The following is a 57,671-nucleotide window of genomic DNA, read 5'->3' on the forward strand; positions in this document are numbered from 1 at the left end:
AATCTGTGCAGTATCGAAATAACAGCCCAGGCGTTGGAAGTGCAGATCTTTAATGGACTGGTAGTCACTGGCGAACAGATCGGCAAAGCTCAGCGCCGCACGTTCGGCGGGCGTAAAGTGGTCGCTGTCGGTGGCAATACAAGCGATATCTCGCTCATCGACCTGCTCAGACTTGCGCGCAAGCTGGCAGGCCTGGCACTGCGTCAGGCTTGCGATCTTCAAGCGCACCAGTTCGCGCAGGCGCTCATTGAGCAGACTGTCCTCATGCAGGCTTTCCATCAGTGCCAGCCAGGCCAGCGCGACCTTGGGCCGATGGGCCCAAACCTGAACCGGTCGGCTGGTACTGAGCATCCGAGAGGCCAGGCCACGCTCGATTGCCGCGCACAACTCATCAGGCAGCAGGTCCAGAGCAACCAGTGGCAAACGCGCCGAGCCATCGCTCTGATCCACAACCCGCTGCCCGCTCACTCCAGCCGCTCGATAATGGTCGCTGTTCCCAGGCCCCCTGCGCAGCAGATGGCCTGCAGGCCATACCGGGCGCCCCGTCGCTCCAGTTCGTTCAGCAGCGTGGTTATCAGGCGAGCGCCACTGGCCCCCAACGGATGCCCGAGCGCGATGGCGCCTCCATTCACATTCAGGCGTTCATGACTGACGCCGGTCTCATGCATCCAGGCCAGCGGAACCGAGGCGAACGCTTCGTTGACTTCGAACAGGTCGATGTCCTTGAGCTGCAAACCGGCTTTGCGGAGTACCTTGGCCGTCGCCTCGATGGGGCCTGTCAACATCAGCGTTGGATCGGTGCCGACAGTGGCAAAGGCGACAATACGCGCGCGAGTCCTTAGCCCGTGCCTGCGGGCGGCTTCGGCATCCATGATCAATAACGCGGCAGCCCCATCGGAAATCTGCGAAGAGTTGCCTGCCGTAATTCGCCCGTTTTCCGGGCGGAAGCTGGTTTTGAGTGTGGAAAGCTTCTCCCGTGAGGTGTCACGTCGGATGGTTTCGTCAGCAACCAGCGTTACCGCGGGTTCCGTCAGGGTCTTCTCGCGAAGCGATTCGACCGGCACCGGTATCAGTTGGCTGTCGAAATACCCCGCATCACTGGCCTTCGCCGCCCGCTCGTGGCTGGCGAAGGCGTAGTCGTCCAACGCATCGCGACTGAGTTTCCATTTATCGACAATGCGCTCGGCCGCTTCGCCCTGGCTCGTGAGCTCGTAGCGTTCGCTGGCCATCCAGCCAAATGCCTCGCCGTGCAGATCGCGGTTGCTGCCCATGGGCACTCGACTCATGTTTTCCGCGCCACCGGCCACCACAGCTTCTGCCATTCCCGAAGCAATGGCACCGGCCGCCACGTGCACCGCCGCTTCCCCCGAGCCGCATTTGCGGTCCAGCGTCAGCCCGGGAATGCTGACCGGCCAGCCAGCCCCCAGCAGCGCAGTCCGCGCGATGTTGGCCGATTGCTCACCGATCTGGGTCACACAACCAAAAACGACATCGTCGATCACGGTGGGGGACAGATCGTTGCGTTCGACCAATGCGTTGAGCACCAGTGCGCCCAGATGATCGGCCCGCACGCCGGCCAGGCTGCCGCGAAATCGACCGACAGGCGTGCGCACGGCATCGACAATCACGATGTCTTTCATAGCGCGCTCGCTCGAAGACCACTGCCAGGCACTGCCTTGTTGTCTTCATAGCGATAGACGCCATGCCCGGTTTTTCGGCCCAGGCGCCCAGCTGCCACCATCTTGATGATCAATGGGCATGGGCGGAATTTCTCCCCCAGCGTCTGATGCAAATAGCGCAGGACAGAAAGCCTTGTATCCCAGCCGGTCAAATCTCCCAGTTCCAGCGGCCCCATCGGGTGGTTGAAGCCCATGCGCAATGCAGTGTCAATGTCCTCGGCGCTGGCGATGCCCTCCTGCAACATGTACATGGCTTCGTTGCCAAGCATTGCCGACATGCGGCTGGTGGTCAGGCCCGGCGACTCATTGACGATGATCGATGTCTTGCCCAATGCATCGCACAGATCGCGGGTACGGGCGACAGTCTCGTCACTGGTGGCCAACCCGCGCACGAGTTCGACCAGCTTCATCTTGTGCACCGGATTGAAGAAGTGCATGCCGATGACTCGGTCGGCACTGTCGATCGTCGCCGCAATCTCGGTGACGCTCAGTGCCGACGTGTTGGTTGCAATGATTGCATCCGGCGCCATCAGTGGCGCGGCCTGGGCAACAATGGATTTCTTGATCGCCAGTTGCTCGGAAACGGTCTCCACCAGCCAGTTCGCGCCGATGGCGGCCTCACCCAGATCACCTGCCGTACTGAGCCGCGCCATGGATGCGTCGGCCTGTTGCGCCGAGACCTTGCCCAGGCTGACCCCGGCCTTGAGTATGTTTTCAATGGCCGTTCTGGCGTTGCTCAGTGATTGCGCACTGGTATCGACCAGCACCGTATGAAAGCCTGCGCTGACAAAACCATGGGCAATACCCGTGCCCATCAGCCCGGCTCCGACAACCACCACTTTGTTGTTTTTATCAGTACTCATGCCGAGACCTTCGATTTGACGGGTGTTTTTTCGCCCACGACGTTACGCAAGGTGCCGATGCCTTCGATGCTCGCTTCGACCACATCGCCGGGATCCAGAAATATGCCGGTACCCATGCCAACCCCTGCCGGGGATCCTGTGAACAACACATCGCCACAGGCGAAGCTGGAACGCTGCTGCACGAAAGCGATCAGCTCGCCGACATCCCAGGTCATGTCCGCGGTGTTGCCGTCCTGACGCATCTGGCCATTGACCTTGAGCGTCAGGCGAAGCTTGGGCGAGCCTTCGGGAAGTTCGTCCTTGGTGACAACCCAGGGCCCAAGACCGGTGGTTTTGTCCTGGCTCTTGGCGGCGAAGAGGTCCATGCCGATGCCTTTCGGCCCACTGCGTTGCAGATCCCGGGCGCTAACATCGTTGCCGACGGTGTAGCCCAGAACACACGCCAGCGGGTCGTCGAGATCCACGTCGTCGCTGCCGATCACTGCCACCAGCTCCACTTCGTGATCCAGCTCTGTGGTGAGCGGAGGAAAGCGAATCGGATCATGGGCACCGATCAGCGCGCCGTAAGCCTTGAGAAATGCGACCGGCTGGGACGGTGCCGACAAGCCAAACTCCACCAGGTGCTTGGCGTAGTTCGCCCCTGCTACCACCACCCGATTCACCGGCTCGATCGGCGGCAGCAACGTGACCTGGGACAAGGCCAGCGGCGGCCCCGAAAAGCGCAGGGCGCTGATTCCAGCCCCCTGCGCGACCTTCGGTGCCCAGGTACTGAATTCGCCGGCGATGGGGGTGACCATGTCTTGCTGAACATCGACCACCGCCCAGAACACGCCGCTCTCGAAATAGGAACAGCGAGCCAGTTTCATCAGACCGCTTCCTTGGCAGGTGTGACCTGACCGATTTTTGCAGGGTCCAGATGAAGCAACTTGCACGCGTTCTGCCAGCGAATTTTCTGCAGATCCGCGTCGCTGAGCTTCAGGCCATGGGTCAGGTCGTGACGGACGGCATCGCTGCCACCGAAGTTGCTGCCATAGACCATCTGATCAGCGCCGATGACCTCAATCAGAGCCTGACGCATCGGCAGCTCGTGCAGCTCGACATCGAAATAGAAGTTTTTCATGTAGTCGAGAACCGGACGCTTGTTGTGCACCACGTCGAGGTTCTTGTTGGTCTGGGCCAGACGACCCAGCTGATAAGGCACATAACCGCCGCCATGGGTGATGTAGACCTTCAGATCCGGGAAGCGGTCCAGCACGCCACCGCATATCAGGTTCCAGAAGCAACGGGTTTCGTCGTACTGCATCCCGACAATCGCAGTGGTTTCGTAGCGGTCTTCATTGGCGCGATCACCCCAGGTGACCGACTGGTTATAGCCATGAATGAACATGGGCAGATCGAGGTCGCAGAGGGTTTTCCAGACCACATCCAGTTCCGGAGAATCGAACTCCAGCCCGCCGAAATTGGCGCCGCCCGCAGAAAGCCCCTTGGCGCCCAGCTCGGTACACGCACGGCGCAACTCGATGGCCGCCGCTTCAGGCGCGTTCAGTGGTGCATGTGCCCAGAACATCAAACGATCGGGTGCGGCGGAGCAGTATTCGGCAAAGGTGTCATTGACGGTGCGCGCATAAGGCACCGCGTACTCGGCCTCAGTCCAGTACATGTAGCAGTGGGACGGGACCGACACGACCTGCAGGTTCTGCCCTGCTGCGTCCATACCCGCCAGTCGGACTTTCGGATCGGCCCACTTGGCCATGTATTCCTCAAGCTTCAGGCCTTTGCCGGCACGCACTGCCGCCTTGCGCTCCGGCGAGCCTAGCGTGAGCTGCCATTTGCCCACACGCAAGCGGATATCGCCGTCATCGCACTGTTCAAAAAACGGACCCCAATGCGGGTGCTGATTGTAATAGCCAGGGAGCGGAGCGTGAGCGTGAAGATCGATAAGCATAATCCGGGACCTCTACGTAGAAACTTTATGGTTCTTGTGATTGTTCTGGGTGTTGCGAGTCCCGAAGCACGGCACCTGGAGCGCCCATCAGGCTGCCCGGCGAATCGGCTCACCCCGCTTCGGTCTGATAGAAGCATAAAATTAAATTGGGCATAAATCAAAATAGTGTTCAGTTTATTTTCATAAACCGTACAAGAAGGCCGAGCCAGAGCCGTCCGACACGGCGTCCCACTGACCGAAATCCGCTCAATCCGACGAAAATAGGCGCCATAACCCGTTTTCAGGCGAAAAAAAACCGGCCGCTGCAATGGCAGCGGCCGGTGATGTATTTTCGAAAAGTGTCTAACTAAGGCTAGTCAGCGACGGGTCCGAGAAGTCGAGCCCATGGTCAAGGCAGCGGCCAGCTTCTTCACTCGCACCGGCAACAAGCGCCGGCTGGCACTTTCCGGTACCAGTATTTCGCTGAGCACGTAGCGAATGATCATCTCGCACAGCAACTCGCGGTCCAGACGCACGCCGAGCTTCTCGTCCCAGTCGTCGAAAACGATGTTGAGCACGTCCTGAAAACGCACGATCGAATCATGAAAAATACGCCTGAAGAAGCCAAGGGCGTAATCAGGTGCGACCACCAGCAAGCGGCGGGCACGGCTCTGCTCAAGATAATTGTCCAGATAGACGAACAAGGCATTAAGCCGCGCTTCGGGATCTTCGATCTGGCCGAGCGCCGCGGTCAGCGAGACGTGGAAGCTGTCGCGCTTGTGGCGGGAGAACGTGTCGAGAAGATCTTCCTGGGAAGAGAAATAGCGGTAGAACGTGCCCCGGGAAATTCCAGCGACCTTGCATACGTCCAGAATGGAAATGCGGTCGGCACCGGACTGCAGCACGACCTCTTCGGTGGCAGCAAGAATATTGGAGATGGTTTCTTCGGAGCGGCGATTGGGTTTGACCTTGGCTGGCGCCGTCGCACCGTTGCTGCCAGCGCCTGCAGGCGCGGCTGTCTTGGCGTTGGCGCGGGCAGGTTTAACAGGCGCTACCGATTTCTTTTTTGCAGAGGATCCGGCCTTTGGCGCAGCGGCTTCGGCCTGTTGTTTTTGAGGTTTTGGCATGAATGGAAAGACCCATAGACATTTCGATGTGTCACGGTAGCATAGGAATTAAGCATATAGCCTAGAATTTGTTCAACTTCTGCCTAGAGACAAGACATAAATCTTTCCATAGAATCGGATTCTCTCACCAAAATAAGATTTGGGTACGCCTTCGCTGGAGCGCCCACAAAGAGGAGAACATTCATGAGCGGCACTGGGAATCCCGAAGCCTGGGCACTGGGTGAAAGAGACACGGTAATTTGTGCACTGGAGCGAGCAGTAGCAAGGGCTCCAGACAAGGTTTTGCTGGATTTCAGCGGAACGTTGTACACATACCGAGAAGTTGATCAGCTTTCCAACAGGATGGCCCATGCCCTCGCCGACCTTGGCGTCGTTGCGGGCGCCACTGTACTTACGATGCTCGACAACAACATCGATGCTGTCGTGACCTGGCTGGCCATCAACAAGCTCTGCGCGGTCAGCGTACCGATCAATACGGCCCTCAAAGGGGAATTCCTGCGCCATCAGATCGCGGACACCGGCACACATCTGGTGATCTGCGAAGCGGATTATCTTTCACGCATCAGCGCAATCGCTGACCAGCTCACGGATGTCCACCGCGTTCTCTATCGCAATGCCAGCGGCCAGCAGGTCACTTCACCTTCAGCTCCTTTCCCTATCGAATCACTGGATGCCCATCGCGGCTCCGATGATTCGGCCTTCGAGCGCAAGCCGCAGCCATCCGACCTTGCCTGCCTGATCTACACCTCCGGCACCACCGGACCTTCGAAAGGCTGCATGATCAGTTACAACTTCATGTGCAACCTCGCCCGGCTGCAACTGCGAGCAGGCCCGGCGAGCGAGGACGATGTGACGATCACACCCCTGCCGCTGTTCCACATGAATGCGCTGTGCGTCAGCATCATCGCCAGCATTCTGGTAGGCGCCCGCGCCGCCATCCTGCCGCGTTTTTCGGTGTCCAACTTCTGGCCGGAAGTCGAACGTTCGGGCGCGACCATCGCCTCGATCCTCGGCGGCATGGGTGGCCTGCTCGCTCAGGCCCCGGATAACGAAGCGATGTTGCGCTGCCGAGGACAGATTCACACCGCCAGAGGCAACCCCTACACCGAAGAAACCAAACAGATATGGCGTGAACGCTTTGGCACCCGGCTGGTGGGAGGAAATGGCTACGGATTGACCGAGGCATGCGTGGTCACCTCACTGGCGGCCGGCGAATACGCAGCGCCGGGGTCATCAGGCAAACGCATCGCGGATTTCGATGTGCGCATCGTCGATGAACAGGACAATGAAGTTCCGGGTGGGACGCCGGGCGAAATCGTGGTCAGACCGCAACGCCCGGACATCATGTTCCAGGGTTACTGGCGCCGTCCCGAGGACACCCAGAAACTGATGCGCAACATGTGGTTCCACACAGGAGACGTCGGCAAGTTCGATGACGAAGGCTTTTTCTACTTCGTCGACCGCAAGAAGGATTACCTGCGCCGCCGAGGCGAGAACATCTCCAGTTTCGAGATGGAGGCCGCGTTTGCCACACATCCTGCATTGTCGGAAGTGGCGGTACATGCGGTGCCGTCGGACAAGGGCGAGGATGACGTAAAAGTCACTGCGGTGTTGCACGAGAACACCGAACTCGCGCCAGAAGCGTTGTTCCACTGGGCGGCGGACACGGTCCCTTACTACGCGCTTCCCCGCTACATCGAGTTCCGCACCAGCCTGCCGAAAAACCCTCAGGGTCGGGTGCTCAAGTACCTGTTGCGCGATGAAGGGAAAACGGCGACTACCTGGGATCTGGACGACACCGATATCAAGGTCGCGAAACGCTGAACGGCGAAGCGGCGTGTCTGACACGCCGCGTCCCCTTATGAATCAATACTCCCGAGCGGGAATATCCTTGGGTCTGGAGTTGTAGCCAGGCAAATGCAGGCCGCCATCGACGTGCAAGGTCTCACCCGTCACGAAGCGCGACATCTCGGATGCAAGGAACACCACCACCGGGCCGATATCTTCTTCCGGTTCCCCGCACCGTCCCAGTGGCCGCAATCCAGCCGACATCTCGGCGAATCCCGGGTTTTCTTCCGCCAGCTTGTGAAAGGTCGCGCCCATGGCGGTGGGGGCAATCGCGTTGACGCGGATGTTGAAACGTCCCCACTCGGAAGCGGCGCTGCGGGTCAGGCCGACCACGGCGGATTTCGCCGTGTTGTAGTCCCCGTGCAGCCACGCGCCGATCTCGGTGTCGATGGAGTAGAAGTTGATGATCTTGCCGCCGCCTCGTGCCTGCATGTGCGGGAACGCTGCTTTCATCGACCACCAGGCGGCCCAGACGGTCGAGTTCAGCGTGCGCTCGAGCATGTCGTCGGTTTTTTCCTCCAGCAGCACGTTAGGCGTGGGCGCAAATGCATTGTTCACCAGGATATCCAGCCCTCCGAAATGCGTGACGGCTGCATCGATGGCCGCCTGGATATCCGCTTTGCTACTGACATCGGTCCTGATGAACAGGGCCTGCGCACCAAGCGCCTTAAGCTCCTCGGCAACCGCTGCACCGCTGGCTTCGTCGAGCTCCGCGACCACCACCGATGCACCCTGTTTGGCGAAACTCAACGCCACACCTCGTCCGATACCACCGCCAGCGCCGGTGATCAGCGCCACTTGTCCTCGCAGCAGGCTCATAGCCGCTCCTTTTTTGTTGTTGTTCGAGTGAATTTCCCATGCCACATATGTGAACATTATCCGATATAGTGTCTAAATAAAACCGATAAAAAACACTCGCTCAGCCAGACAAAAAGGATAAGCCGGATGAGTATGTTTCGCCGCCGTGTCGTGATCGTTTCCAGTGGCCAGATAGAGGGCGGCGAAGTGCGTGCCGCTCTGGAGGACGATTTTCACCACTTTCGCGTATCCCTGCGCCATGAACACGGCGTACTGAGCCAGGTCACCGGCCAGGCCCTGAGGTTTCCTTACTCTGCCTGCCCCGAGGCAATCGAGCCGTTGCACGCACTGTCAGGCATGGTGTTGTCACCCATTGCCCATTCAGTCACCCGAGAAACGGATGCCCGGCATCAATGCACGCACCTGCTGGATCTCGCGGGGCTGGCTGTCGCAGCGGCGCTACGGCCGGCACAGGTCCGCCGTTACGACATTCAGGTGCCCATGCGCCTGGAGGGACGAACGCAGGCCATGCTGCAGCTCAATGGCCAACCGTTGCTGGAGTGGCAGGTCAAAGGCGCGATCATCGAAGATCCACAACCGTTCTCGGGTGTGAACATTCGCGAGGGCATGGCCCGCTGGGCACTGAATACACTGACCCCGGACCTTGCCGAGGCGGCACTGTTGCTGCGGCGCTGCACCATGATCTCCATCGGCAAGACTCATGATCTGGATAGCCAGATTCACGCCTCCAGCACCGATCGCTGCTTCAGCCAGCAGACGATCAGAGCGCCGTACGCATTGCGTATTAAGGGCTCGACGTGGGATATCGCGAGCAACGAGACCCTCTGCGCAGCTGACGCGGACTGGCTGAAGGAATGCACGCAGACGACTTGCTGATCGGTGCCAGAGCCAGCCACAAAAAAGCCTGCTGAACCGATCAGCAGGCTAAAGGTGCGACACGATGAACGCTTTCAATGATTTGGACGTTTAGAGGAATACCGCCAGGTTCGGGGTCCCCAATACGGCCTGATCGAGAATGACTTCACGTCGGGCGAGCTTGAAACTGTCGCCATCCACACGCAGCAGATCGCGCCGCTCCCCGCTTATGATGTCGACGTGGTGATCCTTGAAGCGGCTCCGGGTGAGGAGCAGATAGCTCGTCACGATGAACTCGTCCGGCTTCTCGGTTTCCTCGACGAACACGTTGGTGACCAGCCGCCGCGTGCGCGACGGCGGGTCTTCGGCCCAGGCGCTTTTACCGGACAGACGCAGTATGCGACCCATGATGGATCGATAGTCGTCGTGGTAGTGCTGCACGCTGCGAACGATGGTGGTGGAAAGTTCAGCGGCCGTACGGGTATGGCGCAGCGGTACGGTGTAGATGAGGTCCGTCGCCAGGCGCGCGGCCCAGTCCTGCAGGCGGATCTGGTCCAGCAGCGTCGCTTCTTCATAAAGAAACGTGACCACTTCGTTGTAAACAGGCGAGCCGACAGGCACTCGCTTGATACCCAGCGGCGAGCCGGGTTGCACATGGTCGGCGCCGCGCTGCTGGACGTCGACCCGCGGTTTTTCCGCCAATTGAGTGTCAGACATGAATGTATCCCCGAATCTTATTGTTGTTGAATCACGGAACGCGAACGCCGTTACTGATCTTCACCGACAGGCGCGGTCATCAACTCATGCCAGTACAGCCACCAGTGCCACTGGGTGTCGTCCTTGGTAAAACCTTCATTGACAATTCCGGGGCCGGGCCAACCTTCCGGGGCGCCGGTTTCGAACACCGCCTGATACTTGAGCGTGCTCTTGCGGCCCATCGCGCCCTTGGCAGCCAGCGTCATGTGCGGCCAAGTGTCAGAGTCATCCTGCTCGACCATCCCGGAGGTGCCGAACAGCTGAATGGTCTGCTTGAGCATCTTCTCGCGCAGCTCGGGAGAGGCGTCCTTCTCGGCAAAGATCCAGTTCACGAACTCCAGCTTGTCCGGTCCTTGTGGCACATAGGCATGCAAGGTCATGGAGCCGACCACCGTGCCGTCTGGCTGGGGAATGTAGACGAAGCCAAAGAGAATGTTGGGGAACATCCCGCCCACTTGAGGCGGCATGCTGGTAAGCACTTTGAGCTGATCTTCGCTGAGGTTGCGCGCCAATTGCTCGACCATGTCAGCGGTCATGCCCGCCGGTGGCAGGGCCTGAAGTTTTTCTTCGACGGTCAGCGATTCGGGGTCCAGGCCGGTCAGACGCTTGATCTTGCGCGCCAGGTCGATGCAGCGCAGCGCATGGCCGTGAGGCGAACTGATCTCCACGCCATACATTTCGGGACTCAGGTCGGCACTCTGTCCGTTTTCGTCCTTTTTCGCATAGTTGCCGACTTCGCCCAACCAGCGGTGAAGCGTCAGCGTGTGGAAGCCATCGGCGGCAGATTGTTCACCCGCCGTCTTCCAGTTGGCATTGACGATGAAGCGTTGCGGCGGGCCCAACACCTCCATACCTTTGTCCGATCGCAGGAACAGCATGTCGTAATACCACTTGGCGTCGCCCAGAAACTCGTCGAACGTCGGGCCGTCAACGTTCCACGTGGCGAATACCAGGCCGCCGTACAGGGTAACCCTGGCTTTTCTCAGACCCAGCTGTTCTTTGGGCAGCATCTTGCCGTGCATGCACTCGCGATCGACTGGCGAGCCGATGAAGTCACCGTTGGGACGGAATGCCCAGCCGTGGTAGATGCATTTATGGATCTGGGTGTTGCCGCAATCGGCGGTACTGATGCGCATGCCACGGTGCGGGCAGACGTTGAGGGTGACGTGGACTTCGCCTTCCTTGTCGCGGGCGACGATGACCGAGTCCGAACCCAGGTCCCGGACCATGAAGTCTCCGGAGTTGGGGATTTCCGATTCGTGCCCGAGAAGAACCCAGATCTTGCCGAAGATCTTCTCCATTTCAATTTCGTAGATCTCGCGGTCAGACAGCACACGCATCTGCACTTCGCGAGTCGAGGGATAGATAAGGTCAGCGACCTTGGTTCCATCGGACAGTACGGGGCTTGTTCTTGTTAGCATATTGGCCTCCAGTTCAGGGTGTCACGGCTACTCCGAGCCGGTTGAATATAAGACAGATTCATAAAATATGTATAGCACTGTCGTTTGTCTCGCAGACAAATCAATCAGTGAGCCGTTCAAACCTGCTGCGCATTGCCCACCTGGGTGCGCAGCACGCCTATTCCGTCGACCTCCAGCTCGACCCGATCTCCAGGCTTCAGATAGCGCAGTTGCTCCAGGCCGCAGCCGTTGCCGACCGTTCCCGAGCCCAGGAACTCGCCCGGATAGAGCGTCTCGGAGCGTGATATGTGGGCGATGACGTCTTCGAACCGCCAGCGCATGTCTCGTGTGTTGCCCCTGCCCCACTCCTCACCGTTGACCCTGGCAACCATATTAAGGTCGTAGGGGTCACCCAGTTCATCGGCCGTCACCAGGCAGGGGCCCATGATATTCGCTGTGTCGAAGTCCTTGCTCTTGGCCGGGCCAAGCATGCCCGGCATCTCGGCGGCCTGTGCGTCACGGGCGCTCATGTCATTGAAGATGGTGAATCCGACGATGTGATCGCGAGCGTTGTCCCGGGAAATGTCCTTGCCTTTCTTGCCGATGTAGCAGCCAAACTCCAGCTCGAAGTCCAGCGCTTTACTGAACGCGGGCCAGAGGAATTCATCATCGGCTCCGATCACGGCGAAGCGATTGCATTTGTAGTAGATGGGCTGTCGGTTGAAGGTCTCGATCACCCGCTCGTCGGCGCGGGTATTCATCGCTTTGAGCGTGGCCTCCGGGTCTTCGGTGCGAAGGGCCCGGGCGCGTCTGGCCGCAGCAAAAGCCTGACGCAGATGCAGCTCGAAACAGGAGCAGTCGCGCATCTGTGGCGGCGGCTGGATCGGCGCACGCAGCCGGACCTCGTTGCGCGCAATGACGCTGGCTGTCGGGGATTTACGCAACAGCGTGCGCGCCAGTTCCAGCGCCTGCTCGCCCCCTTCCACCAGCTTCAGCACGCTGCTCAGCGCGGCGCTTTCGCCACCCTGCACCTGACGGTGGGCGGCCTGCAGGTCAACCACCACCTGATCGTTGTCGATCAGCGCGCCGGCACGTTCGATGCCATCGTCCTGAGTGAAGGTTACCAGCCTCATACCCGGCCACTCACTGGCAGGCAGGCGCCGGTCACGGCGTCTGCGTCGTCGCAGAGCAGAAAGGCGATGACAGACGCCAGTTGCGTCGGCCTCACCCAGCGGCTGAAGTCGGCATCAGGCATGTCGGTGCGGTTGGTCGGGGTGTCGATGATGCTGGGCAATACGGCGTTAACCGTGATGCCGCGATCCTTGAGTTCTTCGGCCAACGCTTCGGTGAGCCGCGAGACACCGGCCTTGGAGGCCGCATAAGCGCCCATGCCCATTCCTGCCTTGAGGCTGGCCTGAGCGCCGATATTGACGATCCGCCCGCCATCATGGGCCAGCAGATGCTCAAGCACCGCCTGCGAAGCGATGACGGCGGTACGCAGGTTCATTTGGTAAAGGTGGTCCCAGGTCGCCAGGCTTCCGCTCTCCAGCGTTTCCCAGGCGAAACCGCCGGCGACATTCACTAGGCCGTCGATCCGCCCGAAGTGTTCGGCCACTTGCGCAAACGCCGAGCGGGCCGATTCGACAGAAGTCAGGTCGACACCTCCCAGCGCAAGCACGTTGGCGTCGTCGCTGACCCTGGTCTGAGACGTCTCGGCCCGATCCAGCAGCGCGACACGGGCACCGCGGCCACTTAAATACTGACCGAGCGCTGTCCCGAGAACCCCGAATCCACCGGTTACAACGATCACTCTGGCTTGCAAGGGTGAGTCTTCAAGCGCCTGGTCCTGGCGAGAACTGGACATCGCGATTTCCTCTTATTGTTGTTGGGCGCACCCTGGAAGGGTGAGCTAGGCATGCACACAATATAAGACACTTTTTAAAAATATGTACAGATGATACTGTGCATTGGTTGACTGGAATCAATAAAACCTCATCCGGACTTCCACGCCCATGCCCAGAAAACTTCCTGCACTGAACGCCGATAACCGTGCCTTCTGGCAAGGTGGCAAAGACGGTCAGTTGCTCATTCACCACTGCGATGCCTGCCGGCGGTTCTTCCATCCGCCCTCGCCCATCTGTCCGCGCTGCGCCAGCTTCGACGTCAAGCCGCGCGGCGTTTCCGGCAAGGGCTCCGTCGCCAGCTTCACCGTGAATCATCAGCAGTGGACGCCTGAACTCGACACCCCCTTCGTGGTGGCGATCATCGAGCTGATCGAACAGCCAGGATTGCGCTTCCTCAGCAACGTCATCGGTTGTGACCCACTTTCGGTCAGCATCGGCATGCGCGTGCATGTCACATTCGACAACGTCGAGGATGTCTGGCTGCCCCTGTTCGAGAAGGATCAATGATGTTCGATCATCGTTACGAGAAAGACGTCGCCATTACCGGTATCGGTCAGTCGGAGGTGGGCCGCCCCTCCAGCAAGTCGGCCATGCGTCTGACACTGGAGGCGTGTCTTGAAGCCATCGCCGATGCCGGCCTGACCCGTGAGGACATCGACGGTGTCGCCTGCTGGCCCGGTGACAACAACAATGGCGATCCCTTTTCCCCGGTGGGGCCCAGTGCGCTGAAGAGTGCGCTGGGGCTGAACGTCAACTGGTTTGGCGCCGGCTACGAAGGGCCTGGCCCGTTGGCGGGAGTCATCAACGGAGCGATGGCCATCGCCGCAGGCTTGTGTCGACATGTGCTGGTGTTCCGCACCATTACCGAAGCCTCGGCCCGCCAGCACAACAAGCAGGCCGGGGCCTTGAGTGCAAAAACCCAGGGGCGGGACAGCAGTCATGCCTGGCAATGGTTTACACCGTTTAACGTCCATTCGGGCATCAACCTGATGGCGCTGTATGCGCAACGCCACTTCCACGAATATGGCACCCGGCCGGAACAACTGGCACAGATCGCGTTGACCTGTCGAGCCAACGCTCAGCGTAATCCCAAGGCCATCTATCGCACGCCCATGACCATGGACGACTACATGGCATCGAGGATGATCTCCTCGCCGCTGCGCATGTTCGACTGTGACGTTCACTGCGATGCCTCCACCGCCATTGTGCTGTCTCGTCGGGACGTCGCCAAAGATACGCGGCATCAGCCGATCCGTATCGAGGCAATGGGGGCGGCGCTCGATCAGCCTTGGTCGTGGGACCAGATCTCGTTGACACAAATGGCGGCGTTCGACGTGGGCCGCATGATGTGGGCGCGCACCGACTACACGCCGTCTGATGTCGGTTCGGCACAGCTTTACGATGGGTTTTCGATCCTGACGATGATCTGGCTGGAAGCCTTGGGCCTGTGCTCGACCGGGCAAAGTGGTGCATTCGTCGAAGGTGGGGAGCGTATTGCATTGACCGGCCAGTTACCGATCAACACCAATGGCGGGCAATTGTCCGGCGGCCGGACCCACGGGCTGGGTTATGTGCATGAAGCGTGTCTGCAGCTTTGGGGGCGCGCCGAGGGTCGTCAGACCCGGCCTCACACCGTCGCCGCCGTTGCCGCAGGAGGGGGCCCGTTGGGAGGCAGCCTCCTGCTGGCCAGGGACTGAGCAACAGGCTGGGCAGAGTGCTTAAAACAGCACCTTGCTCAGCTCTGCGCAGAACGTCACGAGGGTCCGGCCGATTTCCTCGATTCCTTCTTCATCGCGCTGGCCTCTGAACAGCACAGCCGATACCGTAAAGTCTATGTTGCCGGACGGGGAAAACACTGGCGCCGCAATGGCCAAGATGCCGATGGAAAAGTAGCCATCATCCACCGCCCAGCCCCGCTCGGCCGCAAGCGCCACATCCTGGCGATAGACCTTGAGCGGCAAAGGGCGCGCCCACCGAATGGCCTCGAAATCGTCCCTGATTTTTTCCTCATCCAGATCCATCCGGGTGGCGAACAGCCGCCCGCTTGCCCCCATCAGAATCGGCAAGCGTTGCCCTTCGGCCATGTCGATGCGTACGTCGGTGGGGCTCGCGGCAGAGCTGACAATCACAATGCGATCAGGGCCCATGCGGCGCCACAGGGTCACCGTGACGCGCAAACGGGCAGCCAGTTCCTGCAGCAATGGTTTGGCGAACTCGACTCGCTGGCCCTGAGTCACCAATTGTTCGACCAATCGCGCAAGGCCGAGCCCTGCGGAATACCGTTTGGACAGTGGATTGAAATCCACCACGTCTTCCATGACCAGGGTGCGCAAGATGTTGAAGCAGGTGCTGGGATTGATACCCAGAACTCTCGCCAGATCCACCGAGCGCTCCGGAGTGCCGGCCTGGCTCAGATGACGAAGGATGCGGATAGCATTCGAAACCGGCTTGACGCTGACCGCGCCTTTCTGGACGTCGGTGGTGGTTTCAGCCGTGTCAGGACGTTGTGGAGCATTGCTGTCGGTCTGGGTACGAGGCATCTTGAATACCGGGTGATCGGGCGATGCGGCATTCTAGCCTGAGAACGACAGCGTATTAAAAGTTTAATACTGAAACCACTCAGTTATTTTCCGGGGCACCGGCGAGTGGCTGATGAATGTAGCGCCTCGATATCTGCGCGTCACAACGCATGCCACTCAAGCGGGCCTCCAGAAGCTGATCTGCCTGCGTGGTTCGCGACTGCTGACGTAGGTAGTCCAGCCACGACTCGACGATGAAACGCTCTACATAATGGCCGTCTTCGTCGAGGTCGTGATAAAGCCGCCAATTCTTCGCTCCGTTGCGACGCCTGGACTGGCCAACCGCGTAGGCAACCGCGATGAAGTTGGCGCGGTCTTCCGGGGCGACCCGGTACGCCAGTTCAATTGAGACCGGGCCGGGGCCAGGGTTCAACTGCTCGGGTACCAATAATCGGTCTGTCGGCTGAATCGCGCTGGCGTAATCGGCCTCTTGCCCCAGTTCCAGGCGACCGCTGCGAGTCAGAATCAGACCAACCCCAAGTGTCACCGCTGCCAGCACCAGGCTGTTCTGCAAGCCCAGGTACTCGGCGAGTGTTCCCCAGATAGCGCCGCCGATAGCCATTGCCCCCATCAGCATCAGCAGGTAGACCGACGCGACCCGGGCGCGTACCCAGTTCGCCGCGCAGGTTTGTACCACTGTTGAAATCGTCGCGTTGACGGCCATCCAGGACATCCCGGCGATCATCAACGTTCCACAGACCGCCCACCGGCTGTGGGACAGCGCGGCTACCAGCGTGGCAAGCGCGAATCCCGCAGTGCCTGCGATGATCAGAACACGCAGGGGAAAGCGGCGGTACATGGCCGTGAGATTCAAAGCCCCGGCCACCGCACCGGCGCCCAGAAAACCCATCAACAGGCCGTAGCCTCCGGCGTCCATTCCCAACTCGTGCTTGGCCACCAATGGCAGCAGCGCCCACAGCGCGCTGGCACTCAGCGTGAAGATGAAGACCTGTTTCAATGCGCTGACCAGCACCGCGGAATGCCGTATGTAACGCACGCCACTGCGCAGGCCTGCGGCAAAATTTTCCGCTGGCAGGGCGTGAGGCGTCTGACGAGGGGTGAATGCGGCGACCAGCACGATGACCAGCGCCAGGCACACCGTGATGATCACGAACACCGAGGCGGCATTCCAATAGGCGATCAACCCGCCAGCCAGCGCCGGGCCCAGCGCGCGGGCGGCATTGGTGGAAATACCGTTCAGGGAAATCGCCGCCGGAACCTGATCCCGCGGCAACACCGAGACGATCGTGACCATCCAGGCTGACATGCTGAGCGCACTGCCGGTGCCCAGCAAAAACGTGAACGCCAGCAATGACCAGTCGCTGAGCATGTCCAGCGACGACAAGACGCTCAGGGCTGCCGCCGCGATCAGCATGACGCCCTGGGTCATCATCAGCCATTTGCGACGGTCGACCAGATCGGCAATCACGCCACCGGGCAATCCGAACAGAAATGCTGGCAGGGAGATTGCCGTCTGCACCAGCGAGACCATCAGCGGTGAGGTCGACAGCAAGGTCATGATCCAGGCGGCACCGACGGTCTGCATCCAGATCGCCAGATTGACCATGGCGCCACCGCACCACAACCAGCGGAAACTGCGATTGCGTATTGGCGCCCAGGCTGAGGCCGGCTGGGCGCGGGGTACCGCTGGCTCGTCCGGGCTTAGCCCCGAAAGATCGCTCATGGGCTGACAGGCTGGCCAAGCCTGCCCACCGAACGTGCTGTAGTGAGAACCCGTGGCTGGCTGACGCGGTTGCTCATGCTGCCAATCCCCTCGATACGAACCTCCACCCGATCGCCCGGCTGCAGAAAACGGCCATCCTCAAGGCCCACACCGTGGGTTGAACCCGTGAACACCAGATCGCCGGGCTGCAGCGTTATCCGAGCGTCGACGTAGTTGAGCAACTCATCGATTGGGAAAAGCATCTGTCGGGTGTTGTCGAACTGGCGACATTCATCGTTGACCGACAATTCGATGTCCAGGTGCGGTTGTCCGACGCCGATTTCATCGAGGGTGACGACCCATGGGCCGACCGGCGTCGTGCGATCCATGGCCTTCTGGGTCAGCAGATCGAGGCGGCCGATCCGTTTGCCCGCATCCCGGGCGCTGATGTCATTGCCGCAGGTGTAGCCGAGCAGGCAGGCACTGGCGCAAGGCTCATCACCCAGGGCACGAGCGATGACCGCGACAAGCTCCACTTCGTAGTCGAGTTGCGCGGTCAGCGCGGGGTACTGGATGTCGTCTGAAGCGCCCACCAGCGCAGATTCCGGTTTGATATAGCCCAGCGGATGCTCCGGGGCGGTACTCCCCAGATGCTGCAGGTGGCTAAGGTAATTCAGGCCCACGCCAAAAACCCGGGCGCCGGGCTCCAGTGGCGGCAGGATCCGGCATTGCGCCAACGCTATACCGACCTTGTCCAGCGCCAGCGCGGCAATCCCCCGGGATGCGTATTCGCCAGCCCATTCGGCAAATGGTCCACGAATACGCTGCAGGTAGGCTGCGTCAGCATCGAGCAAGGCCCAGAAGCATTCTGCGCGATACTCGACCCTTAACAGGCGCATCTCAGCGCTTGCTCGCCAGGTATTCCGGGTCCAGGACCTCTTCGGGCGTCTTGACGCTCGGGCCAAGAATCGGACCGACCATTTCATGCCCCCACAGACTCAGGCACTCAGGATTGAGCTCGAAAGGGTCGCCCTGCCACGGTTCGATTTCAGCGATGGTTTCGAAGGCGAAACCGGAGGGCGTGAAGTGATAGAACGAAAGATGCGGATCCTGGGTGTGTTGCCCCAGCGTCATCATCATCGGCAGTTCGCGCTTCTTGACGATATCGTAGGTTTCACCGACGTCGCGAATGCTGTTAACGAACAGGCCGACGTGCTGGACACCCATGCGCCCGACACCATGACCATAGGCGATGTCATGGCTGGTGTGGTGATTGAGTCTGGAACGGAAGAAACCGGTACGCCCCTTGCCTGCTCCGGCGCCGTACCAGTGAAAACCCATGATCCGCGTCAGAAAGTCTTCCAGTTCGTCGGTGTACTCGGGGGTGATGACGACAACGTGCCCTGCCCCGCGCTCATTGGCAAGAAAGCCACCATGGGGACGGCCCGGCATGAATGAACGGGGCGTCCACTTCTGGCCGTAGAACAATTCGTGTTGATAGCCGACCGGGTCGCGAAAGCGAATCAGCTCGCGAACACCGCGCTTCTCGCAGAGGGCAGCGTCGCCGCGGGTGATCTCGACGTGATTGGCTTCGAAGGTCTTGATCGCCGCATCGAACGCCTGTCTGCCCATGGCCTCCCAGCCGATGTAGGCCAGGCGGTCAACTTTGCCGGGGTGGAAGGCAAAGCGGTGCCGCCGGTCGTCTATCTTGAAGTACAGCGATTCTTTGTCGCTGGCAGGCGACGGCGCGATCCCAAAACCCATGACCTGCGGGCCGTATTCGCGCCACGCGTCCAGGTCTGGCGTTTCAAAACCCAGATAACCAATACCGATGATGTCCATGTGAATGCACCTTTTGTTCTTGTCAGGTGGGTGTCAGTCAGATTGCCAGCAAACCGCCATCGATGACGATGTCGGAGCCTGTGATGAAGGAGGCCTCGGCAGAGGCAACGAACAGTGCCATGGCAACGACCTCTTCCGGCTCTCCCGGTCGATCCATCAGCACGCCATCGAGCAGCGCTGCACGAACCTTCGGGTTTTCCATGAACGCAGTAGTGCCTGGCGTGGCGATGAATCCAGGGCTGATGCTCACCGCCCTTATACCCACCGGAGCGCCTTCGACGGCAAGTTGCCGGGTGAAGGCTATGACCGCGCCTTTGGCGGCGGCATGTGCGCTGATGCCCGCGACTTTTGAACCGCCCCAGCCTGCCGTCGAGGAAATATTGATGATCACGCCGCGCTGTTCAGCCAGATGATTCCAGGCATATTTGGTGGTGTAGAACAGCAAATCGATTTCGTTGCGCATGGTGAATTGCCAGTCCTCGATGGACAGCTCGCTCACCGGCCCGAATTTCGCCGCCGAAGCGTTGTTGTACAACACATCGATGCGGCCATGTTCCTGCACGGCTGCTTCGATCCAAGCCTTGGCTTGCTCAGGGTCTCCAAGATCGACGGGTGCCGATCCGTGTAATTTCAGCCCCTCTGCACGCATCAGCGCGGCAGTTTCCTTGTTCGCGCCGGCGTTGGTATCACACCCCACCACGACTGCGCCTTCACGAGCGAATTTCAGCGCCGCTACGCGACCCTGTCCACCACCGGTTCCGGTGATCAAAACCACTTTTTCCTGCAAACGACCTGCCATCCTTTCCTTCCCCTGTTCATGCGCACACGGTTGTTCGATTGCTGACGGCAAAAGCGTCGTCAGGCAAAGACTCAGGCAGCGTTGTCGGGAGTATCGAGGGGTTCGAGCCAGATCGCTTCGGCCGGGCAGGCTGCGGCGCCTTCGCGGGCTTCGTCTTCAAGCTCGGGAGGCACTCGGTCATCATCAAGATAGACCAGTCCATCGTCGTCAAGCTTGTAGATGCTGGGGCAAACGGCGGCGCACAGGCCATAGCCGCAGCAGCGTGAACGGTCGGCCACCACTTTGAATTGCGGTTTTTCTGAACTCATTTCTTGTCTCCGTTGTAGGTTCAGTTGCGCCAATAATGAACACTTTCTGAGCATGTGTAAATATTTCATCCACATCCTGTGCTCTTGGGTGCAATGCAGCTCCATGACCCCCGATTTTGAGCATCAGCGAGTTTTTCAGCGGACAGCCATGGATTTTTCGGCCTTCTGCTATGACGACTTTTTGGCCTATTTGATGAACATATATTCGATTTATGTCTATTATTTTGTCGAGACGCGCGGTCAGACGGCTAGACAGACATAACCAGCTGCCATATTCTCGATCCTGCACGCGATTCTTCAGGGAGAACGACCATAGCGTCGCTGTTGCTTGCACGGCTCCAACACCTGGCTCGACAAAACCTATAAAGGAAGCCAATACATGACCTCTTCGAAAAGCGAAGCGGCGATCGATTTCACCGAATTTCGAAGCGCCTGGAAGATCCTCATCCTGTCCGTGGCCGGCGTTGCGATCAGCATCAATGCTGCGCTGCTTTATGGCTTTGGAACCCTGGTCGTTCCATTGAACCAGGCGTTCGGCTGGACCAGGCCGGAATTGCAGGCGTGCATCACTTTCCTGTTCGGCGGCGCCGTCATTTCCCTGCAATTGGTCGGCTGGTTCAACCTTCGCTACGGCATCAAGCGCGTGACGGTGATCTCATTGCTGTTGCTGGTGCTCGGCTACCTGGCAACCACCCAACTCACTCATTCGATCTGGTCGATGTATCTGGCATTCGCACTGCTGCCCATCGTCGGCATGGGCACGCTTGCGGTCACCTGGACCCAATTGTTGAGCCTCTGGTACGAACGCAATCGCGGGCTGGCGCTGGCAATCGGCTTGTCGGGCACTGGGCTGACAGCAGCCATCGTCCCGCGCCTGATGAGCTGGGGTATCGAACAGTGGGACTGGCGGGCGGCGTTCGTCATGCTCGCAATCCTGAACCTTGTGGTGCTTCTGCCGCTGACCCTGCTGTGGTTCCGCTTGCCGGGTGTCGAAGTCAAACGCTCCGAGCTAGCCGAGAAAGCCGCTGACCATCTGTTGCTCACCCTCCCCGGCGTGAGCTTTCGCGAGGGTATGCGCTCCGGCAAGTTCTGGATCTGTAATCTGGCCCTGTCGCTGGTGGTGTCCTCGGTGGTCGGCATGGTCACCAGCACCATTCCGTTGTTGCAGTCCAAAGGGCTGAGTGCCGCCGATGCCGGACTGATCTTCAGTGGGTTCGGGATCTCCCTGATCGTCGGCCGGATGTTGATCGGCTATCTGCTCGATCGGCTCTGGCCGCCCGCCGTGGCAGCGGCCAGCCTGATGATGCCAGCCGTCGGCTGCATGATTTACCTCAGTGGCACCACGGATTTCCAGATGCTGCTGATGGCCGCCATGCTGGTGGGTTTCGGGGCCGGTGCCGAATTCGATATCGCGGCCTTTCTGGTCGCACGTTACTTCGGCCTGCGCGAGTACGGCCGCCTGTTTGGCGTGCACCAGGGCCTGAATACCGTGGCCTCTGCCCTCGCTCCGTTGCTGTTCGCCTTCATGCTCAGCCGCAGTGGCGACTACTCGGCAATGCTGGTGTATTGCATGGCCTGCTGCCTGATCGGGCCGCTGTTGTTACTGATGCTGGGACGCGCCCCCCGATTCCAGGGCGCTGCACTGGCGGCGTCCTCCTGAAGACTCGTCGCCCACGCCAACGCTCTTGACTTCCGACAATAAGAAACAGAGGAAACCCGTATGCCCGTTCTGACCTTGATCGAATTCAACGGCACCGAACATCGCGTCAACGCTGACATTGGCCAATCGGTCATGCAGGCCGCCAATTTTGCCAACGTCCCGGGCCTGCAAGCCGATTGCGGTGGTGCCTGCAGCTGCGCGACCTGTCACGCGTTCATCGACGATGCCTGGCTGGCACGCGTCCCTGCCGCCGAAGAAACGGAATCGGACATGCTCGATTACGCCTGCGGCCGGGCCGAAAACAGCCGGCTGACCTGCCAGTTGATCGTCAGCGACGCACTCGACGGACTGGTGCTTCGGTTGCCTGAATCCCAGTACTGAGCCTATTTCCGATCCGATCAAGTTCAAGGAGTTGTCATGTCACTTGCCTCAATCGTGATTGTCGGCGCAGGTCAGGCGGGCTATCAGGTCGCCGCTTCGCTGCGCCAGGAGGGTCATACCGGCCGTATCGTTCTGATTGGCGACGAACCCGGCCTGCCTTATCAGCGCCCTCCATTGTCCAAGGCATACCTGCTGGGAAAGATTGCAGACACCGCACTGCTGTTTCGCCCGGCCGATTTTTTCGCCACGCAGAACATCGAACTGATCCACGATCAGGCGACAGCCATTGACCGGATCAACCGCCGGGTGCTGCTGGCCTCAGGCGAAGCGCTGAGCTACGACCATCTGGTGCTGGCGACCGGCGCACACAACCGCCCGCTGGCGGTGCCTGGCGCGCAACTCGAAGGCGTCTTCGGCATCAAGACCAAATTGCATGCCGACACCCTCGCGCCCTTGGTCCATGCCGCGCGAGACGTGGTGGTGGTGGGCGCCGGGTTCATCGGTCTGGAGTTCGCGGCGGTGGCCGCAGCCCTTGGAGCCAACGTACACGTGCTGGAACTGGGCGACCGCCCTATGGCACGTGCGGTATCCCGGGAGATGTCCGAGGTGTTCCGCAAGGCTCATGAAGGCTGGGGGGTGCATTTCGATTTTCGCCAGGGGCTGGCCAGCATTGAAAGCGACAACGGCAAAGTCTGCGCGGTGATCACCAGTGACGGTCGCAGGCTGCCAGCCGATCTGGTGGTGTTCGGCATCGGCGTGATCGCCAACGTGCAAATCGCCAGTGAAGCCGGGCTGCACATCGAAAACGGGATCAAGGTCGACGCTCACCTGCTGACCAGCGACCCGCAGATTTCAGCGCTGGGCGATGTCGCGTGCTTCCCCTGCCTGCACAACGACCAGCAGCCGATCCGCCTGGAGTCGGTACAAAACGCCGTGGATCAGGCGCGCTGCATCGCGGCTCGCCTCATGGGTAAACCTGCTGCGTATGAAGCCCTGCCGTGGTTCTGGACCGATCAAGGCGCACTCAAGCTGCAGATCGCGGGCCTGTCCACCGGCTACGACAGCAGCGTGATCGTCGGCTCGCCCGAAACCTCGCAGTTGTCGGTGCTGTGTTTCCGCAACGATCAGCTGATCGCCGTTGAATCCTGCAATCGTCCGGGCGACCACATGGCAGCCCGCAAGATCCTCGCCCGTGCGCCGCAACTGACTGCGGCACAAGCGGCAGCGCCGGGGTTCGAACTCAAGGCATGGGAAGTGGCCAACAGGCCCTGAATCCGAACGGACTTTTACAGGAGTCGAACGATGAGCAAGGTCTGGATGATCACCGGCGCCTCGCGCGGGTTGGGTGCGTTCATTGCCAGGGCCGCCTTGGCCGCTGGCGACCGCGTAGTGGTAACGGCGCGTCGTATGCAAGCGCTGGACGAGTGTTTCACTGAAGGCCCGAATCAGCTGTTCAAGCAGATGCTTGATGTCACCGATCCGCAGGGGGCAAACGCCGCAGCGGATGCGGCATTGACGCACTTCGGGCGCATCGATGTGCTGGTCAATAATGCCGGCTACGGTCAGTTAGGGCCGTTTGAGACCAACAGTCAGGCCCAGGTAGAGCAGCAGTTTCAGACCAATGTCTTCGGTGTGTTCAACGTTTGCCGCGCCGTATTGCCACTGATGCGCAACCAACGTAGCGGCCACATCTTCAACCTGTCGTCGGTCGGCGGTTTGATCGGGATGGGCGGAGCGTCGTTGTACAGCGCCTCGAAGTTCGCGGTCGAGGGGTTCAGCGAAGCGCTGGCCCAAGAAGTCGCCAGCTTCGGCATTCGCGTGACGCTGGTCGAACCCGGCGTGTTTCGCACCGATTTCCTGGACGGCAGTTCAATGGCGTTCGGCACCCTCCCCGTGAACGACTATGCGGCACTGGTGGACAAGCTGCAGGCGTCTTGCGCGGCTGGAAATCATCAACAGACAGGCAATCCGGCGAAGCTGGGTGATGCGCTGGTAGCCCTGGCGAACCATGACGCCCCACCGCTGCGCTATCTGGCGGGCAGCGATGCATATAGTCAGGTCAATGCAAAGCTTGTGCGCATGCACGATGAGATCGAGAAGTGGCAGGCGCTATCGGCCTCAACCGACGGATTTTGAACGCCGCTGGTGCCAGGCGGGATTCTCATCCCGCCTGCTCGATATATCAGGCCGCGATGAAATACCGCACCGACAACAACCCCTCTTCGAACCGATACAACTCGATGGTTTCGATTCCCCCCTCATTGCCAATGAAGGCATTGCGGTGGTGACAGGCAGCCTCGCTGCCGTTGATGACCACCAGCTTCACTTCTATGCGGACACGCGTCTGCTGCTGGGCCCACATACCTTCCAGTACCTGCCAGGCATCACGCTCGGGCTGGCCGACGTATTCGATACTCAGCCCCTTGCTCGCGACCTCTCGGTAATGGGCGAAGAACCCTTGCTTGTCGCCTTTGTTCCAGCACGCCACCTGGCCGTGCAGGAAATCTTCGATGGTCTTACGATCAGGAATACTCATGGATGTACCTCGCGGGAAATGGAGCCGGTGGACGATCGGTACAGGGGGACAGAACCCAGGGTCAGCATCACCAGCGGCGCGATGACGGCGCACGCCAGGCAGTAGAAAAGCACCGGATTGTAGTTGCCGAACACGGTAAACAGATGCCCGAACATGGCCGGCGCCAGGCCGGAAATCACGGTGACCAATCCAAGGTGCAAGCCAAAGATCCGCGCATAATCGCGAAGCCCGAAATAGCGCGCGATCAGAAACGCAGCGATATCGAATTCCGCACCGGCACTGAATCCGATGCAGATCGTCGCCAGCACCAGCAAACCAATGGCTTCGGGACCACTGAACATGAACAGCAGGCACCCCAGCGCGGGAACGCAAAGACTGGCGGCAGCGATCACATGGGGTGCGAAGCGATCCAGCAGATACCCCACCAGCAGCCTTCCTGCGATGATCGAGATACCGAAGCTGCTGAAGATCTGGCTGGCGGTCAGGCTCGGCACCCCCTTGTCCTGAAGATACGGCACGATGGTCGTCACCATGCCGACGATCAACGACACGGACAGAATCAGCGCCAGATTGCAGCCCCAGAACACCCGCGTGCGGATAGCCGACGCAAACCTCATCCCTTCGACAGCCGGTTGCGCAGTGGAGGTATCCGGCGAAGTCGACAACTGCGCCGGAAACCTGAGCCACAGCAGCGCCATCGGCAACGTCAGCAGCAGCGGCATGGCCGCGAGCTGGATAAACGCCGAGCGCCAGCCTCCGTGCTGGATGGACCACGCCAACAACGGTGGCATGACCATCGCCGCCACCCCCGAGCCACTGAGGATGATCGCCAGGGCCACGCCCCGGTTGCGCTCGAACCAGAGACTGACCAGTTGGGTCCAGGTAATCGCAATGGTGCCCACGGCCAGAAGCGGCATCAGGAAGAACGCCGCGTATAACCAGTAAATGCTGCCGCCGAGCATCGTCAATGCGCCATAACACAACACCTGAAGCACCAGGGAAACCAGCGCTACCCGTCGCAACCCATAGCGGGCATAAAGGCTGCCCAGCAGCTGGGAGCCAATGGCGACGCCGGCGAACAGAAACGTGATCGATGTCTGCAATTCGCCGCGACTCCAGCCGAACGCCTCCTGCAGCGGTATCACCAGCGTGCCGAATCCGTAGAGCAGTGCCGCACTCATGCTGGTAAGCACTCCCGCCAGCCCCAGTAAGACCACCGGCCACCCCTGCTGGAACTCCCCCACTCTGGCGCGACTCGTCAATGAATCCTGCAAAACGGTCATGATCATGCTCCGGCGTCAGACATGAATCAGTGTCTGCCGCATCGAAAGTTAATGGGCGTTTTTCAGTGAGGCATCGATCTTGGGCAGCGCTACCATGGTCGCGCCGCCGTCCACCAGCAAGGAGGTGCCGGTGATGTATGACGCCTCGTTGGAGGCGAGAAACATCACCGCCGCTGCGATCTCTTCAGGCCTCCCGACCCGTGGCACCGGGAAGTTCGCCGCCAGCGTGTCCGGCAGCTCATGACCGAGGGTTTCGTGCATGTGATCGGTGCCGATCAGGCCGGGCTCGACCACGTTGACCAGCACATTCAGCGCACCGAGCTCCACGGCCAGGCCTCGGGCGAAAGCGTTCATGAAGGCCTTGGTAGAGCCATAGGGGATCAGGCGAGGCGTGTACTTGCGGTTGGCCTCGCCTGATGAGATGTAGATCAGGCGCCCCTTGTCGGCGGCTCTGGAGAGATGCGGCGTGGCATCTTTGGCCAGCCAGAACAGCGCCTGCACATTGCTGCGTACGATGTGATCGAAGGTTTCGTCGGCCATCTCGACAATCAGGCCGCTGCTGGTGTCGGCAGCGCAGTGCACCAGAATATCCAGCGCTCCGAAGGCATCGACGCCGCCTTCGATCATCCCCTTGACGGCGGCGCGATCCGCTACATCGCCGCCCACCAGGCACGCAGAACCACCGGCAGCCTCGATCAGCGCAACCGTTTCCAGCCCTCGGCTCTCGGTGCGCGCGCTGACCACCACCTTCGCACCTTCACCTGCAAAGGCCAGCGCAATGGCCCGCCCCATGCCACGACCAGCACCGGTCACCAGAACCACTTTGTCTTGGAATCTCATTGCCCAGACCTCTTTTTATTGTTGTGTTGTATCCGCGCCATGAACCGCTCCTGCCCCCTTGGTTCCAGAGGTCCGGCATGCCGCTGGAGACGCCATTCAGCGTCCCCGCCGGCAAGCCGCACTGCTACAGAAAAAGGGACAAGGGCGGCCTCGCCGGGGTCAGATTTGCGAACCCTTCACATTGCGCGACGGGCCGTTGCGACGATCGGATTCACCCCATGCCAGCCAGCGGTCCGGCTCACGGGTATCGCCGACCCGGCGCCAGCGTCCTTCCTGCTGTGCGGTGACCGGGAACCCACCGACGAAATCAATCATTTCGCCCTTCGGATCCGGTAAAAACTCCCACTCTTCCTGGCCATCCAGCACGATCCGCGCGGTATCGACGAAGTAGCTGCCTTCCTTGTGCTTGACCAGCCCTTCGATGTCAGTGGTCACGCGCACTTCACCCTTTTCGTTGGCAAAAATCGCGTAACCGAGATGGTCGTGGCCGACCATGAACGAACCGGTATCCCAGGTGCCGTCCTTGTAGACCGTGGCGAACGTCCACCAGATCACGTGTTTGTTGTTGTTCACCACCAGGTCTTTCTTGAAGTGAATCGCGCCGCCTTCGGCCATATAGAACTGATCCAGCGCCATCGCGCCCTTGACCGGTTTGCCATCACACACGCCGGCGATGTCCCACACCTGAGAGACATAGAACGTTCCCCACTCCACGCCCGGCAGATACCACTGCAAGCCCGGTGCAAGTAGGCGTCCTTCCAAGTTGAACAGCCCGTCTTCGCGGTAGGTGATGCGCTCACTCGACGCGGTGATCTCCCAGCCGTTGCCAGGTTCACCGGGCTGGCTGCTCCAGCGCACTGTATCGCCTTCGACCACTTGCACAGGTTTGGGTGTCAGCGCCTGCCGGGCGATTCTCGTCTGGTCCATGCGCAGGTTTTTACCGTCGACCAGGGTGGTCATGAAGAAAAATTTGGTCGGGTTCGGCGTGCCGGTCGGGGCCATGATCGAGCGCACGAACGAGTAGATGTTGCCCTCCTCGTCGCGCACTGAACCGAAGGGCGCGCTTTTGCTCAGCTGCAGGCCGAAGAATCCTCGCTCGCCGGCCATGGCAGGGCCCGTTACCTTGTGCGGGCCTACCAGTTGCTGGAAGCCGAAATCGCCGCGTTCAGGGATGGTCTTGAAGGTTTTCATGCTGTGTGATCCCTCTTTTTGTTGTTGAAATTCTTTGCTGAAAGGCAAACCGATGACCTGGCCGTATCAGTCCCAGATCACCGACAGGCTCGACGCCCCACGCAGTTGTGCGCCACTGATCACCGGAGCGGGTTTGGAAGGGTCCAGACGTACGTTGGGAAAAAGATCGAGGATCGCGTTGATCGCGCAGTTGAGCTCGACCTTGGCGACGAACTGTCCGATGCACATGTGCGGGCCGAAGCCGAACCCGAAAGACGGCTTGGGTTTGCGATCGATGTCGAATGCATCCGGGTTCTCGAATGCCTCTTCGTCGCGGTTGGCCGACACGACCATGCATTGCACAAATGCGCCCTTGGGAATCTTCACGCCACGGATTTCCACATCCTTGGCGGCTTCGCGCACCTTGAAGGTGGCAACGGGTTCATAGCGCACGGTTTCGTCGATCAGCTTGCCGATCAGGGTGCGGTCGTTGCGCACCCGGTCCAGCAGGCCCTTGGTGGTCAGCAGCAAGGTGAGCACGGAGCTGAACGTGCGTGAGGTGGTTTCGCCAGCCGCTGGCAACAGCGATCTGACGAACGTCGTGACCTCGTGATCGTCAAGCTGACGCCCTTCGTGCTCGGCACGCAGCAAGCGGCCAATCAGGTCGTCGCCGTCACTGCCGGTGGCGCGGCGCTGGATCACCACCTTGAGGATCTCGTCATACAGGGATTTGACCGCAATCCCCGCCAGACGCCGCGCCTCGGGCGCCTTGGCCGGGTCGATCTGATTGCCCCCCACCATTGCCAGCGCCCAGGCCGCGTATTGTCGATAGGTTTGCGGGTCGTCCTCGGGGAAGCCCATCAACGCGTACATTTCGCGGATCGGGAAATTCAGCCCGAAGTCCATCAGGTCGGCGCGCTTGTCGCCAATCATGGGGATCAGGAAATCCTCGCGGATCACCCGATCGATCTTGCCGCGCCATTTGTTCACGGTTTCCGGCATGAACGCCGGTTGAAGCAACGCGCGTACCTTGCGGTGCTGCTCACCGTCCATTGCCAGAATGATCAGACCGTCGAAAAAAGCCCCCAGACCTTCGGCGATGAAACCGCTGGTGAAACTGGCGCCGTCGCGCAGCACCGCCATCACATCCTGATACTTGAACAAGGCGAACGTCGGCCGGGTTCCGGCCTGCATGCCGGCATTGGTAGGTACGCCGAAGCGGGCAACGAAGTCGCCTTCATGGACGGGCGACTGGTGGCGCATTTCCCGACACAGCGCGTGGATGTCCAGGTCCGCTCCCTTGTACATGTCGGAGACGGCCGAGTAAGCGGATTCGAGGTTCAGAACGGTACTGTCGGCTTCAAGGACGGTATTTTCGCTGCTCATGCTTCACACCTTTTTATTGTCGTTCTTGTAGGGGGTATCGAGTGAATGTCGCGCTCCATGGATGGTATCCACCGAGCTGTTCCGGGCGTGTTCAATTCGTTGTACGTGGGGTAAAACGAAACGTCGTGGTGCAGAAGACGCGTACAGGGATTGCTTGTTTCGCGGTACGGCGGCAGTGTGTCCCTCAGCGTTGCAATGGCCTGCTGCGCAATAAAAAACAGCCCACAAGGAGACACCGGTGAAAAGCCCCGAACAGCCCGAGGTCGGCAAACTCAATACCTTGAAGCGGATTCTGGCCTCGGCCCGTCAGGCGTTTTCGGACAGCGGGCTGGCGGGCGCACGTATCGAGGACATCGCCCAGGAAGCGGGCGTGACCAAACAGCTGATCCATCACTACTACGGCACCAAGGAAGGCCTGTTCGTCGCCGTGCTCGACGAAGCCTCTGACAGCATCATGTCGGAACTTTTGGGGCTGGAAGTCGAGCATCTGGCACCCGCCCAAGGGCTACGAAGGGTGCTGAATCACTTCTTCGATCAGTACGCGCTAGACCCGCTGATGGGTTCACTGGCGCTGGAAGGCATCCGCTACCATGATGCGCACCACACCCCGCGCAATCACTTTCTGGAACAGGCGCCGCGATTGGTGCACAAGCTTGATGCCCTCCTGCTGCGCGGTTCGCAAAGCGGCGTTTTCAGGAAAGGTATCGACGCCCGTCTGTTCCTGGCCACCGCCGCACTGGTGACCACGGGCTGGTTCACCAATCGTTATTCCACATCAGCCTTGACGGGGCTTGATACCTACTCAGAAGAAGGCCTGCGAGTGTGGCGCCAGCATTCGGCCGACTTCGTACTGGCGAGCATCGCGGCGCCCGGCCAGCCAGGCGCCTGACGCATACCTCACTTGAGAAAGCGCTTGACCCTTCCGGCGGCGATCTTGCCCGGCATGCCGGTCACGCCGCCGCCTGGATGGATGCCCGCCCCCCCGAAAAACAGTCCTGCGATGGGCAGCGTCTCGCCGCCCAACCCGGCCGCGGGCCGCATGGTGCTGGAACGGAAAATCGAAGTGTCGATGTGCAGTACGCAGCCATTGTGAGCGTTGAGCCGTTTCGCCAATTCAGGAGCGGTTTCCACTCGACGACCTATTTCCATACTGGCGATTTCGGGAACGTACTGGCTGGCGAACTCGATGGTCTGGCGCACCGCCTGTTCGCGAATGGCATCCCAGCCCTCACGTGGATTGACTGGCATGGCCGGCGGATAGAGATAAACGATGTCCTGCCCTTGCGGCGTCTGTGATTCATCGATAGCGCTTGGCGTCGCGATCCACATCCACGGCAGTTTGGGGACTTCACCGCGGGCAGCGGACTCGAAGTTTTCGATCACCGCTTCTGCCGTTCCCACCAACAGCACAGGGCCGCGCAGGTTGAGCCCGTCAGCCCGTCTGGACTGGTGCAGCGGCACGCTGATTTGCCCGCTCAGGGCGATGTCGACTTTCAAGGGTGAACCGCCGTGGGCGTTGGCGGGCGCCATGGCTATGCGCGTCAGCCATTTCCTTTCCAGCTCACCGGCCGTGACCATGTCCAGTGCCACCTTGGGATGACAACTGGCGACCACGGCACGTGCCTTGATCACCTCGCCGCTTTGCAGACGCACGCCAGTTGCCTTGCCTTCACGGGAGATGATCTCGGCCACTGGAGCCTCTGTGCGCACCTCGCCACCCAGCTCCTTGAAACGCGACAGCATCGCGTTCGGGATCGTCTGCATGCCGCCGATCGGCCGCCCGATGCCGAAGCGATGAAGGAAGCCCAATACCGCGAAGTACAAACCGCTTCCATCGGCTTTCACCGGCCCTGCGGCACCGGTCAGACAGGTCAGCGCAGAAATCGTGACCGGATGCACGAAGCGCTCGACAGCTGCTCCGTAGGCCGAGCCAGTGGCGAGTGCGACGATGTCCGGCTTGATTGCCTTGTGTTTGCGCAGCGTGCGGAATGCCTTGAATTTCACGCCAAGATTCTTTTGCGCCGGGTCGACTCGCATCATGGGGTGGACCACGTCCAGCAAGGCGAAGATCACTTCGACGAACTTGACGTAGGCATCGGCGTCCTGCGGGGAGAATTTGCGAATTTCTTCTGCGGTCTTCTTCGGATCACGCCAGAACACCAGCGAGGTGCCGTCCGGGTGCAGATAGACATAAGCGGGTTTGAGCTCTACCTGTTTGAAACCGTGGCGCTCCAGCTGCAATTCCTCGACCACTGAATGGGCCCGCAGCGACAGCAGGTCGGCGGCGCATGGGTGCACCAGATGGTTCGGCGCTTCGGGAATCAGGTAACCGGAGGACGCCATGCCACCGACTTTGTCCAGTGCCTCGAGCACCAGCACCGACTTGCCTTCACCCGCCAGATAACAACCCGCCGACAGACCGTTATGGCCACCACCGACAATCACCACATCGTATTCGGATTTCTGCGCTGCACTATTCATCTCGAATCCTTTTCAACCTGCATCAGTGGCCCACACGCCGAGACCGCACCGGGTCGTGCCGGTGCGTGGGCAGGAAGGCAAGAAGAGTGGAGCAGGCGTTACATCCCCGAACGGCCCATTTTTTCGAACAGCGCACGCATCGCCACCAATGACGGGGTATGGCTGCTGAAGCCACCGTCGGCCACCAGCGTGGTGCCGGTGATGAACGACGATTCATCGCTGGCCAGGAACGCCACCACATCGGCGATCTGACGAGGCGTACCCAGCTCCGGGGTCAGGTGGTTGTCGCGAATGATGTCCAGCAGTTCGGGCGGCATCGAGCCGTGGGCGTTGTCTGCCGGGGCCAGGCCTATCTGCACGGCGTTGGCACGGATGCCCTGCTTGCCGTACTGCGCGGCAATGCTGCGCGGCAGCATCATCAGCGCAGCCTTGGAACAGGCATAGCCGGTCAGGGACATGTCGCCCTGCATCCCCAGCCCCGAAGTGGCGAAGATCACCGAACCGGCCTTACGCTCCAGCATCACCGCGATTGCGTACTTGGAGCACAGCACCGCGCCTCGCAGATTGACGGCAATGGCACGATCCCAAGCCTGCATATCGAGATTGCAGATGTCGCGGTCGCGCTGGCGCTGATCCACGCTGAGCACTGCTGCGTTGTTATGCAGAATGTCGATGCGGCCGAAGCGCGACTTGACCTGCTCGACCATGTCCTTGACTTGCTCCTCCGAGGAGACATCGCAAGCGACGGCCAACGACTGCACGCCCGATGCGGTCACCGAAACGGCGACCTCGCGTGCGGCATCGCTGTCGATATCCACGACCACCACATGGGCGCCCTGGCTGGCCAATACCCGCGCGCATTCAGCGCCCAATCCGTTGCCACCACCGGTAACGATGGCGACCCGCTCTGCCAGTCTTGCTGTGCTCATGATCTTCTTTCCTGTCATTGATCAGCTTTTCATTCACCGGTAAAACGCGGTTCCCGGCGTTCGGCGAACGCCATTGCCGCTTCCCGGGCATCCTTGCTCGGCGCCAGCAGTGCGAACAGGTCCAGCTCCAGATCCAGCCCTTGCTTGAGGTCCAGTTCGAGGGCCGCCCGCGCCGCGCGCTTGACCGAGGCCGACGCTGCGGGCGGCTTGGCGGCAATACGTTGAGCGAAAGCGAGCACTTCGGCATGCAAAGTCGCTGAGTCACCGGCAAGACGACTGACCAGCCCGATCTCCCGGGCTTCCTGGGCGCTCATGCGGTCGCCAGTCAGCAGCATGTCCAGAGCCCTGCCCGGCGCGACGACCCGTGAAAGACGCTGTGTGCCGCCGCCACCGGGTATCAGCCCCAACCCGGTTTCAGGCAACGCAAACACAGCGTCGGGCGCGGCGAAACGGATGTCGCAGGCCAGCGCCAATTCCAGTCCACCCCCCATGCAGTATCCATGGATTGCGGCGATGACCGGCTTGGCTATGCCGTCCAGGCTACCGATCCAGCGCGAGCCTTCCAGGCGTTGGCGCACTTGCAGCGCGGTTTCCTCACCACGCCTTTCCTTGATATCGGCGCCGGCACAGAACCCGCGTGCGCCTTCACCACGAATCACGATGACGCGGATCTGCGGGTCGGCCTCAAGTTGGCGGAGGCCTTGAGGGGCGCCCTGACGAATCTGATCGTTGATCGCGTTGATTTGTCCGGGCCGGGTCAGCACCAGCCAACCCACCGCCTCCTCCCGCTCGATCGATACCGCTTCGTTGATGACAGTCCTGACTGCTTGCTGCGAAGGCTCGGCGGTCATCTCAGCACTCCTCGAACTCGAACAACTGGCCGTCCAGTTCCTTCGGATCGATGCGGATCAGCGGCTTGCCACCGACCGCTTCGCTGGACTCGATCCACTTGAACGCCGTTCCCCGAGCGCGCAGGTCTTCAGCCTTGGCTTCCAGACCGTTTACGCCGATGCGAATGTAATACGGACCTGGTCCCCAACTGTTGAGATACAGCCCGGCCTCACCGTCCCAACGGGTCGCCTCGATGATGTCTAGGGTCGCACTGTTGGCGAGGGTGAAGCCCATGCGGGCGCGGCGGTAACCTTCGTCATGCAGGGTCTGGATCGGGCCACTCGGCTCCCAGTCCAGATTGGCGGAACAGCGACGCAGAGTGTCATCCAGATCGCGTACCAGATAGCCTCGCGCAGTGACCCGCACCATGTCGCCCGGTTTGAGATCCCGTGGCTGCACAGGCGGCTCGGCGAAGGTCTCGGGTGGCATCTGCAAGGGTTCCATGGGCATGATTTCAATGCACAGGCCACCGTCCACCGACGGCTCGTAGTACGGTCTTTCCGGCGTGACACCCAGCCACAAACGGTCGAACGGCATCTCGTCGGTACGCTGGGCCATGCGAAACGGCAAGCGCCTGCGCATCAGCTTCTCCACCAGCGCATTGAACTTGTCGCCGTGGGTCGCCAGGACAATGGAGTGGGTGATCATCGGTCGATGATGGCCCTGAAACTCTTTCAGGCTTTCCAGAAAATCATGGAACAGCGGGTCGCCGGGGTTTGGCTTGTCCAGGTGCCATTGCGGCTCGACACGGGTCGGTGACACCGCCAGCGACTTGTGCACCCGCAGAAAGTGCGCAATGTAAGGATGGTTGTCGAACGCCTGACGCCAGCGCTCGTGCTTGTAGATACCCAGCTTGTCGACCAGTTTTTCGGTCATGGCATCCGGGTCCGGCACCATCATGTCGGCACTCATCAACAACTCAAACATACCCTTTCCCCTTGTGCTTCTTGCTGTACCCGCTGGCCATGCAGCGGTTTTTTTATGGATTGGCTGCGTCAGCCTCGTGGCGGCAACGGTGCCTCAGTGAGCGACGACAGCGGTTGAAGATGCCCTGGGACGGTCCTTGGGCAATAGCGGCTGTGCAGCGTCGAAGGCATCGCTCTGCTGGAGCTCGGCGTCGTTGCCGGCTCCGGGATTGAGCAGGTAATGGGACAGTGCTGGAATCAGGACCAGCGCACCCAGCATGTTCCACAGGAACATGAAGGTCAGAAGGATGCCCATGTCCGCCTGGAACTTGATCGGCGACCAGGCCCAGGTAATGACGCCCGCCGCCATGGTCAGGCCGATCAACGCGACCACGCGGCCGGTGAAGTCAAGCGAACGGCGATAGGCCGTGGCCAGCGAACCACCGCGCTGTTGAACCGCCAGTTGAACGCTCAACAGATACAGCGCGTAGTCGACACCGACCCCTACTCCGACGGCGATCACCGGCAACGTCGCGACTTTCAGGCCGATGCCCAGCCAGACCATCAGGGCCTTGCAGATGATCGTGGTCATCACCAGCGGAATCAGCGCCACCAGCGTTGCCCGCCAACTGCGGAAGGTCAGAAGGCACAGCAGCGCCGTGGCGCCATACACCGCGAAATACATGGTGACGATGCCTTTCTCGACTTCGATATTGGTCGCTGCCTCGATGCCCGCATTGCCCGCCGCCAGCAGAAACAGCGGCTGATCGGCAACGCCGGACGCTTTGCTCTGAGCGGCGAATTCCTGCGCCACGGTGAGCACCCGGTTGAGGGTGTCTGCCTTGTGATCCGCCAGATAGGCAATCAGCGGCGTTACCGAGCACTTCTGGTTGGTGATGCCAGGCTGCGAAATCATCGCCGCGTCCACAGAGGCGTTGGTAATCGCCTGGTCACGGCTGATGGTGAGCCATTTGCCACTGCCTTCGGCCATGCCCGAGGTGATGAAGCGCACGGCCTCAGGCAACGAGCTTGTGGTTTGCACTCCTGGAGTCTGCCGCAAACGCCAGGCCAGGCGATCCATGGCCTGCAGGGCCGGGTAAAGGCGACAACTGTCCTCGGGCGTGGTCATGATCACCACGAACTGGTCGTTGGAGAGCCCATAGTTTTTCGAAATGAAGGCGCTGTCCTGGTTGTAGCGTGAATCCGGTCGCAGCTCCGGCGCCCCCGGGTCGAGGTCACCCACCTTCAGATGCATCATCACCGCGCTGCCACCTGCCGTGACCAGCAGCGATACCGCGATGACCAGGGTCGCCCAGCGACGCTCGGTGAAGCGGTCGAGCCCGCGCCAGATTCTGCCCAGCACACCTTTGTTCGCTTCACCGGCGCGGTCTTTCTCAATGGCGATGCGCGCGGCGCGTTGGCTGACGCCCAGGTAGGACAGCGCAACGGGGATCAGCAGCAATTTGGTGAAGATCAGCACCGCGACGCCGATGCTGGTGGTCAGCGCCAGGTCACGAATCACCGGAATATCGATGATGACCAGCACTGCAAAGCCGACGATGTTGGTCAACAGCGCGGTCAGGCCGGTCAGGAACAGGCGGCGGAAGGTATAACGCGCGGCGATGTATTTGTGGGTGCCACGACCGATGTCCTGAAGAATGCCGTTCATCTTCTGCGTGCCGTGTGACAGGCCGATGGCGAAGATCAGGAATGGCACCAGAATCGAATACGGGTCCAGCGAATACCCCAGCAATTCCATCAGGCCCAGCAGCCAGATCACCCCGGCGATCGCTACGCCCACCAGCAACAGCGTACTGCGCAGGCAGCGGGTGTAGAGATAGACAAACAGTGCAGCGATGACCACCGACACACCAAAGAACATCATCACCGCGTACAGGCCATCGATCAGGTCACCGACCAGCTTGCTGAACCCGACGATGTGAATGCCGATCTTGTCGCTTTGCAGCGAGCGGATCTGGCTCTCAAGCTGCGTCGAGAATTCGCCGTAATTCAACGGCCCGCCAGTCTGCGGGTTGGTCTCGAGCAAAGGGGCGACGATCATGCTCGACTGGCTGTTGTTGGCCACCAGGTTGCCAATGATGTTCGCCCGCGCAATGTTCTGGCGCAGCTTGTCGATGGAGGCCGCGCTGCCATTGTAGTCGGCCGGCATCACGGCACCGCCTTCGATGCCTTCCTCGGTGACTTCTTTCCAGCGAACGATGGGCATCCACAGGGATTTCATCCATGAACGATCGACGCCGGGAATCAGGAACAGCGTGTCGTTGACCTTCTGCAGCGCCTGGAGATACTCAGGGTCGTAGATGTCGCCGGTCTTGTTCTCGACGACGATCCGGATCGTGTTGCCAAGGCCTGGGAGTTCGCTCTTATAGGTCAGGTAGTTCTTGATATAGGGGCTGGCGCTGGGAATCATTTTTTCAAAGCTGGCGTTGACCTGCAGTCGGGTCGCAAAGAACCCGAGAATCAGTGTCGCCAGCACGCAGGCGATGATGACCGGAATACGGTTATTGAAGATGACCCGTTCCAGCAGCCCGCCGGACTTCATGTCGAAGTCCTTGAGATCTGCGATCACCGGCATTCCGCTGTTGTACTTTTGCTCTACCATCGCTGCGTTCCCGTTGAAGATGCTTGCCAGCCAGACAGCTGTCGTTGCCATTGCAATGCGTTGCCAGACTCACTCGGCGGTGGCGATATCCAGGACCCCAGCGCCCGAAAAGCGCGACACCACCAGCGCCCCTGGTTTGCCGCTGTCGCTGGCGCCGTAGACCTCACCGCCCTTGGCGGCGCGCAACTTGCCAACTGTGAGTGCGTTGCGATCGAGGCTCGCGAGTTCACCGCCCTGCCCGACCACCAGCCATCGATCGCCCTGCTTGACGATGCTCACCAGGCTTGAGGTGATACCGGTCTCGATCTTCTGCCATTGCTGACCGTCGTCACGACTGGCGTACAAATTGCCGCGCAAACCATGAACCAGCAGCAGATCGTCCAGCGCTGTCACGCCGAACAGAGTGCCGGCATACGGCAGCTCGACATGGGTGAATCGTTCCGCGGCGACGTCCTGCTTGAGCAGCAGACCCTGTTCACCGCTGATGTAAAAAACGCCGTTGCGTTGCGCGAGGCCATAGAGGTGCATGCGCCGGTCGTTGTCGCTTCGCTCCACCCAGGGTTGCCAATGAGCGCCGTTGTCAGTGCTGTGCAGCACCATGCCAAAAGCACCGACCACGAAGCCATTGCCCTGCGGATCGAACAGCACATCGAGCAAAGGCGCTGCGAGGACTCCCGGCGTTGCGCTACTGCTACTGGCGGTAGCGGTTTCATTGAGCACCCTGGCGGCTTCGTCATTGCCCTTGTCGGCAAGCGGTTGGTAGTAGTCGTTCAGCAGCTTGAGCAAGCTGCGGCCGTCCAGCTGGACCTTCCAGTTCTGGCCGCCATCACTGCTGTGCATCACCAGCGAATCATGACCAACGATCCAGCCATTGCGATCATCGACGAAGCGCACTTGCACCAGATCGGTGGAGACAGGACTCGGCATTTGCTTCCAGCTCTGGCCACCGTCAGTGGAGCGCTGTATGACTCCATGGGGCCCGACTGCAATGAGCGCATCGCCCACTCTGGCCACTGACAGCACTGGCACCGACAAACGCTCGTCGACCGACTGCGCCGCTGTATCCAGTACCTCGCTGACCGTGCTGGTCGAAGCCGCGAATACCGAGTGCATGACCGCCATCAAACAGGCTGTCATCAGGCAGGTTCGAACAGCGGTGAAACAGGTGCGCGCCGGTTTTGCTCCGGCCAGCGACAGGTTGCGATTGTTATGAGGTTCACGGCTGATCATTATTCTTGTCCTCATGCGGACGACCTTGAATGGTCGTCCGATGGCATTGCTCAACGGTTCGATCGGCAGGCCCGGGAGAGTGCACCGCACCCGGGCTGGCTTTCATGGCAGAACCGTCTGCTTCTCAGCGCTGCGTGACCCGAGCAACCACGGCTTCCATGTTCATGTCGCGCTCGTTCAGCGGCTTGTCGACGAACTTGTAACCGCCTTTCAGACCGTCGTTGAGCAACGCGTACATGCCTTTGTTGAAGTCATAGACGACGTTCTTGACGTTGTACGGGATAGTCTTGTCGTAGAGCTGAACTCCACTCAGGAAGATCGCGCGATACAACGTGCCGCTCTTGTCCCACGCGTCGTACAGACCTACGCCATAAGTGTCTTCATCGAGGTAGTAGGTGCGCTTGCCATAGACATGGCGCATGCCTGGCTTGAGCGTGGCTTCGACCACCCAGACCCTATGCAGCTCCCAACGCTCATTCTCCGGATTGGCAAAATGCGGCTTGAATTGATCGTCCTGTTTTGCGGTGAAGTAGAACTTGTAAGCGTTGTATGGGATGTACATTTCCTTGCGGCCGACCAGCTTGTAATCGAAGCGGTCCTGGCTACCGGAAAACATCTGCAGTTCGTCGAACAGGGTAACGCCGCCCTGGCTGGCCACCGGTGTGTCGAAGTTGAATTCAGGGGCCAGTTTTACCCGGCGCTGGCCTGGGGAATAACTATAGGAACGGCGGGCCTTGGACCCCGGATCGAGAAAGTCCTGAAGCATCACCACTTCCCCGGAGCGGCGAGCCGGGTAGTCATTGCGTGAGAACACCCGGGCATACATCAACGGGTCGCGGTCCGCCTGGTTGACCTGGTAGTACGGCGTTTCCTCGAACGTGGCCTGCTCTGCGGTCTTGGTAATCGATCCGTTGGCGTCGACCACCCAGCTGTTGGATGAAGACGTGGTCGAGTAACCCGTGCCGATCTTGTATCGAACCTGCTGGTTCCACATCACCTCATTGCCGGTCTTGGGAATCGGGAACGGAAGACCGCCTCGGCAGGCGGGATCGACCGCCAGGCCGTCTTTCTGGATCTGACAAGCAGTTGCATTGCGCGTAGTTGCGTCCAGCACCGCTTTTGGATAGGCAGTGGTGCGGTGAGTCGGGTAGATATCCAGGTAGTAATCGGGGTATTTCTTCAGCAGCGTCTTCTGGCCTTCGCTCAGTTTGTCGGCGTACTTGTCGACGTTTTTCGAGTCGATTCGAAACAATGGCTTTTCGTCCTTGAAGGGATCTACCCAGAAGCCACTGTCCGGTTTGAAACCTGCCGGAATGCTGGTCAAGCCACCGGTATAGGCAGGAATGCTGCCATCGGCGTTGCCCGCCGCAATGGCACCGAACGGCGTCAGGGTCTTACCGATTTCCGCGGCTTCATTGGCGGGAACCGCAGCCATGCTGCATGTGGCGAACCCCGTCAGCACAAGGGATAAGGCAAGTTGTCGTTTCATACACACTTACTCCGATTCTTATTGGACTTGTCAGAATGAGGTCTTGAACGTGAAAGCGAGCCAGCCACGGTCGGTGCCGCCGACGTTACCGTTACCGGCGACCGTGCCATTGGCCAGGTTTTTCGAGCGCGCGTCGGTGTCTGCATAACGCAGGCCAAACTCATACAGTTGCGCGTAGGTGAATTTCACGCCGACCGAATAGGACAGCGCGCCTTCGTTACCACCACCTGCTGTCGGGGCGTTGCCATGCAAGCCGTAGTTGACGGTCAGCGGCACATCCAGGTCCCACGACGGGAAGATAGAGAGGTATTGCGGGGTGTAGTTGACAGCTACCGCGTAGTAGTTTTTCGACGAGCAACCGTCCGATTCACTACCCGAACCTGCGATGGTCGGCGTGCGGGCATTGGTACAGGCGGCGTTGCCGACACCTTTGTACAACTCATCGTGTTCGGTCACGCGCAGCAGATGGCTGTAAGCGAATTCGCCTACCAGCGTGCCGTTATCGGAAATGAAGTTACGCGGCACGCCATACACGGCGTTAGCGATGAAGTGCAAGGTGTCGCCGCGTGGGCCTTCGTTGTCCACGGTGCTGACGCCAGTGGCATTGAGTGCGCCATTCATGCGGTAGGACAGTTCACTGCCGACCGCCACTGTATCGATCACCCGGGAGAAGCTCAGACCGGCCAGTTTGACCCCGCGTGGATAAACCACCCGGTACAGACCTGAGGCTGCTTTAACCTGGGGAGCGAGCCAAGGCTGGTAGTCGTCGAACTCACGGTAATAAGCGCCGAACGTCGATTCCAGCTCTTCTACGTTGAGCTTGGCCATCACACCCCAGTTGTGTCCATCACGACCGAAGCGCGAATTCTGACGCTGGAACACCGCGCCATTGGCTGCCAGCGGCAGGCGATCCGGCCCTTCGAACAGGGGGTCTGCGGCGCCAAAATAGGTGCCGCCATAAGGAATGCGAGTGGGCTCCCACTCGTAGAAATACTGCCCCGCCACCGACAACCGATCCGAGACCTGAGCCTTGGCAGAAATCTGGCCAACCGGCAGGAACACTTCCTTGGTTTCGATACCCGGACTGGTCGCAGCCTTCACGCCGTCGCTCGGCGCTTGGGAATACGAAACCGCATGAGCACCAAACAACAGTCCTTCACCCCAGTAGTTGGTGTGACGGCCTGCCTTTACGTTGACCGGGGTGTCGCCAATGTTGAAGTTGCGCCAGACAAAGGCGTCGAGGATCTCGCCGGACGGCCCGCGCACATAGCGCTTCACTTCGCCGCTGTAATGATCGTTTTGATAGCTGGTGGCGTAGCCGGCGACGTTACTTTTGACGTCGTCGTCGTGATAAGCCTGGTCGTACCATCCGGCCGCGCTCAGACGGGCGCCCCAGTCGTTCAGGTAAGAAAAGTCGATTTCGGTTAACACATCCAGGCGATTTGTCACAACATCGCCCCGATCGAACTTCCCGTCGGACTCATCGTAGTTGGGGGTGTTCATGATGCGACCGTTCTGCCCATCGGTACGCATGCCCAGGTTGTAGCGCAGCGTATTGTCCCAGCGCAGCCGGTAGTCAGGGTTCGGCAGGTCAAAGGAAGCGGCCAACGCAGACTGTCCGCATCCCAGCACCAACAGCGTGATAGCACCATGGGTCAGCGCGCAGCGACCCCGGTTGGTCATCTCTTTCATACAAACTACCTTTTATTTTTATTTTCAGTCGTTTATGTGCGTCCAGACCTGCTGCTTCGCGCTCTTCCCCGGAGGATAGATCGCTTTTCCATCTCAGGCCGGACGATTGGCCACTGAGGTTTGCATCCCCTCTGTTTACCGCTACCTCGTCAGCTGAAACTCAAGGTAAATGATCTGATCTCGAAATTCCACATAAAGATTCACATTCTCTATACAGAATCTACAAAATCGTTCAGCTTCCCCTTTCCCTGTCTTGCACAGTGCCGCTGCAGACGCAATACTGCACACAATAGTTATTAATGTTCAATTAAAGTTTTGATACGGATGTATCCAGGCATTTCCGCTGCAAGAACAGTTAATCGCTTCAGCCAGACAAGCTCTAGCCTGCCCTTCGAGGCGAAATGCGACACACCACTACAAAAAGAGAGAATTTGATGAATATCGACCTAAGCGCCAAACGCGTCATCGTCACCGGTGGTTCAAGAGGCATCGGCCTGGCAATCGCTAAAGCCTTCGCCGCCGAGGGCGCCCGCGTCGCGATCTGCGCCCGCAGCGAACAAGCGGTTAATGAAGCGGGCCAGGTTCTCGCGGCGCAGGCGCAAGCCGTCATCGCAAGGGCTGTGGATGTCACCGATACGGCTGCGGTGCAGGCATTCGTGTCAGAGGTGGTGAAGGCGTGGGGCGGGGTCGATGTGCTGGTCAATAACGCCGGTCAGGGACGCGGCGGCAATCTGGACAGCCTCACACCGGAAGCCATTCTCGAGCACGCCAATGTGTTGCAGATGGGCCATTTTCGTTTCGTCCAGGCGGTCGTCCCGCATATGCGTGAACAGCGATGGGGACGAATCATCGAAATAAATGCGCTGGCTGGCGCGATCCCGACACCGGACGGCATCCCGTCGGTGATCAACCGGGCGTCCTGCATCGCGCTGTCGAAAACCCTCGGCATGTCGCTGCCCAAGGACAACATTCTGGTGAACAGCCTGAACATGGGCTGGATCGACACCGGCCAATGGGACCGTCATTACAAGGAAATGGGCCCGGGCGTGAGCCGCGAGGAATTCGACGCAATGGTGATGAAGGTCGTCCCTCTAGGACGCTATGGCAAGCCTGAGGATGTCGCCGGAATGGCGCTGTTTCTGGCCAGCGAGTACGCGAGTTTTATAAGTGCGGCCTCGATCGATATCGCCGGGGGGATGGGCGGACAGATCGCCTACTTCCCTCAGCTCAAGCGTGACTTCGCCGCCATGATCAAGGCACGCAATGCCGATCGGCAATAAGACCTGATGAGGAACGAGCCGCGCCCGGCGCGGCTCGCATTAGCGCATTTACGCCTGGATCACCGGGGCGGGCACGCTCAATTTCAGTAGCTCTATCGCGTTGCTGCTGCGAATGCGTTCACGCTCTTGCTGGCTCAGCCCAAGGCCCTCTGTCAGGTCGCCATGATCGTATGCGCCGCCGAAGTTGGTGCCGTAAAGCAGTCGGTGGCTGCCCACCACTTCTGCCACGGCGCGACGCAGTGCCGGGGCATGGACGTCCAGGTCAAAGTAGAAGTTGTCCATGTAGTCCATCAGCGGACGTTTATTCCTTGAGTCCGGTGCCATGGCCCGATTGAGCTCGCTCATCCGCCCGAGCTGAAACACCGCCATACCGCCCGCATGAGTGATGTAGGTTTTGAGCTTGGGGAACACGTCCAGCGCACCGCCGTTGATCAAGTACCAGAAGAACAGGGTCTCATCCACGCAATCGCCGACGATCGAACTGGTCTCGAACTTGTCCTGCGTATGACGCTCGCCCAGCCAGATCGACTGGTTGTATCCGTGCACCATGATCGGCACATCAAGCTCGGACAGTTTTTCCCAGACTGGAAACAGTTTCTCGTCGTGGGCTTCTAGCCCGTTGAAATTGGCGCCTCCCACGCAGACGCCCTTGGCACCCAGGACCCTGACCGCACGGTCGATTTCCCGAGCTGCGGTCTCGGGCTCGGCAATGTTGGCGTGGCACCAGAAATCGAAATGCTCTGGATCGGCGCGACAGAACGCTGCGATCTCGTCATTGCAGATTCGCGCGTATTCGGAGCCGAACTCGCCAGCCCAATACATGAACGCGTGGGATGGCGTCGACAACACCAGCTTGTCGACGCCCCGCTCGGCCATGAGTGCCCGCCGGCTGGCATGGGTCATCCTGGCAAGCAGATTGGCCTCGGCTTCTTCGTCCGTGGCGGCTTTGGCGGGCTGTTTGGTGCCCAGGGAGAAATGCCCCACGGTCAGGCCCTGAGTCTTCATGAATGGCCCCCAGAACTCGTGCTGGTTGAGCATTCCCTTGGTGAGCAAATGTGCATGAACATCGATGAGCATGGTCTTCTCCTTCTTGTTGTAATGATCCAGGTTCACGGTTGATACCCGGCATTGCAGCGCCGGGCAGTGATCGAGCAAGGATGTTCACGGTCAACCGGTGCAGGCCATGATCAAAAATTGCCGGAAGGCCTGCGCCGGCTCGCTCAGGCTTTTCTGGGGGTGCCAGATCAACCCGAGCTCCATGGGCGGAATGGCGTCGGCCAGCGGGCGGATATCGATTTTCTTGCCCTCCAGCGACCAGGCCCGGTAGAGCATGTCGGATAGAATCGTCACCCCGAATCCATGGGCCACCAACCCGCGCAGCGCTTCCATCGATGAGGTGCGAAATGCGACCCGGGGCGTCAGGCCTTTTTCCTGCCAGTAACGCTCGGTGGACACCTGCCCCTCATCCACCGTGGCGAGGATGTACGCATGCTCCGCGACATCGTCCAGACGGGGTAAGGCCTCGCTCGCCAAGGGGTGCTGGTTGGAAAGCCAAAGCCGCCTGGGTGAACGGATCAGCACGCGGTGTTCGAAAACGTGCAGGTGTTGGGTGTTGGAGACGATGGTCAATCCCAGATCGAGGTCGCCCTGGGCAACAGCGCTTTCAATGTTCACGCGGTCCAGGTCCAGCAGATCGACTTCAATCTGCGGATAGCTGCGCTTGAACCTTGCCAGCAACGACGGCAGAAAATAGCCGAGCACCGTATACGACGCTCCGACCCGCACGCTCCCGGCAATGGCATGGCTCAGGAACAGCGGTTCACTCAAGGCGTCTTGCAGCGTCTCCAGAATATGCCGCGAATGCTGCACGAACTTGTGCCCTTCAGCTGTCAGCGCGACGCCATGAGGCAGCCGATCGAACAGACTTACCCCCAGAACCTCTTCGAGTTGCAGCACCGCAGCGGTCACCGCCGATTGCGACACGTGAACCCTCAATGCTGCCTGAGAGAACTGACCCGCGTCGGCTGCGGCCACGAAGTAGCGCAACTGACGCAGGGAGACGTCGCTGGTTCGCGCCATCGGTCAACCGCGAATCCGCGCAGTGATCTTGGCGTGCGGACCTGAGACCTGATCGGCCCAGGCCTGACCTGCCTGCTCCAGGGTGTAGTCAGCGTAATCGACGTGAATCTGCTGTTCCCGCGCAGTGCGCAGCAGACGCTCCCAGATTTGTCGGCGGTCCGTCGGAGGTCGTTGACCGGTGCCGATACAGGATAGGTTTCGAAACAGCAGGTCGGCGATATCCAGTTCGATCTTGCGCCCGGCACCGGTGCCGATCGTCATGATCCGCGCACCACGGTTGGTAGCTTTCAGCGACGACAGCAGCGGCTGACCGCACACCAGATCCAGAACCACGTCGAAGCCACCGTCCGCCGCGTCTTTCAAGGCAGCACTGTCATCGTCTCCGCCAAGGCGTACTACTTCATCGGCGAACCCTCGGGACTTGAGCCCCGCCAAGGCTTCAGCGGACCGGGCAGCACCCACGACGCGCCCGGCACCCAGAAGCCGTGCCAGTTGCAAGGCAATCAACCCCAGGGTTCCGGTCGCGCCCAGGATCAATACTTTTTCGCCTTTTTGAATGTTCGCCAGCTCCAGAGGCACGACCGCACCTGTCGCTGCGATGCCCATGCTGATCGCAGTCTTGTCATCTACGTCGTCCGGCACGTTCCAGACCTCTTCGGTCGGCACCAGGGTGCGTTCGGCCCAGGCGCCGAATGGCTGCACCGAACGTTCTCCGAAGTACACGCGCTTGCCATCCACGGTGCGACCGACGCCCTCGCCTCGAATGACACAGGGGTAGCTGACGCCCAGTCGGTAAGCGCCAAGGACATCCCAGCCACCCAGCCCGGCAGTGTCCATATCGATCAGCACGCAACCTTCCTGGGGTTGTGGTTCGGGAAATTCCTCGACGACCGGTGGGGCATTGCGTTCATGAATGACAGCAGCTCGCATGGATCGGACTCCTCTTGTTGTTGTAGTCAGCAATCGATTCGAGCGAAATAGTAGAACAGATTTCGTGATTGTGTCTCATATTTTAATGCGCTACGTTAGGTGCCTGGCTTCAGGTATCGATTTTTCAAATAGCGCCGGCGCAATTTTGTGATTTTACGATCCGCGTCCCCGTTGCCAGACTCGGCGCCATAACAGCTCTGCCCTCGACGGCAGGCAGATAACAAGACCGGAGAACGCCATGTCCGCAACACCGTCCTTGGAAGACAAATACGTTCAGCTCACCGGCAAGGTTCTGCTGACAGGCGTTCAGGCGCTGGTCCGCTTGCCCCTGATGCAGCGCCAGCGCGATCTCGCCAAGGGCCTGAACACCGCCGGCTTCATTTCCGGTTACCGCGGCTCCCCTCTGGGTGGCTTCGATCAGGCATTGTGGAAGGCTCGCGATCACCTGAAGGCGCACCACACTGTCTTCAATCCGGGCGTCAACGAAGACCTGGCGGCGACCTCGGTCTGGGGCACCCAGCAGGTGAGCATTTTCGAAGGCGCGACCTACGATGGTGTGTTCGGCATGTGGTACGGCAAGGGGCCGGGAGTGGATCGCTGCGGCGATGTGTTCCGCCATGCCAACGCTGCAGGGACCTCCCGATTCGGCGGGGTGCTCGCGGTGGCTGGCGACGATCATGGAGCGCGCAGCTCGTCTCTGCCTCATCAGACCGAGCACGTGTTCAAGGCGGTAATGATGCCGGTGCTGGCGCCTTCCGGCGTGCAGGAGTATCTGGACTACGGACTTCACGGCTGGGCCATGTCGCGATACTCCGGTTGCTGGGTGGCGTTGAAGGCGGTAGCCGATACCGTAGAAAGCGCCGCCATTGTCGACCTTGACCCGGACCGAGTGCAGCCGGTCATTCCGGACATTCCCCTGCCCGAGGGCGGTTTGAATATTCGCTGGCCCGACCCGCCACTGGCCCAGGAAAAACGCCTGCTGGAACACAAGCTGTATGCAGCGCTGGCCTACGCGCGTGCCAACCGGCTCGACCAGGTGGTCATGGACGCCGAGAAACCCAGGATCGGCATCATCACCTCCGGCAAGTCCTATCTGGACGTGTGTCAGGCGCTGAAGATGCTGGGTATCGACGATGCGCTCGCCCAACAGATCGGGCTGCGGGTCTACAAGGTAGGGATGATCTGGCCGCTGGACGCCGAGGGTGTGCGGCACTTCGCCGAAGGACTGGAAGAGATCATCGTGGTGGAGGAAAAGCGTCACTTGCTGGAGTACCAGCTCAAGGAAGAACTTTACAACTGGCGCGAAGACGTTCGGCCGCGCATCGTTGGCAAATTCGACGACAAAGGCGAATGGAGCCTGCCACATACCGGTTGGTTGCTTCCCGCCGTGGGCGAGCTGACGCCATCGCAGATCGCTCGCGCCCTGGCGCGACGCATATTGCGTGTTCACCAGAGCGGCCCGCTGCAGGTGCGGCTGGCGGTACTGGACGCGCAACTGGCAAATTGCAGCGCCCCCGCCAACCTGATGGAGCGTGTGCCCCATTACTGCTCTGGCTGCCCGCATAACACCTCGACCAAGGTCCCCGAAGGCAGCCGCGCGCTGGCTGGCATCGGCTGTCATTACATGGCCGCGTGGATCTATCCGCAGACCCAGACCTTCAGCCAGATGGGCGGCGAAGGTGCCGCATGGATCGGCCAGGCGCCGTTTACCCGTACCCCACATGTATTCGCCAATTTGGGCGACGGCACTTATTTCCATTCGGGACTGCTGGCGATTCGTGCAGCAGTCGCGGCGAAAGTGCCGATTACCTACAAGATTCTCTATAACGACGCAGTGGCCATGACCGGCGGGCAGCCTGTCGACGGCACCTTGAGTGTGTCCCGGATCAGCCGTCAACTCGCCGCCGAGGGTGTGCAGCGAATCGTCGTCGTGACCGACGAAATCGAGCGCTACGAGGACATTACCGACCTGGCCGCGGATGTGCCCGTCTACCACCGCGAACGCATGGATGAAATCCAGCAACAGCTTCGTGAATACCCTGGCGTGTCCGCCCTGATCTACGACCAGACCTGCGCTGCCGAAAAACGTCGTCGGCGCAAGCGCGGCAAGTTCGCCGATCCGGCGCGTCGAGTGATCATCAACGAATCGGTATGCGAAGGCTGCGGCGACTGCAGCAGCCAATCCAATTGCATGTCTGTGGTGCCGGTAGAGACCGAGTTCGGTCGCAAGCGGGAAATAGACCAATCGTCCTGCAACAAGGATTTCACCTGCCTCTCAGGCTTTTGCCCGAGCTTCGTCACCGTAGAAGGCGCAAAGCCGCGCAAACCCAAGGCGCTCGCCAGCAGCGCCGAAGAGCAGTGGGTACTCCCTGCCCCGCTGTCTCAGCCGCTCGATCAGCCCTACAGCATTCTGGTAACGGGGGTTGGCGGCACAGGTGTCGTCACCATCGGAGCGTTGCTTGGGATGGCAGCGTTCATCGAGGGCAAAGGCGTGCTGAATCTGGACATGGCCGGCATGGCGCAGAAAGGTGGCGCAGTCTGGTCGCACATCCGCATTGCCCAACGTCAGGAGCAACTCTATGCGCCGCGGATTGCCGAGGGCGAAGCCGACTTGCTGCTCGGCTGCGATCTGGTGGTGAGCGCCAACGCCGAAACGCTGGTCAAACTGCGTCAGGGAGTGACCCACGCGCTGATCAACTCCGAACAGAGCGTGACCAGCGCATTCGTGCGCAGCTTCGCCAGACAGGCTGAAAGCGGCGACCTGTTCAGTCATCCCGATCCGGTGTTTCGTACATCCGACATGTCCCGGCAAATCAGCGAGGCCGTGGGCGCACAGGGCACGGTGTTCGTCGATGCCAGTGAGCTGGCTACCGCCTTGCTGGGCGACTCCATCGCGACCAACACCTTCATGCTCGGCTTCGCCTATCAGAAAGGCTGGCTCCCTGTGGGAGAACCAGCGTTGATGCAAGCCATCGAACTCAACGGCACGGCGGTGGAATTCAATCGCATGGCTTTCCTCTGGGGCCGGCGCGCTGCAGTGGATATGCCGCGCCTGGTTTCACGGCTGGAAAAACTCAAGGTGCAGGGAACAGATCGTGAAGTGGTGCAAACCCTCGAACAACGCATCGAGCGTCGCGTCGATTACCTCACGAACTATCAGAATGGCGCTTACGCCAGCCGCTATCGTAAGGGCGTGAAGCGCTTCATTCAGGCCGAAACTGCGCTGACGGGCAAACCCGGCGTACTGACCGAAGCAGTGGCTCGTCATTACTTCAAGGTCCTGGCGATCAAGGACGAATATGAAGTCGCGCGGTTGTATAGCAACGGCGATTTCCTGAAGAAGGTTCAAGCGGGTTTCGAAGGTGATTACAGTCTGCGGTTTCACCTCGCCCCCCCACTGCTGCACAAGGTGGTCGATGGTCTGGCACCGAAAAAAAGCAGTTACGGGCCCTGGATGATGACGGGCTTCAAGGTGCTGGCCGGACTCAAGTTTCTGCGCAACACCTGGCTCGACCCTTTTGCTCGTACCCACGAACGCAAAGTCGAACTGCAATGGCTGGCCGATTACGAGTCCGTCCTCGACGAGCTACTTGACCAACTGAGCAATGACAATCTGGAACTCGCCGTTTCACTCGCAAACCTGCCTGACGCAGTGCGTGGCTTTGGCCCCGTACGAGAGCGCTATCTGACCCATGCGCGGCAGCGTCTTGCCGTATTGCTGGAGCAATGGCATGGAGGTGACGCGCAAACCGCAGGCGCGGGCGGGGTGATCGAAGTGCAGCCGGCACGGATTCGCGTGACCCAGCTGTAAGCCAAGCTGTGCCAGGCGGTCAGCAGGCCGTCTGGTATCTGTTCACAGTCCACAGTTCTTTTTCGAGGTGCAATTCATGCAGGCTCTCGCAACGCAAGACGTGATGCCAACCGATGCGCCACTTTCGCCCCACGAACAGATCCGCACCACAGCCCTGCAGTTGTTCGTCGAGTACGGGTTTCAGTCTGTCAGCCTTCGTCAGCTGGCGACCGCTGTCGGCATGCAGGCGGGCTCGCTTTATAACCACATCGAGAGCAAGGCTGCGCTGCTTTTCGAGTTGATCGAGGAGTATGAGACCAACATGCTGCAGGTCCTGCCAGGAAAGCTGATGATCCTGTGTGACCCGCTCAAGGCGCTGAACGCGTTCATCAAGAGCCACGTCGCGTTCACCGTCGAACATCGCCAACGCTGGTTGCTCGCTCGTCTGGAGTACCGCTGCCTGACGGCCTGCCAGCAGAAAAGTGTTCAAGCCTTGCGCGATGAAACCGCCGAGCGCCTCGGCGCTATCCTGCAGGCAGGCATGGACCAGGAGCGCTTCATGAAAGTGCCCATCAAGACAATGGTCCCGTGCATGCTGGCGATGCTCAACGAGATCAGCAGCTGGCACAGCCCCGGCCACACCCCTTCCCTGACCGCCACCGTGGGATTGCACACGAAGATGATCCACGGTGTGCTGCTGCCCACATCGGTCGAACCCTTCGCAGACTCAGCTCAGCATTAGCATACCGCCGTCCACGGGCAGGGTTTGCCCGGTGATGAAACGTGATCCGTCGCCCGCGAGAAACACCAGCATGGGCGCAAGGTCCTTACGCGCATCACCGAGCCGCCCACCCAGAGGAATGTGCGTTGCCATGAAGGCGTCGTGATGCTGAAGCTGCTCCGGGTTCATGCTCGCTCTCGTAGCGTCGTACATGGGTGTCCACATGGCCGGGGCAATGGCATTTACGGTAATGCCCAGCGGCCCCCACTCACGGGCAACGGTCCGAGTCCAGGCCAGCACGGCACCTTTGCTCGCGGCGTAGTGCGCCTTGCCCGGCTGACCGATGACACCGGCGGCAGAGGCGAAATTGATGATGCGGCCGCCCGATTCTTTCATCAGCGCGTGCGCTGCCCGATTGGTCAGGAACGTACCCCTGGCATTCACCGCGAACACCTGCTCCCACTGATCCAGTTCGATGTCCTGCGCCATGGCGTTCGGTGCAATGCCGGCTGCATGCACGAGCACGTCCAGACCGCCCAGTCGCTCGGCAGCCCAGGCAAACGCCTCGTCCACCGATCGGCTTTGGGCAATATCGCAATGGCGGTGAAAGGCCCATCCCGGCCCCTGCTCGTCCTCGACGTCGACGCGGTTACCTATGTCCAGGCTAATGACATGAGCCCCCTGCTCCACATAGGCGCTGACTACCGCTGCGCCGATACCCCGTGCACCGCCGGTGACGATGATTTTCTTGCCGACGAGCTGCCTGTCAGTTGCCATTTACCTGCCTCCGGTTCAAAGCCTTCATGATTTCTTCGCGATGCGCATCCGGGCCTGTTCGAAAAGGCGCACGGCGCTGGCGTGATGGGTCAATGCGGTGTCCATCGTGGATTTCCCCGCACAGGCCCGCGCATAGCTGCCTTCGAGCAGAATACCGAGCTTGAAACCGGCGAGCACGATGTACCAGTCCAGGTTGTCCAGGTTGCGTGCAGTGCCGTTGCGATAGCGCTCGACCAGCTCTTGCGCAGTCGCAAAACCTTCCCATGGCTGTACATGAATGGTTCCCGCGCCCCGCCCGTCTGCGCCAGGCCAGGTGACCAGCAGCCAGCCGAGGTCCAGCAATGGATCGCCAATGGTGGTCAGTTCCCAATCGACAATTGCAGCGACCTGCGCGGTGGTATCGCTGAACATCACGTTGTTGAGGTGATAGTCGCCATGCAGGATTCCCGGAGCAAACTGCGCCGGACAGTGCTGCTCCAGCCATTGCGCGATGATGTTCAGCCCCGGCAGACCTTCGGCTCCGGGCCAGCCCTGGTAATCCTGGTAGCCTTGCAGTTGCGACAACCAGCGCTCAACCTGACGCTGCAGAAAGCCCTCGGGTTTGCCGAAACCATCGAGCCCCACCTGCCGGTAGTCGACCTCGCCAAGCCTGAGCAACGCGTCAACCATGGCAAAACCCATTTGTCGACGAATGCCGGGGTCGCTGGCATGCAGCGCGGGCATTCCAGCAGACGCATTGAAGCCCGCGACAGGCTCCATGAGATAAAAGCCGGCCCCCAGAACCGAAACGTCGTCACAGGCAGCGATCAATCCCGCATGGGGCACCGACGTGCCGGCCAGAGCGGCGAGCACCCGCGCTTCGCGTGCGATCGTCTTGCTGCCGTCCTGACGGGGATGCATTGGCGGGCGGCGCAGCACGTATTCCCGTCCCTCTCGCGAAAAGCGCAACAGCAGGTTCTGGGTGCCTCCGGCCAGGCGTCGAGGGTGTTCAATAGCCCCGCTACCCAACCCTTGCCGATCCATCCATGCAGCCAGTCGGTTGATATCGATCAGCGGCTCCCAGCCAGTGCCGGTCATGCATCACCTTCGGCACGTGCCAGGGGCTGCAACACCTCGTGAAATTTCGCGCGCGCGGCACGGGCCGCAGTAGGCCGGTGACAGGTGGGAAACATCTCGGTTTCGGGGCTGTAGTCGCGTAGCAGCTGTTTTGCCAGGGTAATTTTGTGCACCTCGGTCGGGCCATCCGCCAGGCCCATTTGAAAGGAGCGAATGATCAACCCGGCGAATGGCATCTCGTCGCTCACCCCAAGGCATCCATGGACCTGCAACGCCCGTGCGGCGATGTCGTGCAGGACCTTGGGCATCGCGGCTTTGACGGCGGCAATGTCTTTGCGGACCTTGAGGTAATCCTGATACTTGTCGATACGCCAAGCGGTACGCATGACCAACAGACGAAATTGCTCAAGCTCGATCCAGGAATCGGCGATTTTCTCCTGAACCAGTTGTTTGTCTGCCAGCCGGCTGCCCTGCGTGCTGCGCGACAAGGCCCGCTGACACATGGCATCGAGCGCTTTTTGGGCCTGGCCGATGACGCGCATTGCATGGTGCACGCGCCCGCCACCCAGCCTGACCTGCGCCACCACAAAGGCCTGGCCTGGCTCACCCAGCATGCTGTCGGCAGAAAGCCGCACATCGTTGAGTTTCAGGTAGGCATGGGTCGCCTGTGGGTCGTCGGCGATACCCACGTTGCGCTCGATGATCAGTCCCGGCGTATCGGCTGGCACGATGAACATCGACATTCCACCGTGGGCACCGAGTTCGGGATCGGTGACGGCCATGACGATCAGGAAAGCGGCGTAACGCGCATTGGATGCGAACCACTTTTCACCGTTGAGCACCCACTGATCTCCCTCACGGATGGCTCGCGTAGTGAAGACATTCGGGTCCGCGCCCCCCTGCGGTTCGGTCATGGCGAAACAGGAGACGATCGATCCATTCAGCAGCGGTTGCAGATAGCGGCGTTTCTGCTCGGCACTGCCGAAATGCGCGAGAATCTCGCCATTGCCGGAATCCGGTGCCTGACAGCCGAACACAATGGGCGCGAACAATGCGCGTCCAAGAATCTCGTTGATCAATGCCAGGCGAACCTGCCCGTAGCCAGCCCCTCCCAGTTCAGGCCCCAGATGACAGGCCCACAGGCGACGTTCGCGTACCTGCGCCTGTAGAGGAGGAACCAGCCGCTTGAACAGCGGATCGTGGATATTCCAGGGGCTGCCCAATACATGTTCCAGGGGCTCGACTTCCTCGCGAACGAAGTGGTCGATCCAGTCCAGTTCTGCCTGAAAATCGGCGTCGGTTTCAAAATCCCAGGCCATGGGCCCTCCTTGTCTGTTCGCAGCCGTGAGTCAAGCCAGGAGCATTCCGCCGTCGACCAGCAACGTCTGGCCGAGCATGTAACCGGCCAAGGGCGATGCGAGAAAGAGCGCGACATTGGCCATGTCCTGCGGAGTTCCAAGACGCCCCAGCGGAATGGTCCGAAGTGCGCCTTCAAGGCGTTTGGGGTTGTCGGTGGTGATGCGCGTCAGCTTGGTCTCCACCAGGCCCGGCGCTATGCCGTTGACCCGGATGCCATCGCGCGCCCACGCCTCGCCCAGGGTTCGGGTCAGCCCGAACGCTCCGGTCTTGGAGGCGTTGTAGGCCGGATTGCCGCGCGTGGAATGAAAAGCCGCCGCGGAACTGATGACGATCATTGCCCCCCTGGCTGCCTTAAGATGCGGATGAAATTTTTGCGCGCAGATCATCAGGCTGGTGAGGTTGACGTCGAGTACCCGGCGAAAGCCTTCGGGCTCGAACTCCTGCCGGTCGTACAGCACAGTGCCCTGCGCCTGAACCAGCACATCCAGCCGTTCGAACGGCACGGGTGCGGCATCGATCTGCGAAGCCTGAGCCACGTCGACCTGGTGGTAATGCAAACCTTCGAGACCGGAATCCGGGGAATCGGCATAGTCGGCTGCGCAGCCACGTGTGCCCCACACATGGACCTGGGCACCCCGCTCAAGAAAGCTGCGAGCGATGCCATTGCCAATGCCGCTGGAGCCGCCGATGACCAGCACAGTCCTGCCGCTGAAATCCAGTTCCCCCATGATGTTTTTCCTCCCAATGACCCGCTCGGTGTTTATGCGCGCAACAACCCGGCGTCGATCAGACGCTGCTGCTGGACGTCGTCAAATCCCATCTGCATCAGTACCTCGCGGCTGTGCTGGCCCAGCGCTGGCGGCGCGCGATCGAGCGCCAGTGGCAGGTCGGCGAAGTCCCAGAACGCACCGACCTGCTGCAGGTGCCCATAGATGGGATGTGGATAATGGGCGTGCAGGCCAGCGGCTGCGTTCAACGGGTCATCGAGGAAGGCATCCAGTTGCGCTTCACGCACGGCTTCGACCGCAATGCCGTGGCGCTTCAGTTGAGTGATCGCCTGGTTGCGCGTACGGGTCAGAAACCAGACACCGGGGTCGGCGCCCAACAACGTCAGCAAACGCTGAGCCTCGTCGTCTTCCAGTGCCGCCACTGCCAGCCAGGCGTTATCGCCACACAAATACAGGCGATGGGTCACGCTCACCCCGGCCTGCGCGCTGTCCAGCACCTCCACTGCGCGGATCGAACCGTCGTCCAGCGCCACGGCTTCGGCCATCGTCAACAGCGTCGCGCCCAACAGCGAAGAGGCGACCATCTGCCCTCTTCCTGTACGGTTGCGGGCATACAGCCCCAGCAAAAGCGCGTACAGCGATGAAAGACCTGCGAAGAAATCGCCGACCCCGAAACGCAGCCACTGGGGCGGATTACCCTCGCCACCCTGAGCGGTTTCCCATCCGGCGGACGCTTGCATGAGTTGGTCGAAACCCGGCCAGTCCGCTCGAGGTCCCTGGGGGCCGTAGGCGCTGACGTGGCAGTAGAGGAGTGTCGGATTCAGCGCCTTGAGATGCTCGTAATCGATCTTGAGCTTGTGTGCGGCAGGCAGGCGCATGTTGTGATGAACCACATCGGCCCAGCGCACCAGCGCCTCGACCACCGGCTGGGTCGCTGGATCGCCGAGCTTCAATGCAACGCCGCGCTTGCCGCGCTGGGTGCCGCTGAACGTCCGCTCAAGGCGGCGCATGGCATCGCCGCTCGGGGGCTCGACCTTGATCACATCCGCGCCCAGATCGGCCAACAGCATGCAGGCGAACGGCCCGGCGAGATAGGCACCCAGATCCAGCACTTTCAAGCCTTGCAGCGGCGGTAGATCACAAGGGGGTGTGTCGGCCACGGCGGGCGTCGGCGAACGAACTTCGATACTGGCGATATCTTCGCTGTGAAGCCGCAGCGGCCCGCGCAACCTCGCAGCCGGTTCAATCGAATAACAAGGTCCGGGTTGCAGAGTCTTGCCCAGCAGCGGATCGTCGACTTGCACGACGTAGCCGTTAGCCTTTGCCTGCTCGTCGAAATAAATGGCGCCAAAGGGTGCGGCGATCTGCGCCGCCACATCCGACTGCCATAGGTGCTCCACCCATTCTTGAGCCGGGCGCGTGGCAAAAATGTTCCGGTTGGCGCCGAAGTTGGGCGCTACGTGACTCTCCGGGCAGGCTGCATTGAGTCTCGTCACTTCATCGGGGCCCAACCGCTCAAGCGCCTGCGCCATCAGCGGCGCCTTGTCCGGCGAGTAATGCACATGCAGCCAGCGCCCATCACTGCAGCGATGCAACGGAATGGGAATGTGCTTGTCCAGTCCCTTGGCAAAAACCGGCGTTGGGCTCTCGGCTCTGGACCAGTGCATGCTCATGGGAACCAGAGCCGCCTGCGCAAGGCTGGTATGAGCGGCACCGCCACGGCCATCCCGGTCCCGCGCAATCAGCCGCGCCATGACGCCGACCACGCATAACCAGCAGGCGATCCAATTCGCATAGGGCATGCGCACGAACACTGGGCCGGTGCGATGCCCCGGCTGCTCATCAAGCAAGCCCAGACGCGCCAGCACCAATGTCTCCCTCGGCACCGCCTCGGCCAGTGCATGACGCTGTGGCCAGCCGCCAATCGCCGAGACAACCAGCGACGGAAACAGCCGCCTCAACGAGTCATCATCAACCCCGTTTGCGCTCGCCTGCGCGGGGGTGAGTTCGTGAATGAACACATCTGCGCCGCTCAACAACGTCAACAACTCTTCGAACGACGAAAGCGATACCGTGCGCTTGCCACGGTCGAGCACGGAAAACAGAGCGCCCTTACGCCTGAACGGTCGCGCGGCCAGTTCGACCTTGATCACCTCGGCACCCGCTTCGCTGAGTTGCAGCCCCGCCGCCGAACCGGCGATGCCCTCGCAAAACTCGATCACGCGTAACGAATCCAGCACTCCATTTTTCATCTTTTCCTACCCGAACTTTGATTCCGCTGCGAGGCCCGTCTCCGCCTCGGAGTGGCGAGCGCCTCAATGGAATTCAGGAATAGCACAATTCCACAACAGGAATAGCGTTCTCAATAGGAAATAAACGACATGAATATGCCCGGTATAGGAAAGGTATGTACACGAAGGGAAGCCTGAATCATGCCGGGAGCACTCGTTCAAAGGGCGTTCCGAAGACGTGATGCATAGATTGACAGGGGACATTCAATGAGACAGCGATCAACTCTGTCGGGCCAGCCCTTCCAGCGTAAATCGCGCCTGAGCAAGCACGATGCCTCTAATCATTTCCATTTCCTTGTGATTGACTTCTTTCCAGTTCAGCGCTGACAAAAGCCGTGATTTGTGAGCACGAAACGCTAACCCTTGAGTGAACAACGCCATGGAATGAAGGATCGTGCGATCGTCTCCAACTTCGAATCCAGACAGACGAGCAATTAGAAGCCGCATGACGGAATCGATGCGGGCTTTGAATTTCCGCTCAAAAATCACGGTGGCGCTTGGAGGACACGAACCCGCCTGCTGACGATCGAAAAAAACGCGCCACGCCCCCATCTGTGTAGTGTCTTTGGTTGTCGAGAGCACAGCTCCCAGAATCCCGATAGCGCCCTCGATCAACATCTGATCGCTCGAGGTACCGTCGCCAACCGCACGTTCGGCGGCGTCAACTGCCGCGCCCATCTTCTGCCAGAGCAGCGTAATCAGATGCTCGACGCACTGGAGATACACGCCTTCCTTGCTATCGAAGTAGTACTGAATGGAAGGCGGGTTGACCCCGGCAGCCTTGGCGATGTCACGGGT

Annotated in this window: 51 protein-coding genes (2 of these 51 cut by a window edge); 12 read left to right on the forward strand and 39 right to left on the reverse strand. The window is 60.3% G+C overall.

Features of this window, described 5'->3' with window-relative positions:
- From BLS87_RS05515 to BLS87_RS05540, 6 genes are all read right to left on the reverse strand, one after another.
- Positions 1-450 carry the 5' portion of a carboxymuconolactone decarboxylase family protein gene (locus tag BLS87_RS05515; protein ID WP_244165803.1) on the reverse strand. The gene continues 72 nt to the left of window position 1, outside the view, so the window shows 450 of its 522 coding nt (coding positions 1-450); it begins with the start codon at positions 448-450; its stop codon lies off the left edge, out of view.
- A gap of 14 nt (positions 451-464) precedes the next feature.
- A complete protein-coding gene (locus tag BLS87_RS05520; RefSeq protein WP_074750851.1) occupies positions 465-1,640 on the reverse strand; it encodes a thiolase family protein in 1,176 nt (391 codons plus the stop codon).
- Complete coding sequence (locus tag BLS87_RS05525; protein WP_074750852.1) at positions 1,637-2,542, reverse strand: 3-hydroxyacyl-CoA dehydrogenase; 906 nt, start codon at positions 2,540-2,542, stop codon at positions 1,637-1,639. The genes BLS87_RS05520 and BLS87_RS05525 overlap by 4 nt, the downstream gene beginning before the upstream one ends.
- On the reverse strand, positions 2,539-3,408 hold the full coding sequence (locus tag BLS87_RS05530) for a fumarylacetoacetate hydrolase family protein (RefSeq protein WP_074750853.1): 870 nt from the start codon (positions 3,406-3,408) through the stop codon (positions 2,539-2,541). Before BLS87_RS05530 ends, BLS87_RS05525 begins: the two co-directional genes overlap by 4 nt.
- Positions 3,408-4,487 carry an amidohydrolase family protein gene (locus BLS87_RS05535; protein WP_074750855.1) on the reverse strand — a complete coding sequence of 360 codons (1,080 nt, stop codon included), beginning with the start codon at positions 4,485-4,487 and terminating at the stop codon, positions 3,408-3,410. The genes BLS87_RS05530 and BLS87_RS05535 overlap by 1 nt, the downstream gene beginning before the upstream one ends.
- A 356-nt stretch (positions 4,488-4,843) precedes the next feature.
- Positions 4,844-5,593: a TetR/AcrR family transcriptional regulator gene (locus BLS87_RS05540; protein WP_074750857.1), complete on the reverse strand. Its 750-nt coding sequence runs from the start codon at positions 5,591-5,593 to the stop codon at positions 4,844-4,846.
- Between the two features lie 183 nt (positions 5,594-5,776).
- On the opposite strand from BLS87_RS05540, the gene BLS87_RS05545 reads away from it, so the two are divergent.
- The gene (locus BLS87_RS05545) at positions 5,777-7,417 is read left to right on the forward strand and encodes an ATP-dependent acyl-CoA ligase (RefSeq protein WP_074750858.1); all 1,641 of its coding nucleotides are present in this window, start codon (positions 5,777-5,779) and stop codon (positions 7,415-7,417) included.
- Positions 7,418-7,459: 42 nt separating this feature from the next.
- Here BLS87_RS05545 and BLS87_RS05550 read toward each other — a convergent pair whose 3' ends face one another.
- Positions 7,460-8,260 carry an SDR family NAD(P)-dependent oxidoreductase gene (locus tag BLS87_RS05550; protein WP_074750860.1) on the reverse strand — a complete coding sequence of 267 codons (801 nt, stop codon included), beginning with the start codon at positions 8,258-8,260 and terminating at the stop codon, positions 7,460-7,462.
- Between the two features lie 126 nt (positions 8,261-8,386).
- Between BLS87_RS05550 and BLS87_RS05555 the strand changes: the two genes are divergently transcribed.
- A complete protein-coding gene (locus BLS87_RS05555) occupies positions 8,387-9,136 on the forward strand; it encodes a DUF2889 domain-containing protein (protein ID WP_074750862.1) in 750 nt (249 codons plus the stop codon).
- Positions 9,137-9,226: 90 nt separating this feature from the next.
- Here the strand turns inward: BLS87_RS05555 and BLS87_RS05560 are convergent, their stop codons facing one another.
- From BLS87_RS05560 to BLS87_RS05575, 4 genes are all read right to left on the reverse strand, one after another.
- A complete protein-coding gene (locus BLS87_RS05560) occupies positions 9,227-9,832 on the reverse strand; it encodes an aromatic-ring-hydroxylating dioxygenase subunit beta (RefSeq protein WP_074750864.1) in 606 nt (201 codons plus the stop codon).
- Positions 9,833-9,882: 50 nt separating this feature from the next.
- Positions 9,883-11,292, reverse strand: a complete 1,410-nt coding sequence (locus tag BLS87_RS05565; protein ID WP_074750867.1) for a Rieske 2Fe-2S domain-containing protein — start codon at positions 11,290-11,292, stop codon at positions 9,883-9,885.
- A gap of 116 nt (positions 11,293-11,408) precedes the next feature.
- Positions 11,409-12,404 (reverse strand): fumarylacetoacetate hydrolase family protein, encoded by a 996-nt coding sequence (locus tag BLS87_RS05570; protein WP_074750869.1) that lies wholly within the window; start codon positions 12,402-12,404, stop codon positions 11,409-11,411.
- Positions 12,401-13,135: an SDR family NAD(P)-dependent oxidoreductase gene (locus BLS87_RS05575; RefSeq protein ID WP_074750871.1), complete on the reverse strand. Its 735-nt coding sequence runs from the start codon at positions 13,133-13,135 to the stop codon at positions 12,401-12,403. Before BLS87_RS05575 ends, BLS87_RS05570 begins: the two co-directional genes overlap by 4 nt.
- A 148-nt stretch (positions 13,136-13,283) precedes the next feature.
- On the opposite strand from BLS87_RS05575, the gene BLS87_RS05580 reads away from it, so the two are divergent.
- Entirely contained in the window at positions 13,284-13,682 is a 399-nt protein-coding gene (locus BLS87_RS05580) for a Zn-ribbon domain-containing OB-fold protein (RefSeq protein ID WP_074750873.1), read from the forward strand.
- Positions 13,682-14,872: a thiolase family protein gene (locus BLS87_RS05585; RefSeq protein WP_074750875.1), complete on the forward strand. Its 1,191-nt coding sequence runs from the start codon at positions 13,682-13,684 to the stop codon at positions 14,870-14,872. Before BLS87_RS05580 ends, BLS87_RS05585 begins: the two co-directional genes overlap by 1 nt.
- Before the next feature lie 21 nt (positions 14,873-14,893).
- Here the strand turns inward: BLS87_RS05585 and BLS87_RS05590 are convergent, their stop codons facing one another.
- The 6 genes from BLS87_RS05590 to BLS87_RS05615 form a co-directional block, all read right to left on the reverse strand.
- Positions 14,894-15,715, reverse strand: coding sequence for an IclR family transcriptional regulator (locus BLS87_RS05590; protein WP_074750878.1), 822 nt, complete (start codon positions 15,713-15,715; stop codon positions 14,894-14,896).
- Positions 15,716-15,794: 79 nt separating this feature from the next.
- Entirely contained in the window at positions 15,795-17,438 is a 1,644-nt protein-coding gene (locus BLS87_RS05595; RefSeq protein ID WP_074750880.1) for an MFS transporter, read from the reverse strand.
- A complete protein-coding gene (locus BLS87_RS05600) occupies positions 17,435-18,316 on the reverse strand; it encodes a fumarylacetoacetate hydrolase family protein (RefSeq protein WP_074750882.1) in 882 nt (293 codons plus the stop codon). Before BLS87_RS05600 ends, BLS87_RS05595 begins: the two co-directional genes overlap by 4 nt.
- 1 nt (position 18,317) lies before the next feature.
- A complete protein-coding gene (locus tag BLS87_RS05605) occupies positions 18,318-19,259 on the reverse strand; it encodes a VOC family protein (protein ID WP_074750884.1) in 942 nt (313 codons plus the stop codon).
- A gap of 37 nt (positions 19,260-19,296) precedes the next feature.
- A complete protein-coding gene (locus BLS87_RS05610; RefSeq protein ID WP_074750886.1) occupies positions 19,297-20,058 on the reverse strand; it encodes an SDR family NAD(P)-dependent oxidoreductase in 762 nt (253 codons plus the stop codon).
- Between the two features lie 71 nt (positions 20,059-20,129).
- Complete coding sequence (locus BLS87_RS05615) at positions 20,130-20,366, reverse strand: ferredoxin (protein WP_074750888.1); 237 nt, start codon at positions 20,364-20,366, stop codon at positions 20,130-20,132.
- 379 nt (positions 20,367-20,745) lie between these two features.
- Between BLS87_RS05615 and BLS87_RS05625 the strand changes: the two genes are divergently transcribed.
- From BLS87_RS05625 to BLS87_RS05640, 4 genes are read left to right on the forward strand one after another with little or no spacing between them, the layout of a single operon-like run.
- Positions 20,746-22,026, forward strand: coding sequence for an MFS transporter (locus BLS87_RS05625; RefSeq protein ID WP_074750893.1), 1,281 nt, complete (start codon positions 20,746-20,748; stop codon positions 22,024-22,026).
- Positions 22,027-22,086: 60 nt separating this feature from the next.
- Positions 22,087-22,407, forward strand: a complete 321-nt coding sequence (locus BLS87_RS05630; RefSeq protein WP_074750895.1) for a 2Fe-2S iron-sulfur cluster-binding protein — start codon at positions 22,087-22,089, stop codon at positions 22,405-22,407.
- A gap of 36 nt (positions 22,408-22,443) precedes the next feature.
- Positions 22,444-23,679, forward strand: coding sequence for an NAD(P)/FAD-dependent oxidoreductase (locus BLS87_RS05635; RefSeq protein ID WP_074750897.1), 1,236 nt, complete (start codon positions 22,444-22,446; stop codon positions 23,677-23,679).
- Positions 23,680-23,709: 30 nt separating this feature from the next.
- Positions 23,710-24,543, forward strand: a complete 834-nt coding sequence (locus tag BLS87_RS05640; protein WP_074750899.1) for an oxidoreductase — start codon at positions 23,710-23,712, stop codon at positions 24,541-24,543.
- Positions 24,544-24,589: 46 nt separating this feature from the next.
- Here BLS87_RS05640 and BLS87_RS05645 read toward each other — a convergent pair whose 3' ends face one another.
- From BLS87_RS05645 to BLS87_RS05665, 5 genes are all read right to left on the reverse strand, one after another.
- Entirely contained in the window at positions 24,590-24,943 is a 354-nt protein-coding gene (locus BLS87_RS05645; protein ID WP_074750901.1) for a hypothetical protein, read from the reverse strand.
- Positions 24,940-26,226, reverse strand: a complete 1,287-nt coding sequence (locus tag BLS87_RS05650) for an MFS transporter (RefSeq protein WP_074750903.1) — start codon at positions 26,224-26,226, stop codon at positions 24,940-24,942. The genes BLS87_RS05645 and BLS87_RS05650 overlap by 4 nt, the downstream gene beginning before the upstream one ends.
- 48 nt (positions 26,227-26,274) lie before the next feature.
- A complete protein-coding gene (locus tag BLS87_RS05655) occupies positions 26,275-27,066 on the reverse strand; it encodes an SDR family NAD(P)-dependent oxidoreductase (RefSeq protein ID WP_074750905.1) in 792 nt (263 codons plus the stop codon).
- 159 nt (positions 27,067-27,225) lie between these two features.
- Entirely contained in the window at positions 27,226-28,257 is a 1,032-nt protein-coding gene (locus tag BLS87_RS05660; protein WP_074750907.1) for a hypothetical protein, read from the reverse strand.
- 66 nt (positions 28,258-28,323) lie between these two features.
- A complete protein-coding gene (locus BLS87_RS05665) occupies positions 28,324-29,622 on the reverse strand; it encodes a cytochrome P450 (RefSeq protein ID WP_074750909.1) in 1,299 nt (432 codons plus the stop codon).
- Between the two features lie 238 nt (positions 29,623-29,860).
- On the opposite strand from BLS87_RS05665, the gene BLS87_RS05670 reads away from it, so the two are divergent.
- Entirely contained in the window at positions 29,861-30,511 is a 651-nt protein-coding gene (locus BLS87_RS05670) for a TetR/AcrR family transcriptional regulator (protein ID WP_074750911.1), read from the forward strand.
- Between the two features lie 8 nt (positions 30,512-30,519).
- On the opposite strand, the gene BLS87_RS05675 is transcribed toward BLS87_RS05670, so the two are convergent.
- The 8 genes from BLS87_RS05675 to BLS87_RS05710 all read right to left on the reverse strand — a co-directional run bounded on the left by BLS87_RS05675 (position 30,520) and on the right by BLS87_RS05710 (position 41,862).
- Positions 30,520-32,103, reverse strand: a complete 1,584-nt coding sequence (locus BLS87_RS05675; RefSeq protein ID WP_074750913.1) for a phytoene desaturase family protein — start codon at positions 32,101-32,103, stop codon at positions 30,520-30,522.
- A gap of 98 nt (positions 32,104-32,201) precedes the next feature.
- A complete protein-coding gene (locus tag BLS87_RS05680) occupies positions 32,202-33,032 on the reverse strand; it encodes an SDR family NAD(P)-dependent oxidoreductase (protein ID WP_074750915.1) in 831 nt (276 codons plus the stop codon).
- 29 nt (positions 33,033-33,061) lie between these two features.
- A complete protein-coding gene (locus tag BLS87_RS05685; protein WP_074750917.1) occupies positions 33,062-33,883 on the reverse strand; it encodes an enoyl-CoA hydratase/isomerase family protein in 822 nt (273 codons plus the stop codon).
- Position 33,884: 1 nt separating this feature from the next.
- On the reverse strand, positions 33,885-34,850 hold the full coding sequence (locus tag BLS87_RS05690) for a VOC family protein (protein ID WP_074750919.1): 966 nt from the start codon (positions 34,848-34,850) through the stop codon (positions 33,885-33,887).
- Positions 34,851-34,943: 93 nt separating this feature from the next.
- Positions 34,944-37,451, reverse strand: coding sequence for an efflux RND transporter permease subunit (locus BLS87_RS05695; RefSeq protein ID WP_074750921.1), 2,508 nt, complete (start codon positions 37,449-37,451; stop codon positions 34,944-34,946).
- 69 nt (positions 37,452-37,520) lie between these two features.
- On the reverse strand, positions 37,521-38,681 hold the full coding sequence (locus BLS87_RS05700; protein ID WP_074750923.1) for a WD40/YVTN/BNR-like repeat-containing protein: 1,161 nt from the start codon (positions 38,679-38,681) through the stop codon (positions 37,521-37,523).
- Between the two features lie 124 nt (positions 38,682-38,805).
- A complete protein-coding gene (locus tag BLS87_RS05705) occupies positions 38,806-40,170 on the reverse strand; it encodes a DUF1329 domain-containing protein (RefSeq protein ID WP_074750925.1) in 1,365 nt (454 codons plus the stop codon).
- 30 nt (positions 40,171-40,200) lie between these two features.
- The gene (locus BLS87_RS05710; protein ID WP_074750927.1) at positions 40,201-41,862 is read right to left on the reverse strand and encodes a DUF1302 domain-containing protein; all 1,662 of its coding nucleotides are present in this window, start codon (positions 41,860-41,862) and stop codon (positions 40,201-40,203) included.
- A 434-nt stretch (positions 41,863-42,296) separates the two neighbouring features.
- Between BLS87_RS05710 and BLS87_RS05715 the strand changes: the two genes are divergently transcribed.
- Positions 42,297-43,142, forward strand: coding sequence for an SDR family oxidoreductase (locus tag BLS87_RS05715; protein ID WP_074750929.1), 846 nt, complete (start codon positions 42,297-42,299; stop codon positions 43,140-43,142).
- A 48-nt stretch (positions 43,143-43,190) separates the two neighbouring features.
- Here the strand turns inward: BLS87_RS05715 and BLS87_RS05720 are convergent, their stop codons facing one another.
- The 3 genes from BLS87_RS05720 to BLS87_RS05730 form a co-directional block, all read right to left on the reverse strand.
- Complete coding sequence (locus BLS87_RS05720; protein WP_074750931.1) at positions 43,191-44,219, reverse strand: amidohydrolase family protein; 1,029 nt, start codon at positions 44,217-44,219, stop codon at positions 43,191-43,193.
- Positions 44,220-44,309: 90 nt separating this feature from the next.
- Entirely contained in the window at positions 44,310-45,221 is a 912-nt protein-coding gene (locus BLS87_RS05725) for a LysR substrate-binding domain-containing protein (protein ID WP_074750933.1), read from the reverse strand.
- A 3-nt stretch (positions 45,222-45,224) separates the two neighbouring features.
- Positions 45,225-46,151 carry a quinone oxidoreductase family protein gene (locus tag BLS87_RS05730; RefSeq protein WP_074750935.1) on the reverse strand — a complete coding sequence of 309 codons (927 nt, stop codon included), beginning with the start codon at positions 46,149-46,151 and terminating at the stop codon, positions 45,225-45,227.
- 238 nt (positions 46,152-46,389) lie between these two features.
- Between BLS87_RS05730 and BLS87_RS05735 the strand changes: the two genes are divergently transcribed.
- A complete protein-coding gene (locus BLS87_RS05735; protein ID WP_074750937.1) occupies positions 46,390-49,962 on the forward strand; it encodes an indolepyruvate ferredoxin oxidoreductase family protein in 3,573 nt (1,190 codons plus the stop codon).
- 76 nt (positions 49,963-50,038) lie between these two features.
- Positions 50,039-50,683 (forward strand): TetR/AcrR family transcriptional regulator, encoded by a 645-nt coding sequence (locus BLS87_RS05740; protein ID WP_074750939.1) that lies wholly within the window; start codon positions 50,039-50,041, stop codon positions 50,681-50,683.
- Here the strand turns inward: BLS87_RS05740 and BLS87_RS05745 are convergent.
- The 6 genes from BLS87_RS05745 to BLS87_RS05770 all read right to left on the reverse strand — a co-directional run.
- Positions 50,669-51,439: an SDR family NAD(P)-dependent oxidoreductase gene (locus tag BLS87_RS05745; RefSeq protein WP_074750941.1), complete on the reverse strand. Its 771-nt coding sequence runs from the start codon at positions 51,437-51,439 to the stop codon at positions 50,669-50,671. The two genes, BLS87_RS05740 and BLS87_RS05745, sit on opposite strands and share 15 nt — an antisense overlap.
- 24 nt (positions 51,440-51,463) lie before the next feature.
- The gene (locus BLS87_RS05750) at positions 51,464-52,516 is read right to left on the reverse strand and encodes a phosphotransferase family protein (RefSeq protein ID WP_074750943.1); all 1,053 of its coding nucleotides are present in this window, start codon (positions 52,514-52,516) and stop codon (positions 51,464-51,466) included.
- On the reverse strand, positions 52,513-53,814 hold the full coding sequence (locus BLS87_RS05755) for an acyl-CoA dehydrogenase family protein (protein WP_074750945.1): 1,302 nt from the start codon (positions 53,812-53,814) through the stop codon (positions 52,513-52,515). Before BLS87_RS05755 ends, BLS87_RS05750 begins: the two co-directional genes overlap by 4 nt.
- Before the next feature lie 30 nt (positions 53,815-53,844).
- A complete protein-coding gene (locus BLS87_RS05760) occupies positions 53,845-54,582 on the reverse strand; it encodes an SDR family NAD(P)-dependent oxidoreductase (protein ID WP_074750947.1) in 738 nt (245 codons plus the stop codon).
- Positions 54,583-54,614: 32 nt separating this feature from the next.
- Positions 54,615-56,834, reverse strand: a complete 2,220-nt coding sequence (locus tag BLS87_RS05765; RefSeq protein WP_074750949.1) for a CoA transferase — start codon at positions 56,832-56,834, stop codon at positions 54,615-54,617.
- Between the two features lie 258 nt (positions 56,835-57,092).
- Positions 57,093-57,671, reverse strand: the 3' portion of a protein-coding gene (locus tag BLS87_RS05770) for a CerR family C-terminal domain-containing protein (protein ID WP_074750951.1). The gene runs 117 nt beyond the window's last position; only the last 579 of its 696 coding nucleotides appear in the window; its start codon lies beyond the right edge, outside the window; it ends in the stop codon at positions 57,093-57,095.

It is taken from the genome of Pseudomonas abietaniphila, from assembly GCF_900100795.1.
GTDB classification, from domain to species: Bacteria; Pseudomonadota; Gammaproteobacteria; order Pseudomonadales; family Pseudomonadaceae; genus Aquipseudomonas; species Aquipseudomonas abietaniphila.

Coding starts and splice junctions, on each gene's coding strand:
- BLS87_RS05615 (WP_074750888.1), bottom strand. CDS start 20,366: ATGAGTTCAGAAAAACCGCAATTCAAAGTGGTGGCCGACCGTTCACGC.
- BLS87_RS05700 (WP_074750923.1), bottom strand. CDS start 38,681: ATGATCAGCCGTGAACCTCATAACAATCGCAACCTGTCGCTGGCCGGA.
- BLS87_RS05655 (WP_074750905.1), bottom strand. CDS start 27,066: ATGAGATTCCAAGACAAAGTGGTTCTGGTGACCGGTGCTGGTCGTGGC.
- BLS87_RS05605 (WP_074750884.1), bottom strand. CDS start 19,259: ATGGACATCATCGGTATTGGTTATCTGGGTTTTGAAACGCCAGACCTG.
- BLS87_RS05625 (WP_074750893.1), top strand. CDS start 20,746: ATGACCTCTTCGAAAAGCGAAGCGGCGATCGATTTCACCGAATTTCGA.
- BLS87_RS05685 (WP_074750917.1), bottom strand. CDS start 33,883: ATGACCGCCGAGCCTTCGCAGCAAGCAGTCAGGACTGTCATCAACGAA.
- BLS87_RS05610 (WP_074750886.1), bottom strand. CDS start 20,058: ATGGCAGGTCGTTTGCAGGAAAAAGTGGTTTTGATCACCGGAACCGGT.
- BLS87_RS05665 (WP_074750909.1), bottom strand. CDS start 29,622: ATGAGCAGCGAAAATACCGTCCTTGAAGCCGACAGTACCGTTCTGAAC.
- BLS87_RS05710 (WP_074750927.1), bottom strand. CDS start 41,862: ATGAAAGAGATGACCAACCGGGGTCGCTGCGCGCTGACCCATGGTGCT.
- BLS87_RS05730 (WP_074750935.1), bottom strand. CDS start 46,151: ATGCGAGCTGCTGTCATTCATGAACGCAATGCCCCACCGGTCGTCGAG.
- BLS87_RS05565 (WP_074750867.1), bottom strand. CDS start 11,292: ATGCTAACAAGAACAAGCCCCGTACTGTCCGATGGAACCAAGGTCGCT.
- BLS87_RS05590 (WP_074750878.1), bottom strand. CDS start 15,715: ATGCCTCGTACCCAGACCGACAGCAATGCTCCACAACGTCCTGACACG.
- BLS87_RS05635 (WP_074750897.1), top strand. CDS start 22,444: ATGTCACTTGCCTCAATCGTGATTGTCGGCGCAGGTCAGGCGGGCTAT.
- BLS87_RS05560 (WP_074750864.1), bottom strand. CDS start 9,832: ATGTCTGACACTCAATTGGCGGAAAAACCGCGGGTCGACGTCCAGCAG.
- BLS87_RS05600 (WP_074750882.1), bottom strand. CDS start 18,316: ATGCGCCTGTTAAGGGTCGAGTATCGCGCAGAATGCTTCTGGGCCTTG.
- BLS87_RS05580 (WP_074750873.1), top strand. CDS start 13,284: ATGCCCAGAAAACTTCCTGCACTGAACGCCGATAACCGTGCCTTCTGG.
- BLS87_RS05585 (WP_074750875.1), top strand. CDS start 13,682: ATGTTCGATCATCGTTACGAGAAAGACGTCGCCATTACCGGTATCGGT.
- BLS87_RS05545 (WP_074750858.1), top strand. CDS start 5,777: ATGAGCGGCACTGGGAATCCCGAAGCCTGGGCACTGGGTGAAAGAGAC.
- BLS87_RS05720 (WP_074750931.1), bottom strand. CDS start 44,219: ATGCTCATCGATGTTCATGCACATTTGCTCACCAAGGGAATGCTCAAC.
- BLS87_RS05740 (WP_074750939.1), top strand. CDS start 50,039: ATGCAGGCTCTCGCAACGCAAGACGTGATGCCAACCGATGCGCCACTT.
- BLS87_RS05630 (WP_074750895.1), top strand. CDS start 22,087: ATGCCCGTTCTGACCTTGATCGAATTCAACGGCACCGAACATCGCGTC.
- BLS87_RS05680 (WP_074750915.1), bottom strand. CDS start 33,032: ATGAGCACAGCAAGACTGGCAGAGCGGGTCGCCATCGTTACCGGTGGT.
- BLS87_RS05745 (WP_074750941.1), bottom strand. CDS start 51,439: ATGGCAACTGACAGGCAGCTCGTCGGCAAGAAAATCATCGTCACCGGC.
- BLS87_RS05570 (WP_074750869.1), bottom strand. CDS start 12,404: ATGAGGCTGGTAACCTTCACTCAGGACGATGGCATCGAACGTGCCGGC.
- BLS87_RS05595 (WP_074750880.1), bottom strand. CDS start 17,438: ATGAGCGATCTTTCGGGGCTAAGCCCGGACGAGCCAGCGGTACCCCGC.
- BLS87_RS05550 (WP_074750860.1), bottom strand. CDS start 8,260: ATGAGCCTGCTGCGAGGACAAGTGGCGCTGATCACCGGCGCTGGCGGT.
- BLS87_RS05575 (WP_074750871.1), bottom strand. CDS start 13,135: ATGTCCAGTTCTCGCCAGGACCAGGCGCTTGAAGACTCACCCTTGCAA.
- BLS87_RS05760 (WP_074750947.1), bottom strand. CDS start 54,582: ATGGGGGAACTGGATTTCAGCGGCAGGACTGTGCTGGTCATCGGCGGC.
- BLS87_RS05520 (WP_074750851.1), bottom strand. CDS start 1,640: ATGAAAGACATCGTGATTGTCGATGCCGTGCGCACGCCTGTCGGTCGA.
- BLS87_RS05530 (WP_074750853.1), bottom strand. CDS start 3,408: ATGAAACTGGCTCGCTGTTCCTATTTCGAGAGCGGCGTGTTCTGGGCG.
- BLS87_RS05650 (WP_074750903.1), bottom strand. CDS start 26,226: ATGACCGTTTTGCAGGATTCATTGACGAGTCGCGCCAGAGTGGGGGAG.
- BLS87_RS05755 (WP_074750945.1), bottom strand. CDS start 53,814: ATGGCCTGGGATTTTGAAACCGACGCCGATTTTCAGGCAGAACTGGAC.
- BLS87_RS05695 (WP_074750921.1), bottom strand. CDS start 37,451: ATGGTAGAGCAAAAGTACAACAGCGGAATGCCGGTGATCGCAGATCTC.
- BLS87_RS05705 (WP_074750925.1), bottom strand. CDS start 40,170: ATGAAACGACAACTTGCCTTATCCCTTGTGCTGACGGGGTTCGCCACA.
- BLS87_RS05525 (WP_074750852.1), bottom strand. CDS start 2,542: ATGAGTACTGATAAAAACAACAAAGTGGTGGTTGTCGGAGCCGGGCTG.
- BLS87_RS05750 (WP_074750943.1), bottom strand. CDS start 52,516: ATGACCGGCACTGGCTGGGAGCCGCTGATCGATATCAACCGACTGGCT.
- BLS87_RS05765 (WP_074750949.1), bottom strand. CDS start 56,834: ATGAAAAATGGAGTGCTGGATTCGTTACGCGTGATCGAGTTTTGCGAG.
- BLS87_RS05535 (WP_074750855.1), bottom strand. CDS start 4,487: ATGCTTATCGATCTTCACGCTCACGCTCCGCTCCCTGGCTATTACAAT.
- BLS87_RS05735 (WP_074750937.1), top strand. CDS start 46,390: ATGTCCGCAACACCGTCCTTGGAAGACAAATACGTTCAGCTCACCGGC.
- BLS87_RS05690 (WP_074750919.1), bottom strand. CDS start 34,850: ATGTTTGAGTTGTTGATGAGTGCCGACATGATGGTGCCGGACCCGGAT.
- BLS87_RS05660 (WP_074750907.1), bottom strand. CDS start 28,257: ATGAAAACCTTCAAGACCATCCCTGAACGCGGCGATTTCGGCTTCCAG.
- BLS87_RS05540 (WP_074750857.1), bottom strand. CDS start 5,593: ATGCCAAAACCTCAAAAACAACAGGCCGAAGCCGCTGCGCCAAAGGCC.
- BLS87_RS05725 (WP_074750933.1), bottom strand. CDS start 45,221: ATGGCGCGAACCAGCGACGTCTCCCTGCGTCAGTTGCGCTACTTCGTG.
- BLS87_RS05675 (WP_074750913.1), bottom strand. CDS start 32,103: ATGAATAGTGCAGCGCAGAAATCCGAATACGATGTGGTGATTGTCGGT.
- BLS87_RS05715 (WP_074750929.1), top strand. CDS start 42,297: ATGAATATCGACCTAAGCGCCAAACGCGTCATCGTCACCGGTGGTTCA.
- BLS87_RS05640 (WP_074750899.1), top strand. CDS start 23,710: ATGAGCAAGGTCTGGATGATCACCGGCGCCTCGCGCGGGTTGGGTGCG.
- BLS87_RS05555 (WP_074750862.1), top strand. CDS start 8,387: ATGAGTATGTTTCGCCGCCGTGTCGTGATCGTTTCCAGTGGCCAGATA.
- BLS87_RS05645 (WP_074750901.1), bottom strand. CDS start 24,943: ATGAGTATTCCTGATCGTAAGACCATCGAAGATTTCCTGCACGGCCAG.